The sequence below is a fragment of the Microbacterium sp. F1-18 genome, assembly GCF_052921305.1.
In genome coordinates this window covers 280815-322151 of sequence record NZ_JBREVD010000004.1, presented here as the reverse complement: position 1 = coordinate 322151, position 41337 = coordinate 280815, and the positions used below count along the sequence as shown (strand labels likewise).

Annotated in this window: 36 protein-coding genes and 1 pseudogene (1 of these 37 cut by a window edge); 17 read left to right on the top strand and 20 right to left on the bottom strand. The window is 69.7% G+C overall.

Annotated elements, in window-relative coordinates:
- The 6 genes from ACU6RU_RS13535 to ACU6RU_RS13510 all read right to left on the bottom strand — a co-directional run.
- The coding region (locus ACU6RU_RS13535; RefSeq protein ID WP_446726796.1) for a DUF6923 family protein at window positions 1-1834 on the bottom strand (1834 nt) is incomplete at its 3' end.
- Window positions 1835-1918: 84 nt separating this feature from the next.
- The gene (locus ACU6RU_RS13530; RefSeq protein ID WP_446726795.1) at window positions 1919-3091 is read right to left on the bottom strand and encodes an HTTM domain-containing protein; all 1173 of its coding nucleotides are present in this window, start codon (window positions 3089-3091) and stop codon (window positions 1919-1921) included.
- Entirely contained in the window at window positions 3088-3828 is a 741-nt protein-coding gene (locus tag ACU6RU_RS13525) for a DUF5819 family protein (RefSeq protein WP_289330443.1), read from the bottom strand. Before ACU6RU_RS13525 ends, ACU6RU_RS13530 begins: the two co-directional genes overlap by 4 nt.
- Window positions 3829-4218: 390 nt before the next feature.
- Window positions 4219-5565 (bottom strand): dihydrolipoamide acetyltransferase family protein, encoded by a 1347-nt coding sequence (locus ACU6RU_RS13520; RefSeq protein ID WP_446726794.1) that lies wholly within the window; start codon window positions 5563-5565, stop codon window positions 4219-4221.
- 31 nt (window positions 5566-5596) lie between these two features.
- Entirely contained in the window at window positions 5597-6577 is a 981-nt protein-coding gene (locus ACU6RU_RS13515) for an alpha-ketoacid dehydrogenase subunit beta (protein ID WP_289330445.1), read from the bottom strand.
- Complete coding sequence (locus tag ACU6RU_RS13510; RefSeq protein WP_120264012.1) at window positions 6574-7710, bottom strand: thiamine pyrophosphate-dependent dehydrogenase E1 component subunit alpha; 1137 nt, start codon at window positions 7708-7710, stop codon at window positions 6574-6576. The genes ACU6RU_RS13515 and ACU6RU_RS13510 overlap by 4 nt, the downstream gene beginning before the upstream one ends.
- Before the next feature lie 280 nt (window positions 7711-7990).
- Here ACU6RU_RS13510 and ACU6RU_RS13505 point away from each other — a divergent pair, with 280 nt between their 5' ends.
- Entirely contained in the window at window positions 7991-8437 is a 447-nt protein-coding gene (locus ACU6RU_RS13505) for an SRPBCC family protein (protein WP_446726793.1), read from the top strand.
- A 175-nt stretch (window positions 8438-8612) separates the two neighbouring features.
- On the opposite strand, the gene ACU6RU_RS13500 is transcribed toward ACU6RU_RS13505, so the two are convergent.
- The gene (locus tag ACU6RU_RS13500; protein ID WP_446726792.1) at window positions 8613-10208 is read right to left on the bottom strand and encodes an alpha-amylase family glycosyl hydrolase; all 1596 of its coding nucleotides are present in this window, start codon (window positions 10206-10208) and stop codon (window positions 8613-8615) included.
- A 167-nt stretch (window positions 10209-10375) separates the two neighbouring features.
- Here ACU6RU_RS13500 and ACU6RU_RS13495 point away from each other — a divergent pair, with 167 nt between their 5' ends.
- The 7 genes from ACU6RU_RS13495 (at window position 10376) to ACU6RU_RS13465 (ending at window position 19031) form a co-directional block, all read left to right on the top strand.
- The gene (locus ACU6RU_RS13495) at window positions 10376-11398 is read left to right on the top strand and encodes a LacI family DNA-binding transcriptional regulator (RefSeq protein WP_446726791.1); all 1023 of its coding nucleotides are present in this window, start codon (window positions 10376-10378) and stop codon (window positions 11396-11398) included.
- Window positions 11399-11451: 53 nt separating this feature from the next.
- Entirely contained in the window at window positions 11452-13173 is a 1722-nt protein-coding gene (locus ACU6RU_RS13490) for an ABC transporter substrate-binding protein (RefSeq protein WP_446726790.1), read from the top strand.
- A 3-nt stretch (window positions 13174-13176) separates the two neighbouring features.
- Window positions 13177-14163, top strand: coding sequence for an ABC transporter permease (locus ACU6RU_RS13485; protein WP_120264007.1), 987 nt, complete (start codon window positions 13177-13179; stop codon window positions 14161-14163).
- Between the two features lie 17 nt (window positions 14164-14180).
- On the top strand, window positions 14181-15179 hold the full coding sequence (locus ACU6RU_RS13480; RefSeq protein WP_259455301.1) for an ABC transporter permease: 999 nt from the start codon (window positions 14181-14183) through the stop codon (window positions 15177-15179).
- On the top strand, window positions 15176-16882 hold the full coding sequence (locus tag ACU6RU_RS13475) for an ABC transporter ATP-binding protein (RefSeq protein WP_289330451.1): 1707 nt from the start codon (window positions 15176-15178) through the stop codon (window positions 16880-16882). Before ACU6RU_RS13480 ends, ACU6RU_RS13475 begins: the two co-directional genes overlap by 4 nt.
- On the top strand, window positions 16879-18201 hold the full coding sequence (locus tag ACU6RU_RS13470) for a glucoamylase family protein (RefSeq protein ID WP_446726789.1): 1323 nt from the start codon (window positions 16879-16881) through the stop codon (window positions 18199-18201). Before ACU6RU_RS13475 ends, ACU6RU_RS13470 begins: the two co-directional genes overlap by 4 nt.
- A 323-nt stretch (window positions 18202-18524) precedes the next feature.
- Window positions 18525-19031 (top strand): DUF1990 family protein, encoded by a 507-nt coding sequence (locus tag ACU6RU_RS13465; RefSeq protein WP_446726788.1) that lies wholly within the window; start codon window positions 18525-18527, stop codon window positions 19029-19031.
- A 118-nt stretch (window positions 19032-19149) separates the two neighbouring features.
- On the opposite strand, the gene ACU6RU_RS13460 is transcribed toward ACU6RU_RS13465, so the two are convergent.
- A complete protein-coding gene (locus tag ACU6RU_RS13460; protein ID WP_120264003.1) occupies window positions 19150-20214 on the bottom strand; it encodes a histidinol-phosphate transaminase in 1065 nt (354 codons plus the stop codon).
- A 72-nt stretch (window positions 20215-20286) separates the two neighbouring features.
- Between ACU6RU_RS13460 and ACU6RU_RS13455 the strand changes: the two genes are divergently transcribed.
- Window positions 20287-20688: a phage holin family protein gene (locus ACU6RU_RS13455; RefSeq protein WP_446726787.1), complete on the top strand. Its 402-nt coding sequence runs from the start codon at window positions 20287-20289 to the stop codon at window positions 20686-20688.
- Between the two features lie 51 nt (window positions 20689-20739).
- On the opposite strand, the gene ACU6RU_RS13450 is transcribed toward ACU6RU_RS13455, so the two are convergent.
- Window positions 20740-22065, bottom strand: a complete 1326-nt coding sequence (locus ACU6RU_RS13450) for a hypothetical protein (protein ID WP_446726786.1) — start codon at window positions 22063-22065, stop codon at window positions 20740-20742.
- 5 nt (window positions 22066-22070) lie between these two features.
- Entirely contained in the window at window positions 22071-22373 is a 303-nt protein-coding gene (locus ACU6RU_RS13445; protein WP_446726785.1) for a hypothetical protein, read from the bottom strand.
- Window positions 22374-22518: 145 nt separating this feature from the next.
- On the opposite strand from ACU6RU_RS13445, the gene ACU6RU_RS13440 reads away from it, so the two are divergent.
- Together ACU6RU_RS13440 and purB are read left to right on the top strand one after the other, a co-directional pair.
- On the top strand, window positions 22519-22995 hold the full coding sequence (locus tag ACU6RU_RS13440) for a low molecular weight protein-tyrosine-phosphatase (protein WP_120264483.1): 477 nt from the start codon (window positions 22519-22521) through the stop codon (window positions 22993-22995).
- Between the two features lie 27 nt (window positions 22996-23022).
- Window positions 23023-24405: an adenylosuccinate lyase gene (gene purB, locus ACU6RU_RS13435; RefSeq protein ID WP_120263999.1), complete on the top strand. Its 1383-nt coding sequence runs from the start codon at window positions 23023-23025 to the stop codon at window positions 24403-24405.
- A gap of 118 nt (window positions 24406-24523) precedes the next feature.
- Here the strand turns inward: purB and ACU6RU_RS13430 are convergent, their stop codons facing one another.
- Window positions 24524-24862, bottom strand: a complete 339-nt coding sequence (locus tag ACU6RU_RS13430; protein ID WP_120263998.1) for an amino acid transporter — start codon at window positions 24860-24862, stop codon at window positions 24524-24526.
- Window positions 24859-25509: an acyl-CoA synthetase gene (locus ACU6RU_RS13425; RefSeq protein ID WP_446726784.1), complete on the bottom strand. Its 651-nt coding sequence runs from the start codon at window positions 25507-25509 to the stop codon at window positions 24859-24861. The genes ACU6RU_RS13430 and ACU6RU_RS13425 overlap by 4 nt, the downstream gene beginning before the upstream one ends.
- A gap of 130 nt (window positions 25510-25639) precedes the next feature.
- Here ACU6RU_RS13425 and ACU6RU_RS13420 point away from each other — a divergent pair, with 130 nt between their 5' ends.
- Together ACU6RU_RS13420 and ACU6RU_RS13415 are read left to right on the top strand one after the other, a co-directional pair.
- Window positions 25640-26563, top strand: a complete 924-nt coding sequence (locus tag ACU6RU_RS13420) for an NADP-dependent oxidoreductase (protein ID WP_446726783.1) — start codon at window positions 25640-25642, stop codon at window positions 26561-26563.
- 62 nt (window positions 26564-26625) lie between these two features.
- Complete coding sequence (locus tag ACU6RU_RS13415) at window positions 26626-27051, top strand: GIY-YIG nuclease family protein (RefSeq protein WP_446726782.1); 426 nt, start codon at window positions 26626-26628, stop codon at window positions 27049-27051.
- 19 nt (window positions 27052-27070) lie between these two features.
- Here the strand turns inward: ACU6RU_RS13415 and ACU6RU_RS13410 are convergent, their stop codons facing one another.
- Window positions 27071-27877, bottom strand: coding sequence for an alpha/beta fold hydrolase (locus tag ACU6RU_RS13410; RefSeq protein ID WP_446726781.1), 807 nt, complete (start codon window positions 27875-27877; stop codon window positions 27071-27073).
- A 28-nt stretch (window positions 27878-27905) separates the two neighbouring features.
- Window positions 27906-28238 carry a DUF3140 domain-containing protein gene (locus tag ACU6RU_RS13405; protein WP_446726780.1) on the bottom strand — a complete coding sequence of 111 codons (333 nt, stop codon included), beginning with the start codon at window positions 28236-28238 and terminating at the stop codon, window positions 27906-27908.
- 196 nt (window positions 28239-28434) lie between these two features.
- Here ACU6RU_RS13405 and ACU6RU_RS13400 point away from each other — a divergent pair, with 196 nt between their 5' ends.
- Together ACU6RU_RS13400 and ACU6RU_RS13395 are read left to right on the top strand one after the other, a co-directional pair.
- Window positions 28435-29805 (top strand): DUF222 domain-containing protein, encoded by a 1371-nt coding sequence (locus ACU6RU_RS13400; RefSeq protein WP_446726779.1) that lies wholly within the window; start codon window positions 28435-28437, stop codon window positions 29803-29805.
- Window positions 29806-29912: 107 nt separating this feature from the next.
- Window positions 29913-30888, top strand: a pseudogene (locus ACU6RU_RS13395) (intradiol ring-cleavage dioxygenase).
- Here ACU6RU_RS13395 and ACU6RU_RS13390 read toward each other — a convergent pair.
- On the bottom strand, window positions 30871-31908 hold the full coding sequence (locus tag ACU6RU_RS13390; RefSeq protein WP_259455299.1) for a bile acid:sodium symporter: 1038 nt from the start codon (window positions 31906-31908) through the stop codon (window positions 30871-30873). The pseudogene ACU6RU_RS13395 and the gene ACU6RU_RS13390 overlap by 18 nt on opposite strands.
- Before the next feature lie 39 nt (window positions 31909-31947).
- Between ACU6RU_RS13390 and ACU6RU_RS13385 the strand changes: the two genes are divergently transcribed.
- Complete coding sequence (locus tag ACU6RU_RS13385) at window positions 31948-32970, top strand: zinc-dependent alcohol dehydrogenase family protein (protein WP_446726778.1); 1023 nt, start codon at window positions 31948-31950, stop codon at window positions 32968-32970.
- A 64-nt stretch (window positions 32971-33034) separates the two neighbouring features.
- Here ACU6RU_RS13385 and ACU6RU_RS13380 read toward each other — a convergent pair whose 3' ends face one another.
- The 5 genes from ACU6RU_RS13380 to ACU6RU_RS13360 form a co-directional block, all read right to left on the bottom strand.
- Window positions 33035-35089, bottom strand: a complete 2055-nt coding sequence (locus ACU6RU_RS13380; protein ID WP_289330461.1) for an alginate lyase family protein — start codon at window positions 35087-35089, stop codon at window positions 33035-33037.
- 29 nt (window positions 35090-35118) lie between these two features.
- Entirely contained in the window at window positions 35119-37374 is a 2256-nt protein-coding gene (locus ACU6RU_RS13375; protein ID WP_446726777.1) for an FAD-dependent oxidoreductase, read from the bottom strand.
- Window positions 37375-37476: 102 nt separating this feature from the next.
- A complete protein-coding gene (locus tag ACU6RU_RS13370) occupies window positions 37477-38763 on the bottom strand; it encodes a sugar ABC transporter substrate-binding protein (protein ID WP_289330463.1) in 1287 nt (428 codons plus the stop codon).
- Between the two features lie 28 nt (window positions 38764-38791).
- A complete protein-coding gene (locus tag ACU6RU_RS13365) occupies window positions 38792-39694 on the bottom strand; it encodes a carbohydrate ABC transporter permease (protein ID WP_289330464.1) in 903 nt (300 codons plus the stop codon).
- A complete protein-coding gene (locus ACU6RU_RS13360; RefSeq protein WP_023953611.1) occupies window positions 39691-40626 on the bottom strand; it encodes a carbohydrate ABC transporter permease in 936 nt (311 codons plus the stop codon). Before ACU6RU_RS13360 ends, ACU6RU_RS13365 begins: the two co-directional genes overlap by 4 nt.
- Before the next feature lie 161 nt (window positions 40627-40787).
- On the opposite strand from ACU6RU_RS13360, the gene ACU6RU_RS13355 reads away from it, so the two are divergent.
- On the top strand, window positions 40788-41337 hold the 5' portion of the coding sequence (locus tag ACU6RU_RS13355; RefSeq protein WP_120263985.1) for an IclR family transcriptional regulator. 221 nt of this gene lie beyond the right edge of the window; only the first 550 of its 771 coding nucleotides appear in the window; its start codon is at window positions 40788-40790; its stop codon lies beyond the right edge, outside the window.

The window sequence follows — 41337 nt, the reverse complement described above, 5'->3', positions numbered from 1 at the left end:
AAGACACATCAGCCGACGCCGCACTCGACGCATCCGGGTTAGCAGCAGCCTTCGCTGCAGCCTCCGCGTTCGGGGTTGCCGCAGCCGAGGCAGCCGACTCAGCATCCGGGGTCGCTGCAGCCTGAGCCGCCGCCTGAGCGGACGGGTTGCTGTTGTCATCAGCCTTCGCCGACGCCGACGCAGACGCAGACGCGTTCACGTTGCTCTGGGGCTCCTCGACCGGGGTCTTCGTCGAATCCTCGGGCGACTCGACGTTGCCGGGCTCGCCGGGCTGTCCCGGGGGCACGTTGCCCGTCGCGAGCGCGGTGTTCTCCACCGAACCCTTCTTCGCGTCGTCGGCAGTGATCACGTACGGCTCGGTCGACTCGCACTCAGCCGACTGGCCGGGCGCGAGAGCGATCGGGTCGCAGCTGACGCCGACGCCGGCGTTCTGCAGGAACTCGTCGCGGATCGCAATGTTCTCGATGTTCGCGATTCCGGTGTTGGTGACCTTGAACCGCCAGAAGATCTGGTCGCCCGGGTCGGTGATGCCGTTGTTATTCGTGTCGACGACCTTCGAGACCTCCTTGTCGAGGTTCAGACGTGCGGTCACAACCCGCGCACAGTCGGTGGAGGACGTGTTGTTCCCGTAGTCGGGGTCATCCTCCATGCCCACCAGCTCGGCCGTGTTCGTCACACAGCCGCTGATGTCGTTCGCGGCCGTGACGCGGACGCGGAAATCGATCTTCTCGCCGGCTCCGACCTCACCGCCGTTGATGAGCAGAGTCTCCCGGCCGTCTGCGCCCGTCTGGGTGGTCAGCGTGACACCCGGGCTGTCGACCAGGATCGCGTTGCTCAGCCCCGCGGGGAGCACGTCCTTGAGGAACCAGCCTCCCGACGGGGAACTGCCGACGTTGCTCACCGTGAACGAGTACTCGAACGACTCACCGGGCATGAACTCCACCGGGCCGGTCTTCTTCAGCGCGATGTCAGCCGGGTCACCGAAGTTGTAGGCCCCATCGTTGTCGATAGTGGAGTTCGCCGTCCCCACGCCTATCACTTCAGCGACCTGTGAGCCGGCGACACGTACATGCACGACCCTGCCGGAGGCGTTGTCGACAAACCCGAGCAACCCGGATCCCGTCACCCAGGCAGCACCGTAGTTAGTCGTCCCGCCCGTCCGGAGTCCCGGCGCGTCGATCCTCGTCACAGTGTTGCTGGATACGTCATAGCGCAGCAGGTACCCACCCGAACTCGCCGACCAGAAGTAGCCGTCCGCGTAGACAAGATCGTTCGGGCTGTCGTTTCGCACAGTCCCCGAGAAGGTGTGGGTCTCCTGCGCACCCGTTGCGAGGTCGATCGAGGCGATGACCGTTCCACCGGTCGAGTAGAACCACAACTTCCCGTCGTGGTATTCCATGCCCGACCAGCCCGTCACATTCGGTGCGACGGGTCCGGTCAGCCCGGCCACTCGGGTCGCCACACCACCCTGACCGATGCGATAGAGCGGGTCGCGCACCGCGGTGCCCGGGTAGAGCGTCGCATAGATGAAGCCGTCATCCGGGTTGAAAGCCATCGTCGACAGGTCGCCCGGCTGGACGGAACCCAATCGGTCGAAGCTGTACTGTCCCGATGTCGGCGAGTATTTGACGTCAAAGAGCGAACCGGCAGATGTCCGGTTCGATTGCAGGAGCCATACCTGAGTCTTGTCGGTGGGCCACGGGTCACCCGCAGCCGCATTGGCCGCGGTCGCCGCACCCATCACGGCGAGGCTGATGACAGCCGCCCCCGCGCCGACCGTCAGCGCTCTGCGCTTCCAACGCCCCGGCGGGCGTGCATGTTGCTCATTCGTCATTCTGAGCGTTCTCCTTTGTTATCGGAAGTACCGGTGTCCCGGTGCTCTTCCCCCAATACGCCGACCGGCCGAGCCGGACGGCGGTCACCGCGAGCCCGCTCCCACGAGCTGCGCGGAGTCTGTGTGGTCCTGGGCTTCGGCCGCGGAGGGATCGACGTCCTCGGTCGTGGCAGGCATGCGCTGAACCTGGAGTTCTCCCCCTCCGGGACTCGATGCGGCCGCACGCCACTTCTCCGTGAATGTCTGAGCGATTCCCGCCCAAGACCGGTCGCGGATGAAGATCGCATCGATCGCGACCATCGTCAGCGAGAACCAGGGCAGGCCCATGAGCACGGCGATTCCGATGTGGAAGCCGAGCATTCCGAACAGCGCGATCAGTCGGGTCGGGCGCGTCAGCAGCATGAACGGGAATCCCGCCTGCAGGAACAGCGTGCCGAGTGTCAGGAAGGCGACAGCCGGCCCCCAGGCCATGAAGAAGTCCGACAACGCGGGCCAGGTGCCGAAACGCGCCGTCTCGAGCGGGTGATAGATCGCCCAGCCCTCACGCCAGGGTGCGCCGCCGGCCTTGAACAGGGCGCCCGAGGTGTACACGAAGATGACCTGTGCGGCCAGAGCGACGAGCGTGAGGTTGTGCGCGACGATGCCGATCTGACGCGGCGCGGATCCGTCGCGGAACCACTCGCCCTTGCGTGCCCGACGGCGAGCGTCAAGCGACCACCGTGCGGCAGGGTCAGCGAAGAAGAGCAGGATCATCGCGATGCGGAACATGTTGTCGCCCTGGTCGCCGACCATGTCGTTGGCCTCGATGAAACCGACCCAGAGGCAGAAGAACACCGGAAGCACGACGCGGAATCGCCAGCCGAGGATGAACAGGATGCTCAGGCCGATCAGCGCGACGTAGAGCGTGGAGTAGGCCAGGTCGTTGCCCATGGCGTTGTGGAATGACGAGAAGAGCCAGATCTTTGGAAAGTCGCTCACCGGCTCCGCCATCTCACGGTTCCAGGCGGAGCCCGAGCCGAACGAGTAGTAGCGGGTGTTGAAGTTCGTCAGCAGCAGTCCGAGTCCGGTGAGGCCGAACAGGATGCGGGTCACGGCCAGGCCGTAGAGCGCCTTCTTCGAGTCATGAAGCCAGTGGTTCGCGGCCGAGAACGTGCGGGTCGCGGCGACAGTCGTGGTCTGTGCGAACTGCGCGATGAGCGAGCCGACGAAGGTGAGGATGCGGGGCGTCGCCGTAGCGTTCGAGTCGGTGGTGCTCATCGGTTCAGGCCCTTCAGGTAGGTCTCGTACTGCGACCGGAACACCTCGGCGAAGCGGTCTTCGTTCTGTCCCGGCTCGGTGAACACCTCGCGCCAGCCCGGGCGGATGACGGTCGGGTCGGGGCGCTGAGCGTTCGGGTTGTTGCGCTCGGCGAACGGCACGACGTTCTGGCGGCTCACGCGGAACTGAACCGCGGTGACGTCGTCTCCCCAGATCGCGTGGGCGACCTGGGTCGCATAAGCGGTCGCCATGCGGTCGTCGCCGACGTAGGCGTCGGGATCGACCTCGTCGTCAGCACTCTCGAGCTCGGCCGACAGCGTCGACAGCCACTCGTCACCCATGTGGTTCTCGAGGGTCAGCGCGCGCTGGCTCTCGGACAGCCCGTCCCACGACTTCTTGAAGTTGCTCGCGAGTTCCTCGGCCTGGATGCCGGCCCGCGGCGGGAACAGGTTGTTCTTCACCATGGAGAGCTCGACATCGGTCGCGCTCACCCAGCCGGTCTCGGACTCGTTACCCGCGTCATCTGTCACGAGGGCGCGAACGTTGAAGTGATAGTCGCCGTTGATCGGCTCGGGCGCGAACACACTCCACGACTGACCGAACAGCGGCAGCATGTACGAGCTGAGCGCGTTCTCGGGAGGGAGCTGGCGCAGCGCCGAGGGCGGATAGATCCACAAGAACGAGGCGAAGACGTGCCACGCCGTCAACAGCACCAGTGCCGTCGAGACGATGCGCACCGTCCATCGTGTCGACGCCTTGGCGTCTCCGTCGTTTCTCGCGGGCGTCGGCCTCCACCGCGCCGATGGCATTGTCCTGGTCATTTCTCTCCCCGTGTACGTGGTCTCGGGGGCGCCCGTGAATGCGCCCTGACTTCGAGACCGCTGCGACGACGGATCGTGACGCGGAATGCGGGAAGTTTTTCGTCAGCACGGCGCGGGGCATCCGTGATCGCGGTTTCGGCGTCACGATCCGGGCGCGACGACGTGCCCCCCCATGGGTCGACAGCTACCGCTTCGTCATCGACGAGCGGTACCGGACCTCACCCCGCGGGGATTCCCTCCCACGCCGAAGGGGGGAGCGTGATCACGCTCCCCCCTTCGCAGGTCTCCGACGACGTACCGGCGGAATCAGTCCAGCAGCAGTGCGGGTTCCTCCAAGACGGATGCCACGTCGGCGATGAACCGGCTCATGCCGTCGCCGTCCACGACGCGGTGATCGAACGAGCCCGACACTGTGGTGACGAAGCGAGGACGCACCTCGCCGTCGACGACCCACGGCTTCTGCCGGATGGTGCCCATCGCGACGATGCCCGACTCGCCCGGGTTGATGATCGGGGTGCCGGCATCCATGCCGAACACGCCGATGTTCGTGATCGTGATCGTGCCGCCCTGCTGCTCGGCGGGCGAGGTCTTGCCCTCACGCGCGGTGAGCGTCAGCTTCTCGAGTGCGCGGGCGAGACCGCGCATGTTCAGGTCTTGGGCGTCCTTGATGTTCGGCACGAGCAGGCCGCGCGGAGTCGCCGCCGCGATGCCGAGGTTGACGTAATGACGCACCCGGATCTCAGCGCCGTTCTCGGTCTCGACCCACGCCGCGTTCACCATGGGCGTGCGGCGCACCGCCCACACGACGGCACGCGCCATGATCAGCAGCGGTGAGACCTTGATGTCGGCGAAGTCGGGCGACGCCTTCATCCGCTTGACGAGTTCCATGGTGCGTGTCGCGTCGACGTCGGTCCACACCGACACGTGCGGTGCGGTGTGCGCGGAGTCGACCATGTGCTTGGCCGTGACCTTGCGCACGCCCTTGACCGGGATCGTCTCCTCGCGATCGTCGGCCGGCCCGGCCGAGACGACCGCCGGGGGAACCGGGATGGTCTGCTCGCGCACCTCGGGTCGGGCAGGCGTCTGCAGGTTGCGGAAGACGGATGCCTGCGACGCATGGTTGACGACATCCTCGCGGGTCACCTCGCCCGCGGCTCCTGTCGGCGTGACCGACGCGAGATCGACGCCGAGGTCGCGTGCGAGTTTGCGGATCGGGGGCTTCGCCACGACGCCCACGGCTGCGCGGGCCGGAGGCTCGGTCGGCTTGCGGCGACGCGACTGCACCTGACCAGCCCCCCCGTACCCGACGAGAACCGAACCGTTCTCCTCCGATGCGTCGCCTGCGGCGGCCGGCTTCTCAGCAGGGGTCTCGCCATGCTCGGAGTTGCCGCTCGCGGCATCCGCTCCCCCGGCCGCGCCCGCGATCGTGATGATCGCGGCCCCCACCTCGACAGTGGTGCCTTCGTCGACGAGCAGCTCGCCGACCGTGCCCGAGAACGGCGACGGCAGTTCGACGAGCGACTTGGCGGTCTCGATCTCGACGAGGACGTCGTTGACCGCGACCTCGTCGCCGGCGGCCACGCGCCACTGCACGATCTCGGCCTCGGTGAGGCCTTCGCCGACGTCCGGCAGATGGAAGGTCTGGGTGCTCATGAGGGAATCCTCTCGCAGGCGCGTCGGGTGGTCAGTAGGCGAGGGCGCGGTCGACGGCCTCGAGGATGCGGTCGGCGTCGGGGAGGTACGCGCCCTCGAGCTTCGCCGCCGGGAACGGGACATCGAAGCCCGACACCCGCAGCACGGGAGCCTCGAGCGAGAAGAACGCCTGCTCGGTCACGGTCGCGGCGATCTCGGATCCCAGCGACGTGAACCCGGGTGCCTCCTGCCCGTAGACCATGCGTCCGGTGCGCCGCACCGAGTCGAGGATCGGGCCGTAATCGACGGGCGACAGCGAGCGCAGGTCGACGACCTCGCACGACACGCCCTCGCTCTCGGCGAGCGCGGCAGCCTGCAACAGCACCGTCACCATCGCACCGTGGCCCACGAGCGTGACGTCGGTTCCGCGACGGACCACGCGCGAGGCGTGCAGCGGCAGTGCCCGCGCGGCGAGATCGACCTCGCCCTTGGTCCAGTAGCGCGACTTCGGCTCGAGGAAGACGATCGGGTCGTTCGAGGAGATGGCGTCCTGGATCATCCAGTACGCGTCGTTCGGCGTCGAGGGCGACACGACCCGCAGACCCGGGGTGTGCGTGAAGTACGCCTCCGGGCTCTCCTGGTGGTGCTCGACGGCGCCGATGTGCCCGCCGTAGGGAATCCGGATGACGACGGGGAACGACATCCGCCCATCGTGCCGGTTCGTGAGCTTCGCGAGCTGCGTCGTGATCTGGTCGAAGGCGGGGAAGACGAATCCGTCGAACTGGATCTCGCACACCGGCCGGAAGCCGGCCATCGCGAGTCCGATCGCGGTTCCGACGATGCCCGACTCGGCGAGGGGCGTGTCGAGCACGCGTCGGTCGCCGAACTCGGCCTGCAGCCCCTCGGTGACGCGGAACACGCCCCCGAGGCGGCCGATGTCCTCGCCCATCATCAGCACGTGGTCATCGGCCTGCATCGCGGCGCGCATGCCCGCGTTGAGCGCCTTGCTGAACGGCAGCGTCTCGACGCTCATGCGCGTCCCTCCTCGAAGGATGCCTCGTAGTCGGCGAGCCACTTCCGCTGCCGATCGACGAGAGGGTGCTGCTCGCTGTAGACGTGAGCGAACATGCTGTCGGCCTCGGGAGCGGTGAGCTGGTTCGTGCGGACCCGGACGTCGTCGGCATAGGCCGCAGCCGCAGCATCCACGTCGTCGAAGAAGGATGCGGCGGCGCCGCGGCTCTCGAGATAGGCGCGCATGCGGGCGATCGGGTCGCGCCGCGCCCAGAAGGCCTCTTCGTCGCTCGTGCGGTACTTCGTCGGGTCGTCGCTCGTCGTGTGCGCACCCATGCGGTAGGTCAGCGCCTCGATCGCACGGGGCCCCTCACCGGAGCGGGCCTCGTCGAGGGCGAGCTTGGTGACGGCATAGCTGGCGAGCACATCGTTGCCGTCGACACGGATCGACGGCATCCCATAGCCGGCGCCGCGGCGCACGAGCGGGACCTTGGACTGCGTCGAGACCGGCACCGAGATCGCCCAGTGGTTGTTCTGCAGGAAGAAGACCTGCGGGGTGTTGTAGCTCGTGGCGAAGACCATCGCCTCGTGCACGTCGCCCTGGCTCGAGGCGCCGTCGCCGTAGTAGACGATGACCGCTTCGTCGCGCTCGGGGTCGCCCGTGCCGGTGCGCCCGTCGAAGACCATCCCCATGCCGTAGCCCGAGGCGTGCAGCGTCTGCGAGCCGAGCACGAGCGTGTAGATGTGGGTGTTGCCGTTGCGGGGGTCGGTCGGGTCCCACCCGCCGTGGGTGAGGCCGCGCATGAGCCGGATGATGTCGATCGGGTCGACGCCGCGGATCGTGCAGACCACATGCTCGCGGTACGACGGGAAGAGGTGGTCCTGGGGCCGGGTCGCCCGCGCGGAACCGACCTGAGCGGCCTCCTGGCCGAACGACGGAGGCCAGAGCGCGAGCTGCCCCTGACGCTGCAGGTTCGTGGCCTGGCGGTCGAAGGCCCGCACCGTCACCATGTCGCGGTAGAACGTCTCGAGCTCCGTGTCGGCGAGCGCCTCGATCACCGGCAAGTAGCGTTCGGCTTCGGGCGACGGGTCGAGTGAGCCGTCGGCCGCGAGGACGCGGACGAGAGCGGGATCGAGTTCAGCTTCGTCGGTCACCCTCCCACGCTAACGCCCCCGGTATGACCCGATCTGCATGCGGTCGACAACGGATGCCGCGATTCGCGGTGGGTGCGGCACAAGCCGGGTGGGGTGGGTGGGGTGGGGTGTGTGCGGGGCCCGGATGCAAGGGATCGTGGCCGACACGCCGGCCGGGCGGCATCCGCACCGGGGTGTCATGACAGATGTCTTGCATCGGGGCCCGCCGAACGGAAGCCCGGATGCCGCGGGCGGGGATGCCGCGGGCCGACGGGTGAGGGGGCGGTGAGAGGATCGGCGGATGACGTCGTCATTCGAGATCGTGACGCGCGCCGCGGTATCGGCGGAGGCGCTGTTCGACGCATCGCGTGACATCGGGGCGCACGTCGCCTCGATGCGCGGCACCGGCGAGCGCGCGATCGATGGTGTGACGAGCGGCCTGATCGGGCTCGACGAAACGGTGACCTGGCGGGCATGGCATTTCGGCATCCCGTTCCGGATGACGTCGCGGGTCACGGCACTCGACCGGCCGCTCCGCTTCGTCGACGAGCAGGTCTCCGGGCCGTTCCGCGTGTTCCGGCACGAGCACCTCTATGTCGAGCGCGACGGGATGACGATCATGACCGACCGCGTGAACCTCGCCTCGCCCGTTCTCGGCCGAATCGCCGAACGCCTCGTGCTCGTGCCCTATCTGCGCCGCCTGCTCACCCGCCGGGCCGAGCATCTGGTGACGTCCGTCTCGGGCTGATCGCCGCGCCGCGTCCGGCCACGCGGTGCCGCCCGCGCCGCGCACACACCGCGATACAAGGGATCACGACCGACACCCCGGCCCGGCGGCATCCGCACCGGGGTGTTGCCGTCGATCCCTTGCATCCGCGCACGGGGACGCCCACCGCACGAGATGCCCACCACGCCGGGGCCGGTCAGCGGCCGAGGTCGATCACGGCCGCGCCGAAGGGCTCGAGGCGCAGGGTCGTGCCCTCGACACGCGCCCCGAACGACAGGAGAGGGATGCCGCGGCCACCGAGCGCCACGTCGCAGGGCCGGTCGGCCGGATTGAGCGCGACCAGAAGCGACCCTCCCCGCCGGTACACGAAGGGGTAGCCGGTCGATTCGACCGTCACGTCGGCCCGCGCCGACAGTCGGGGATCGCCCCGCCGCAGCGCGATCGCTTCACGTAGGAAGTGCAGGAGGGATGCCGGGTCATGCAGCTGCCGCGCCACGGTCGGGGCGTCCGGGGCCGGGTCGGCGGGCAGGTACCTCGACTCGTGGGCGCGCTGCCCGAGAATCTCCACCGTTCCCCAGGCCATCGGCGTGCGCGATCCCGCTCGCTCGTACGTCGGCCCGAGCGACGACCCCTCGAGAGGGCCGACGCCCGGCAGGTAGCGCATGCCGATCTCGTCGCCGTAGTAGATCGAGGGCATCGCCGGCCAGGTCAGCACGAGCAGCAGCGCCGCGCGGGCCTGCCGCGCATCGCGGTCGCCGCTGACCATGCGCGTGAAGTCGTGGTTCGCCGTCGGCAGCCCGACGATCCCCCGGCTGCCGGCCTCACGGATGGCATCGCGCGCCTCGGACCACGCCTCGACGAAGTCCGCCGCGTCGCCTCGACCGGCGGCGTCGGCCCACGCGTCGCGGGCGGGCCATGCCTCGTGGACGGTGCCCGAGCCGTTCTCGAACAGCGACTTCAGCGGCATCCCGTCGAAGTCGCCGCCGAACTGCAGGAAGAAGTCGACGTCGAATCCCGCGGGCACCGCTCGTGCCGGGTCGCCCCACTCGGAGATGAGGATGCGGCCCGGGTGCGTGCGGTCGAGACGACGGTGCACGTCGTGCCAGAGCTTCGCGGTCTCGACGTGTCCGGGATCGTCCTTCACGAGCGACGCGGCCATGTCGACGCGGAATCCCGCGACACCGCGGTCGTACCACCGCCGGATGATGTCGACGAGGGCATCTCGGTTGCGCGACGGCCCGGGTGCATCGACGGCCTGACGCCACGGCTCGTCCGGATGAGGCCGGGCGTAGCCGAAGTTCAGCGCGGGCTGGAAGTGGAAGAAGTTCGGCTTGTAGAACCCGCGGTCCCCGCGCGGCACCGGCACGAATCCGTCTGCGGCCACGGGGCTGAAGACGTACCGGTCACCCTCCGGGTCACCGTCGACGGGCGCGGCCAGCGCGTCGCCGAACCACACGTGCTCGTCCGAGGTGTGACCCGCCACGAGGTCGAGCACGATCCCGATGCCCCGCCGCTCGGCCTCGGCGAGGAGCCGGTCCATCGCCGCGTCGCCGCCGTACCGGTCGGCCACACGGTCGAAGTCGGCGACGTCGTACCCGGCGTCGCGGAAGGGCGAGACGAAGACGGGGTTGAGCCACACGGCATCGACGCCGAGCCAGGCGAGGTAATCCAGTCGCGCCGCGACACCGTCGAGATCGCCGATGCCGTCACCGTCAGCGTCGGCGAAGCTCTGCGGATACGCCTGGTACAGCACGAGGCGGTCGAGGCGATCGGCCAGGGGAACGAGGGTCATGACGCTGCTCCTTCGCAGATTTTCTCGATGCAAGGCTTGATGTAACCGGTTACACGGAGGTACAGTCCCCAATGTATCCGGTTACATCGCCGGATCACAGAGCAACCCGGCACCAGACACCGGCACCCGACACCAGCACCCGACACGACGAAGTGAGGTGGGCCCGCGTGGCATCCGATTCCCCCGCCGTTCGCCCGACCATCCGCGACATCGCCCGCGAGGCCGGGGTGTCGGTCGCGACCGTCTCGCGCGTCACGCACGACGATCCGCGCGTCGTCGCCGAAACGAAACAACGCGTCCAGGCCGCGATCGACCGGTTGGGATACCGCCCCTCGGCTCTCGGCCGCGCCCTGTCGTATCAGCGCACGAACACTCTCGGCATCGTGCTGCCCGGACTCGGCGGCCCCTACTTCGCCCAGCTCATCGAGGGCGCCGAGTCGGTGGCGGTCGAGCGCGGCGTCGTCATCAACGTCGTCGGAACCCACCTGCGGCCCGACGCCGCCGGGGCCGTGCGCCAACTCGCCGAACGCACCGACGGACTCATCATCGCCGGCGGCACGCTGCCGTCCGACGAGGTCGTCGCGCTCGCACGCTCGGGCCGAGTGATCGTCGTCGCCGGCGAGGCCGACGAGGCAGCGACCGTGGTGACCGACGGCCGCGCGGCCGCCGCCGAGCTCACCGGCCACCTCGCCGACGTGCACGGATACCGCCGCATGCGCTTCGTCGGTGAGCCCTCGGGGTCACCCGACACCGCGTGGCGTTACGAGGGCTTCCGCGACGCTCTCGAGCAGCGCGGTCTCGCCGAGGCGGGTGAGCCCGTCCGGCTCGGCCTCGACGTGCGCAGCGGCGCGGTCGCCGCCCGGATGCTGCACGATGACGCGGATCTGCCCGATGCGCTCGTCTGCGCCAACGACGAGCTCGCGATCGGCATGCTGGCCACACTGCCGGGCCTCGGCCACCGCATCCCGGCGGATGTCGCGGTCACGGGCTTCGACGACCAGGCTCTCGCCGGCATCGCCTCGCCGCGCCTGACGACGGTGCACCAGCCGATCGCCGAGCTCGGTGCTCGCGCAGCGGCCGGTGCGCTGGGCGACGACATCCGGTCGCACACCGTCCTGCCGACCCGACTGGTCGTGCGGGAGTCGTGCGGCTGCGCGCCGGAAACGACGCCGGAGGCGATGCCCGACTGAGAACGCGACCGGTCGAGGAGCGACCGGCCTCACAGAGGAACGAGGAGGTTCCGATGAGAAGACGCAGAGGACTGGCGGCGGGAGCGATCGCCCTGACCGCGCTGCTCGCGACATCCGCGTGCGCGAATGTCGGCCTCGAGCCCGCACCCGAAGCCCCGCCGGGATTCATCGGCGAGCTGCGGATGCCGTCCGAGGCCGGCGGATCGGTGCAGGGACTGCTCAACTACAACTGGCTCTCCCCCAACGCGACGGTTCAGACCTGGCTCTTCGAGCCGCTCATGATCCGAGACCGATTCACCTGCGAGGCCGTGCCCTGGCTCGCCACCGACTACGAGTGGGAACGCCCCGACCGCCTCGTACTGACCCTGCGCGAGGGCGTGGAGTGGAGCGACGGCGAGCCCTTCACCGCTGACGACGTCGTGTACACCTTCATGGCGGGCAAGGAGTTTCCCGCCGCTGACAAGTCGGGCCTGTGGGGCGACTTCTTCGGCGCTCCCGCCGAGAGCGTCACCGCGGCCGACGACCACACCGTCGTCTTCGACTTCGCGGGTGCCGCGGTGCCGAAGACCGACGCCATCCTGCAGAACACCAAGATCCTGCCCGAGCACATCTACGCCGCGCAGGGCGATCCGACCCTGTTCGTCGACGAGCAGGGCGTGGGCACCGGCCCGTTCACCCCCGAGTCCTACAACGGACGCCGCCTCGTGCTCGAGCGCAACGAGAACTACTGGAACGCCGACGAGGTCCGCGTCCAGCGCCTCTCGCTCGAGGGCCAGTACGACGCGAACTCCGGGGCACTGAAGCTCCGCAGCGGCGCGCTCGACCTCTACCGCGGCGACATCCCCAACCCCAACCGCTCGGTGGTGGCGCCCGACCCCGAGAACGCGCATTTCTTCTACCCGCCCGACGCCATCACCGCCCTCGTGCTCAACAACGAGCGCCCGGTGCTCAACGACCCGAGATTCCGCGAGGCCTTCGCCTACGCGCTCGATCGCGAGGCGCTCAGCCAGCGCGCGAGCTTCGGCATCATGGAGCCGGCGAGCCAGACGATGCTGCTCCTCCCCTTCCAGGAGCAGGCGGTGCCCGAGCAGTGGCGGGGCAAGGAGTTCATCCCCTACGACCCCGCGCGGGCGAACGAGATGCTGGATGCCGCCGGCTACGAGCGCGGGCCCGACGGGCTCCGCGTCGACGAGAACGGTGAGCCGCTGTCGTTCGTCTTCAGCGTGCAGGCCGGGTGGATGGACGTCATCGCCATGGCGGATGTCGTCGCCCGCAACGCCGCCGACGTCGGCATCTCGGTGCGCATGGTCACGACCGATCCCAACGCGATCGAGGGGATGCAGAAGGCCGGCGACTTCGACATGACGGTCGACTTCATCAGCGGCGGATGCCAGCGGGCGCGCGACCTCGGCGCGAAGCTGCAGGCCTCGCAGATCTCGACCGAGCAGGAGCTTCTGCTGAACCGCGCCCGCTACGTCAACCCGGAGATCGACGCTCTCATCGCCGAGTGGACCAACACCACCGACGAGAGCCGCACCGCCGAGATCGAAGCCCGGATCATCGACATCTTCATGACCGAGTTCCCCTACATCGCGCTGCAGTACGCGCCGAACCGGCTCATCTACCGCACGAACAACGCCGTCGGATGGCCGAGCGAAGACAACCCGTATCCGGTCGACCAGCTCATCCGCGTCCTCCCGAACCTGCGCCCGCCGGGAGAGGCGGATGCCGGCGGGGCGGATGCCGGCGGGGCGGATGCCGGCGGGGAGGACTGAGCCATGGCCTACTACGCCCGCAAGACCGGCTACTTCCTGCTCACGCTCTGGGCCGCGATCACGCTGAACTTCATCATCCCCCGGCTCCAGCCCGGCGATCCGGCCGAGATCATGGTCCGTCAGCTCAACGGCCAGGGCGAGATCGATCCGGCCCAGGTGGCCGCCGTGAAGGCGATGCTCGGCTACTCGAACGACAACGTCTTCATCGCGTACGGCGACTATCTGCGACAGCTCGCGTCGTTCGACCTCGGCACGTCGTTCACATACTTCCCGTACCCCGTCGCCGACGTCATCGGCCAGGCGCTGCCGTGGACGCTCGTTCTCGTCGGCATCACCCAGATCCTCTCGTTCGTGCTGGGCACGCTGCTCGGGGCGATCGCCGCGTGGCGGCGCAACAGCCGTTTCGACGCGACGATCTCGGTCGGCTCGACATTCGTCGGCAACCTGCAGTCCGTGTGGATCGGTCTCATCGTCCTGTTCGTCTTCGCGTACACGCTCGGTTGGTTCCCGGCATCCGGCGGCTACGGCTACACGACCCCGGGGCTCTCCCCGATCCACATCGCCGACGTCGTCTCGCATGGGTTCCTCCCCGCGCTGACGCTGATGGTCACGGCTCCGATCGGCTTCATCCTGTCGATGCGGAACACCATGGTGCAGGTGCTCGGCGAGGACTACATCCGCCTCGGCGCAGCCGCCGGACTGAAGGAGCGCACCCTCGCCCTCGGCTATGCGGCTCGGAACGCGCTGCTCCCGGTCATCACGGGGTTCGCGTTGTCGCTGGGTGTGCTCATGGGCGGCTCGATCCTCATCGAGACGGTCTTCGACTACCCCGGCATGGGGCGCCTCATGGGCGAGGCGACCTCGAACCGCGACTTCCCCCTCATGCAGGCCATCCTGCTGGCGACGATCGTCATCGTGCTGACGGCGAACTTCATCGTCGACCTCCTCTACCCCCTCATCGACCCCCGGGCCCGCCGGGCCAAGGCGTGAAAGGCAGGTGACGAACGATGTCCGATGAGACCCCCATCCCCCAGCCGGCCTCGATGCCGCAACCGGCGCGAACCGAACCGATGCGCACCGAGCCCGTCCGCACCTTCCGGCGGCGCGTGACCGACGAGGATGCATCGACCAAAGAGATCGTGGCGGTCGTCCGACCCGCCCGGTGGTACGCCGTCATCTGGTCGAGCAGGAAGGCGCGCGTGGGCATCGTGATGCTCGTGGTGTTCCTGCTCGTCGCGGTGTTCGCCGATCTCCTCTCGCCGTACCGACCGAACGACGCGACCTTCGCGCCGTCGCAGGATCCGAGCTGGACCCACTGGATGGGCACGAACACGCTCGGCTACGACATCTGGACGCAGCTCGTCCACGGCACCCGCCTCTCGTTCGCGATCGGGGTGCTCGGAGGACTCGCCACGATCGTCATCGCGATCGTGGTCGGGCTGCTCGCCGGCTACCGCGAGGGCGGGCTGCTCGACGACATCCTGTCGTTCCTGACGAACCTGGCCCTGGTGATCCCGGTGCTCCCGCTGATGATGGTCATCGTCGCGTACAGCGAGACGCGCGGGCTCGGTCTCCTCGTCTTCGTGATCGCGATCACCAGCTGGGCGGGCGCATCGCGCGAGATGCGATCGCTCATCATCTCGATGCGCAACCGCGATTACGTCACCGCCGCGCGGTTCGGCGGCGACGGGATGCTGCGCATCGTGTTCCGGGAGATCATGCCGAACATGTCATCGCTGATCGTCTCGGGCTTCATCGGGGCCGCGACCGCCGCGATCGCCGCCGAGGCGGGCCTGTCGTTCATGGGCTTCGGCGATCCCAACACCGTCAGCTGGGGTCAGATGCTCGCTCAGGCCAACGCCAACGGCGCGCTCGTTCAGGGCCTCTGGGTCTGGCTGGTCGCGCCCGGCGTCATGCTCGCGCTCCTCATGACGTCGCTGACGTTCGTGAACTTCGGCGTCGACATGCTCAGCAACCCGCACCTTCGCGAAGAGGAGAAGTCATGAGCCCGACATCCGATCCGAGCGCGGCGCCCGTGCTCGATGTGTCCGACCTGTCGGTGCAGTACCGGCCGAAGCTCGGCGCCACGCTCGACGCGGTCAAGCGGGTGTCGCTGCGCGTCGCACCCGGCGAGTTCGTGGGACTCGCCGGCGAGTCGGGCTCGGGCAAGACGACGTTCGCACAGGCCGTGCTGCGTCTGCTGCGGAGCCCGGGGCACATCACCGGCGGCTCGATCCGATGGGGCGATCGCGACGTCACGGCACTCGCCGACGACGAGCTGCGCCCGTTGCGCTGGTCGTACGTGTCGACGGTGTTCCAGTCGAGCATGAACTCGCTCAACCCGGTCGTGCGCGTCCGGAAGATGTTCGAAGACATCCTCGCCGAGCACACCGGGGCGGGCACAGCGGCTGCGCGGGCACGCGCGGAGGAGCTGTTCGACCTCGTCAGCGTCGACGCCCGGTTTCTCGACATGTACCCGCACGAGCTGTCGGGCGGCATGAAGCAGCGGGTGAACCTCGCCCTCGCGCTCGCGCTCAAGCCGAAACTGGTGCTGTTCGACGAGCCCACCACGGGGCTCGACGTCGTAGTTCAGAAGTCGATCCTCGACAAGATCCGCGAGCTGCAGGAACGCGAGCGGTTCGGTGCGATCCTCATCACTCACGACATGGGCACGCTCCTCGACTTCGCCGACCGTGTCGCCGTCATGTACGAGGGCGAGATCGTCGAGGACATGAGCGCGCAGGATGCCGTGACCACGGGCCCGCGGCATCCGTATTCCATCCACCTCGTCGGGTCGTACGCCGAGCTGCTCGGCGAGGACGTCGCCGGGTACACCGGAGCCGAGCTCGAAGCGCCCGTCGAGGTGTCGCAGGAGGCTCCGGTCGAGCACGCCCCCGTCATCGACGTCGAGAACCTCCACCGCCGGTTCTCGAAGCGGCAGGGGCTGCGGACCGAGCATGTGGATGCCGTGAAGGACGTCTCATTCACGCTGCGCGAGGGCGAGGTGACGGCGCTGGTGGGCCAGTCGGGCTCGGGAAAGTCGACGATCGCGCGCATCCTCACCCGCATCGACGATCCGACTTCGGGCTCGGTGCGCTACTACGGACAGAAAGACGGCGAGGCGCACGACATCACGACGCTCCACGGCCGGCTCGCGCGCGAGTATCGGCGCAACGTGCAGTACGTGTTCCAGGATCCGTACGCCGCACTCAACCCGACGCTCACCGTGGGGTACTCGCTGTCGCGACCGCTCGCGAACTTCCTGCACGTCGGGCGTCGCGAGGCCGTGGAGCGGTCGGCGAGCCTGCTCGAACAGGTCGGCCTGACCCCGGCGGGCCGGTACCTCGGGCGTCTCCCGCACGAGCTCTCGGGCGGCCAACGTCAGCGCGTCGTCATCGCCCGCGCCCTCGCCGCCGAGCCACGACTCGTCGTCGCCGACGAACCGATCGCGAGCCTCGACGTGTCGATCCGTGCCGAGATCCTCGAGGTGCTGCAGTCGCTCGTCGCCGACCACGGCGTCGGGATGCTGTACATCACCCATGACCTGCTCTCGGCCAAGAGCCTCGCCAACCACGCGCTCGTGCTCCGAGGCGGCGAGCTCATCGAGGCGGGGCCGGCCGACCAGGTCATCGACAACCCGCAGGCCGAGTACACCCGACAGCTGCTCGATGCCATCCCCAACCCGTTCGAGAGAAGGACCGCCGCGTGACCGACACTGAGCTTCCTGGCACTGGGCTTCCCGGCACTGGGCTTCCTGTTGGTGAGCTTCCCGCGGACATCCGCGAGCTCACCGAGCGCGAGGTCGACGCATCGATCCGGTGGCTGTGGGCGCACGCGACCGCTGGTCTCGACAGCCCCGGTTGCGGACTCGTGCTCGACCGCGACGACCTGCCGGGGGTCGCGACCGTCGCGGCGACCGGCTTCGCCCTGGCGGCCTGGTGCGTCGGCGTCGAGCGCGGCATCCTCGACCGCGGCGACGTCCGCGACCGGACCGCCGCGACACTGCGCACCCTGGAACAGTCGGTGCCGCAACGCGGCGGGTTCCTCGCGCATTTCGTCGACGCGGCCACCGGCGAGCGCCAAGGCCGATCGGAGTACTCCACGATCGACACGACGCTCGCGCTCTGCGGCGCCGCGGTGGCGGCATCCTTCTTCGCCGGCGACGGCGACGCCGGACGGGAGATCGGCGAGCGCACCGAGCGCCTGCTGCAGCGCATCGACTGGCCGTGGATCATCGACGACTCGGGCGACCGGACCGTCGTGCGGATGGCGTGGGTCGCCGACCGCGAGGACGACTACGCCGACGGCGCCGATGAGGCCGGATTCGTGAGCGCCTGGTCGATGACCGCCGAGCAGCTGCCGATGTACCTTCTCGCTGCGGGCCACGAGTCGGTGTCGCCCGAACTCGCGCGCGCGCTGTGGCGGGGGTTCGACAAGCCCGTGGGATCGTACGGCGGGCACGAGTGCGTGCACGAGCCGGCCGGAACCCTGTTCACGTACCACTTTCCCCTCGCGTTCTACCCGTTCCAGCGGGTGCGCGACCTCGACGGGCGTGACTGGTGGGCGAACGCTCGTGAGGCGTCGTTGGCCTCGCGCGCGTGGTGCGCAGACCAGGCGGGACGATGGAAGACGTTCGACGCTGGACTCTGGGGTCCGGCGGCGGGCCTCGGCCCGGGCGGGTACGTCGTCAACGGGGCGCGCCCCGCGCTGCGCGAGCCGCACGCCGACGGCACGGTGCCGCCCGTCTCGCTCTTCGGGGCGCTCGCCCTCGCGCCCGACGAGGTGGCGCCCGCACTGCGGGTGCTGCGCGATGAGCACCCGGGCGCGTGGAACGAATGGGGCGCAACCGACGGAGTCAACCTCGAGGGCGACGAACCCTGGTACGCCGAGCCCCGATACGGGCTCAACAAGGGGGCAACCGCGCTGCTCGGCGCCGCGGCACTCGGCTCGACGCTCGTGTGGGACGCATTCTCACGGCATCCCTGGATCGCACGAGGCGCTGACAAGCTGGGCTTCACCCCGGCGTAGGTCGCTGGTCGTCGCGACTCGCGTGAGCTGACACCTCGCGCCCCCACGGGCCGCGGCCAAGGGCGCGAACTGCCAAGCGAACGCCGCCGAGCGACGGGGGGTCTTTCTGACCTGGCACTTCCCGCCCACACCGCCCCCCCGATACGGGCACTACCCGCCAAGCGAACCCCACCCAGCAGCGGGCGCCTCGCGAACCGGGCCCTCGCGCCGCGACGCAAGGGATGATGACCGACACCCTGCGGCGGCGGCATCCGTGTCGGGGTGTCGCGTCGATTCCCGTGCATCCGCGGACAGGCGGGAGAGGCGGGTGGGATGCTGGACGCATGAGCCTGCCGCACCGCGATGAGTGGAACGCCGATGGGCGAGGCTTCCGCCGGTTCGAGAGGACCGTGCGCGTGGGTGCGGGCGATGCCGCCTGGCGACGAGCCCGCACCGACCTGCTCGCCTGGCGGGTAAAGACGCGCAGCGGATTCCGGGTGGTCCCCGATGTTCCCCCCGCCGTCGACGGGCGGCATTGGCTCGAGATCGGATTCGGGCCGCTCACCCTCCGCGAGCCGGTCGAGGTGGTCGCGTTCGTCGACGAGCCCGACCGCGTGGGGTACGTCTACCTCGCGTTGCCCGGCCATCCACTCGAGGGAGAGGAGACGTTTCTCATCACGCGACGCGGCGACGAGGTGCTCTTCACCCTGCGGTCACTCTCGCGACCGGCGCCGACGTGGTTCTGGCGGCTGGCCTATCCCGCGGTCCGCGTGGTGCAGGTGATCGTGCGCACGCGCTACCTCAGCGCGCTCCGGCGCGGCGACCGCTCCGCCGGCCCGCTGAGGCGCTGAGGCGCTGAGCCGCGACGCAAGGGATCGTGGCCGACACCCCGGGTGGACGGGCATCCGTCACGGCGTGTCGGGCCCGAAGCGTTGCATCCCGGCTCGCGGCTCCACGCGACGCGCCGGGTCAGCCGACGACGGATGCCGCGGCCGCGACGATCCGCTCGATCGACTCCTCCTCGCCCACCGAGATGCGCACTCCGTCGCCGGCGAACGCCCGGACGATCAGGCCCGCCGCGTCGAAGGCCTCCGCGATCTCGAGCGCCCGCTCGCCCGCGGGCAGCCAGACGAAGTTGCCCTGCGCGACCGGGACGTCCCAGCCGGCCTCGCGCAACCGGTCGGCGAGCGCGTCGCGGCGCACGGCGATGTGACGCACCCGTTCGAGCAGCTCGTCCTCGGCGTCGAGGCTCGCGAGCGCGGCTTCCTCGGCCTGGGCCGTGACCGAGAGCGGGATGCCGGTGCTGCGGGCCGCGTCGAGGATGCGGTGGTCGCCGATGGCGTATCCGACGCGAAGTCCGGCGAGTCCGTACGCCTTCGAGAAGGTGCGCAGCACCACCACGTTGGCGTGGCCGGCGGCGAGCACGGCGGCGCCGGTGACGGCATCCGGATCGGTGACGAACTCGGCGTAGGCCTCGTCGAGGACGATGAGGACGTCGGAGCGGACGCGCGCGACGAACGCGTCGAAGGCCGCCTGGCTGACGACGGGCCCGGTCGGGTTGTTGGGGCTGCAGACGATGATCATCCGCGTGCGGTCGGTGACGGCATCCGCCATCGCGTCGAGATCGTGTCCGGCGTCAGCGGCTAGCGGCACGGCGACGGCGGTCGCTCCGGCTACGGTCGCGAGCCCCGGGTACGCCTCGAACGATCGCCAGGCGAACATGATCTCGTCGCCCGGGCCGCTCGTCGCCGACGCGAGCTGGTACAGGATCGACACCGATCCGGCGGCCACGTGCACACCGTCGGGCGCGACCGCGTAACGGTCTGCGAGCCGGGAGCGCAGGCGACCCGCCGAGGCGTCGGGGTACCGGTTGAACGTCGTCGCCGCCCGCACGGCCTCGACCACGCCGGGCAGCGGGTCGAATGGGTTCTCGTTGCTCGACAGCTTGAAAGCGTCGGCAGAGGCCTGACGGCCCTGGCGGTATGCGGGCAGGGCCGCGATCTCGGGTCGGATGCGCACGGGCAGGTCGGTCACGATGCGAGTCTACGGATGCCGTCACGCCGATCGGATGACGCACGGGGGCGCCCGTGGGAGACTGACGGCACTATGAGCCTCATCATCCGATTGATCGTCAACGCCTTCGCGGTCTGGATCGTGACGCTGATCCCGGCGCTGGAGGTGTCGGTCGTGGCGTTCCCGCCGGGCGGTGACCTGCAGCTCGTGCTCACGCTGCTTCTGATCGCACTCATCTTCGGGCTGGTCAACGCGGTCGTCGGCACTGTGCTGAAGGTGCTCGCGTTCCCGCTGTACATCCTGACCCTCGGCCTGATCTCGTTCGTCATCAACGGCTTCCTGCTGTGGCTGACCGGATGGGTGACCTCGGGCTGGGACTGGGGCCTGCGCATCGGCGGCTTCTGGGTCGCTGTGCTCGCGGCCATCGTCATCGCATTGATCAACTGGGTCGCCGGCATCCTGTTCCGCCCTCGTCGCGACGCCGACCGCCGCTGACACCGACCGCCGCTGACGCCCACCGGCACCGGCGCAGCCGAGATCGGAGGATCACTCGGGCCGCTGCACACGGTAGGTCGTGACTTCCGCGGGCTCATCGCCCACGAACTGCGCGAGACGCTCGTGGACGTCTCCGACGCGGGGATCGCCCGACGCGTCGGCGAGCGAGGCGGTGTCTCCGTACGCGTCCATGGAGTGAGCGCCGAGCGTGATGTCCGCGATGCCGGGCGGTGGATCGGCGATCCGCTCGACGACGATGCTGCCCGGCGCCCCGGCACGATCGAGGTGGCCGCCGGACTGCAGGGCAGGGACGAGGTCGTCGGTGTGCCGCAGCGTGACCTGGACCGTGGAGTCACCGGGATCCGCCTGCACCGGCGAGCCGAAGGTCACGTTGCCGACGACGCGGAAGGGTCCGTCCACCGCGAGCCGTGACGTGACCGCGCCGCCCTGGGAGTAGCCGACGGCGAGTACGGCGTCACCCGAGCGAGCACCGGCCGCTCGGAGAGCGGTGACCACCGATTCGTACGACGCCGAGGTGCGGCCGGCGTACAGCTGAACGTTCGACGACATGTCGAACGGTTCGCGGCCGCCGAAGCCGAGCGGCGATCGGGTTCCGGCGACGTAGACGGCGAAGCGCCTCTCGCCTCCGGCGACGGTGTACCGCTCGACGCGCAGCTGATCACCCTCGCGCGGGATGCGCTCGGCGAGCGTCGCGAGGGTGAGCGGCGGCGAGGCCGATCCCGGTGGCGCCGCCGACCGGGCGACCTCAACGAGCGGCGCCGGCCCAGCACCTCCGACCGACCCGGGCCCGCCCCGCGCGGGCGGCGTACGCCCCAGCCCGAGCGCTCCGAGAGCCGTCAGGGCGAGGCCGCCGGCCGCGACTGCCGCGCCGCCGAGCAGACCCAGCGGGACGGTGGCGCCGCCGATCTGGCGCTGAAGCTCACCGTGCCGCAGTAACGGCCACGTCATCAGCAGCAGGTCGGCGCGGCCGCCGGCGCTCGGTGAGCGCTCGCGCGCCTCGGCGATGCGGTGATCGAGGAGCGCCGTCACCCGGCGATCGCCGTCCGCGGCGGCCCGTCGCGACACCTCGAGCTCGACGATGTCGTAGACGTCGGCGGCATCCCGCAATCCTCCGGCGAGAGCCGAGGCCTCGACCGCGAGCTCATGGAGAACGCGGGCGAGATCAACGGCGACGGCCGCGGCAGGCCACGCGGTCGCATCGTGCGCGGCGAGCTCGCGCGTGCCCGTCTCGAACGTCGACCGAAGTGCGTCGCATCGCGTCGACAGCCCGACGAGCACGGATGCCGCGGCCCGGAGCTGCCCCGTATCGACGGCGATGACCCCACCGTCGCGGATGTCGAGGGAGTCGTCGCTCACGGATTTCACGGGCCGCCCGCCACGAGCCGGACCTGAACCCGGCGCAGCTCGTCGTCGAGCTGATCGACGCGAGCCGCGACCCCATCCGCCCGCGCGCGCCATGCGTCGAGGCGCGAGCGGTAGTCGCTCGCCGCCCGTGCGCGCCAGGCCGTCTCGTGCTGGAGCTCGGCGGCGCGGCGCCGGACCGCGTCGAGCTCGTCGCGCAGGGAGGGCAGGCGCGAGCGCAGCACCGCGATCATCTCGAGCGTCCGCACCGCGGCAGCATCGAGCCGCGCGGCGTCCGGAACGAGCAGGTGAGGAGAGGTCATGCCTGCCACGATGCCGCTGCGGGAAGCCGCAGAGACCGCCCTCGTCCGCCGCCGGGGAGGAGGTCGTGCGCCGATACGTCTGTGCAGGAAAGGCCGCATCCTCCACAATGGGACGGTGACCCGACGCGCCGACCCCTTCCGCGTCATGTTCGTCTGCACGGGGAACATCTGCCGCTCCCCCATGGCCGACGTGGTCTTCCGCTGGTTCGTCGACCAGGCGGGACTCGGCGACCGCGTGGTGTCAGCGAGCTCGGGAACCGGCGACTGGCACGTCGGCGAGCCCGCCGACGGACGCACGCTCGAGGCGCTCGAGCGTCGCGGATACGACGGACGGGGGCACCGGGCGCGCCGCTTCACCCTGTCCGACTTCGATCGTTCCGACCTCATCGTCGCGCTCGACCGCTCGCACGAGCGCGTCCTGTCGAACTGGGCGCGCACGACGGCCGACACCGACAAGCTCGGCCTGCTGATGTCGTTCGACGCGCACGCGGGTGGCGACCTCGACGTTCCCGACCCGTACTACGGAGACGCCGGAATGTTCGACGAGGTGCTCGGTATGATCGAGAGCGCGAGCCGGGCGCTCTTCCGGCAGCTCGAACCCGCGATCCGCACCACGTCCTGAGCGCCCGTTCACACTGAATGGAGCCTCGTGACCTCTCTGCCCCCGCAGCCCCTGAGCCCCCTCGACGGTCGCTACGCCGCCGCCGTCGGCTCCCTCGCCGACTACCTCTCCGAAGCCGGTCTGAACCGCGCGCGGGTCGAGGTGGAGGTCGAGTGGATCATCGCCCTCACCGACCGGAGCCTGTTCGGCAGCTCGCCTCTCTCGGATGAGCACAAGACGCAGCTGCGCGGGCTGTACCGCGACTTCGGCCAGACCGAGATCGACTGGCTCGCGGCGAAGGAGGCGGTCACACGCCACGATGTGAAGGCCGTCGAGTATCTCGTTCGCGATCGCCTGTCGGCCCTCGGCCTCGACGCGATCGCCGAACTGACCCACTTCGCCTGCACGAGCGAGGACATCAACTCCGCCTCCTACGCCCTCACGGTCAAGCGTGCCGTCGAGAACGTCTGGCTGCCGAAGCTGCAGGCAGTGATCGACGCGCTCGGCGACCTCGCCCGCGAGCACCGCGACGCCACGATGCTCTCGCGCACGCACGGTCAGCCCGCGACCCCTTCGACGATGGGCAAGGAGATCGCCGTGTTCGCCTGGCGTCTCGCCCGCGTCGCCAAGCAGATCGAGGGCGGCGAGTACCTCGCGAAGTTCTCGGGCGCCACCGGCACCTGGTCCGCGCACCTCGCGGCGGAGCCCGACGTCGACTGGCCCGAGCTCTCGCGCTCGTTCATCGAGGGCCTCGGCATCGACTTCAACATCCTGACCACCCAGATCGAGTCGCACGACTGGCAGGTCGAGCTCTACGACCGCGTCCGGCACGCCGGCGGCATCCTGCACAACCTCGCCACGGATGTCTGGACCTACATCTCGCTCGGCTTCTTCGCGCAGATCCCCGTCGCCGGCGCGACCGGGTCGTCGACGATGCCGCACAAGATCAATCCGATCCGCTTCGAGAACGCCGAGGCGAACCTCGAGATCTCGGGCGGCCTGTTCTCGACCCTCGCGCAGACGCTCGTCACGAGCCGGATGCAGCGCGACCTGACCGACTCGACGACGCAGCGCAACATCGGCGTCGCCTTCGGTCACTCGCTGCTCGCCCTCGACAACCTGCAGCGCGGGCTGACCGAGATCTCGCTGTCGCGCGACGTGCTCCTGAAAGATCTCGACGCGAACTGGGAGGTGCTCGCCGAGGCGATCCAGACCGTCGTCCGCGCCGAGATCGCGGCCGGTCGCTCGCAGATCACCGATCCGTATGCGCTGCTGAAGGACCTCACCCGTGGCCGCCGCGTCGGCGGATCCGAGCTCGCCGAGTTCGTCCGTGGGCTCGACATCGGTGATGCCGCCAAGGAGCGCCTGCTGGCACTGACGCCCGCGACCTACGCCGGCCTCGCCGACGACCTGGTGTCACGCCTGCCCTGAGGCCTCGTCGTCAACGCGCCGCACCGAAAACGCACCGCCCCGTCGAGAATGCTCGCGGGGCGGTGCGTTCTCGCGTGAACGGTACGCGCTGGGCGATACCCCAGCGCTGGGCGGTATCTCAGCGCTGGGGCGACGAGGGTGACGAGCCGGACGCCGGGTCGTCGGGCGTCTCGGACTCGTCGGGGTACAGCACGGGCCGGTCGACGCGCTTGCTCACCTGCGCGGGGTCGACGGCGAGCATCAGTAGCGCGATGATCACGAGCGTCGCGATGAAGGCGATGCCCGCGACGACCAGGGCCACCACGACGGCGCGTTCGACGTCTTCGCGCGGGATCGACTGGAACGCCCCCATCGAGACCAGGGTGATGACACCCGAGAAGATCGCCGCGACGAACGCGAGGCCCAGCAGCTGGACCGGACGCATGATCTCGCGGCGGGTGGGGTGTTCGCCGCTCACGATGCGACCTCCGGATCGGACGAGGGGGATGACGGAACGGATGCCGCCGGCGCGAGCTCCTCGCGCCGCGGCGAGAAGCCGGCGATTCCGAGGAAGACGGCCACGACCGCGGCGTAGCCGCCGAACAGCCCGACCCCGATCGTGATGCCGGTGAGCGTGAAGGCTCCGGCCTCCTCGATGACGTAGTCGAGCCGGTAGGCCGGGTTGACCAGCAGCAGGCCGGCGACCAGCAGGAGCGTGACCGCGCCGATGAGCACCTCGTCGCGCGCGACCGGGGCACCGGAACGGCGACCGCGGATGCCGCCGATCAGCTCGATCACCCCCGTGAGCGCAGCCCACGAGATGACGACGACGAAGAAACCGACCGTCGTCCGCAAAGGCGGCACGCCGGCGAGGATCGCGGCGATCAGGGTGATGACGCCGAGGACGATCGGCAGCGCGCGGCGGCCCGCGGGACTCGTCAACCAGGCTCCGACGAAGAACACGATCGCGGTCGCCGTCGCGAAACCGCTGAAGACCGACATCCCGACGGTCGCCGAGTGATCGGGCGAGAAGGTGATCATCACCGCCGCGACGGCCGCGAAAAGGGCGCGCGCGAGCTGGACATGCCGCACCTCGAAGGTGCGGGCGGCGGATGCAGCAGACACGGCGGACTCTCGCGATTCAGAACGGGATCCCCCTGATTCTACGCGTCCGACCCGGGAGGCCGCCCGTCGGCGGCATCCCCGCCGCATCCTGTCGGGAATCCCGCCGCACGCGCCGACGTTGGCTCGACACATGAAGGCACTGACGTACAACGAGTTCGGCGGCAACGACCGCTTCGAGATCACCGAGCGGGAGATGCCCCACATCGGACCCGACACCCTCGTGGTGCGCGTGGTGGCCGCGGGCCTGAACCCCGTCGACTACAAGGTGCGCGAGGGCTACTTGCAGGGGCTCCTCGACGTTCAGCTGCCCGCCGTTCCCGGCTGGGATGTCGCTGGCGTCGTCGAGAAGGTCGGTCTCGACACCCCCGAGTTCCAGGTCGGCGACCCGGTGCTCGCCTACGCCCGCGCCGACGTCGTCAGCGGCGGCTCGGTCGCCGAATACATGGCGGTTCCCGTGCGCACGGCCACGCGCAAGCCGGACGGTCTCGACTTCGCCGCCGCCGCCGCCATCCCCCTCACCGGCCTGACCGCGCTGCAGGCCATCGAACGTTCGGCGGTCGGCGAGGGATCGACGGTACTCATCCACGGCGCGGCCGGGGGCGTCGGCTCGTTCGGTGTCCAGCTCGCACGACTGCGCGGGGCGCGCGTCATCGGCACCGCGTCGGAGCGCAACCACGACTACCTTCGCGGGCTCGGCGCCGAGCCCGTGGTCTACGGCGACGGCCTCGCCGACCGAGTGCGTGAGATCGCCCCCGAGGGCGTCGACGTCGTGCTCGACTTCGCAGGCGGGAGCTCACTCGACTCCACGAACGACCTGCTGCGCGACGGCGGGGTCGTGACGTCGATCGCCGACCCGCGGGCGGCATCCGAGTTCGGCGGCAACTACATCTGGGTGCGCCCGGATGCCGCGCAGCTCGCCGAGCTCGCGCGTCTCGCCGCCGACGGTTCGCTGCGGGTCGAGGTCGCCGAGACCTTCCCGCTTGACGACGCCGCCGCGGCGTATGCCCGTCTCGAAGAGGGACACACGCGCGGCAAGATCGTCGTCACGGTCTGACCCGACCGGATGTCGGAGGCGGGCGCGATCCTGGAGTCGTGCCCGCCTCGCCGATATCCGAGATGCCGTCCCCGTGCCGCGTCTGCGGCGGGCGGGCGGGCGGGGTCGACGCCGACACGGGGCATTGGCTGTGTCGGCGTTGCGGGTGGCGCCTGGGCGACGCGTTCGACGCCGATCTACCCCGACCGGTCGTCCCCGTCGTCTACTACCTGCGATTCGGCGCGCGCGTGAAGATCGGCACGAGCGAGCGGCCGCGTCAGCGGCTGGCCGCGATCCGGCACGACGAGCTCCTTGCGCTCGAGCGCGGCGGCCGGCCGCTCGAACAGCAGCGGCACCGCGAGTTCGCGGCCCTGCGAGAGGGCGGTGAGTGGTTCACGCTCACTGACCCGTTGACCGAGCACATCGAGACGCTGCGGGCAGCGGCATCCGACCCATGGCTCGCCTACGACCGCTGGCTGGGCGACGCCTACCGGCGCGCGTCGTCATGACTCCGCGGCCGGCGCCGCGTCATTCTTCGGTGAGGAACTCGATCGCGGTCTGTCGGAACACCCGCGACCCCGGCGCATTGAAGTGATGCCGGTCGGGGATCTCGACGAATCGTCCCTGCGGCGTCGCGGCGGCGAGGGCTTTCGATCCCTCGATGATCGCGTCGCGCGATCCTGTCGCGAACAGCACAGGCTGCTCCGGCGCGTTGGCGGGGTCGGGGTCGGCGGTGCCCGAGGCGCGCATGCCGCCGGCGATCGCCAGCAACGCCCGCAGGTCGTTGCCCGGAACCCGTTCGGTCAGTCGAACGTAGTTCTGCGTGACCGGATCGGTCACCTCGGTGCCGTTCTCGACGAGCGCCCGCACCTGGTCGATGTCGAGGCGGGCGAGCGGGATGCCGTCGGGCACGCCACCCAGCACACCGCGGGTGATGCGCGCCGAGAAGTCCTTCAGCACCTCCCAGCCCACGCGCGCACCCAGCGAGTACCCGACGTACATCGCCGTGTCGACGAGGTAGGTGTCGAGCACCGCCTCGACGTCGGAGGCGAGCTGATGGAGGTCGTAGTCGGACGCGCGATGCGGCTTGTCGCTCGCCCCGTGACCGCGCTGGTCGAGACCGAGGACGCGGAACCCGGCACGCTGCAGGTCTCGCACCCAGCCGGTCGAGACCCAGTTGTCCTTCGTGTTCGACGCGAATCCGTGGACGACGACCACGGTCGGAAGTTCATCCTCCCCCCACGAGTAGGTGGCGATGCGATGGCCGTCTTCGCCGACGAGGACGAATCGCGGTTCGGGCAGCTCGGTCAGACCGGAGGATGCGGGGATGCTCACTGTTCCATTCTCCCGCCCAGCGGGGCCGTCATTTCTTCGCGGGGTCGTGACCCCAGTTCATGAGCGAATAGCGCCAGGCCGTCTCGGTGATGTCACCGGAGGGGCGCTGCGCGAGGTGCCGGTTGACATAGCCGACGACTCTGCGCATGTGAGAGACGTCGGACTCGGTCAGATCGCCTTTGTTGGTGCGCAGGATGTCGACGATGCGGCGGCCCGACCGGTGACCCGTCGACTCGCCTCCGCCCTCCTTCTGCCCGACCTCTTTCGACTCGTCGGTGTCGAGCCACTTCTCGAGCTCGGCAGGACTCATGTTCACCGCATCCCGGAACTCCCGCCGGGTCTGATCGTCGTCGTCGCTCATGGCGCGATCGTGCCTGCGGCGGCTGCCGGGATGCATCCTCTTGACAGCACGGTGTCTCGGCGCGGCGTGCCGTCCTTTCGTGGTTTCTGTCGTCGGCGGGTTGGGCGTTTCCTGCACAATTCGCGTATTCGATGACTTCTACACAGACGGATATATATTCGATGACGACGTCCGGGGTTGCTGCCATTATGGGAACATGACATCGAACGGCGATCGCGAGCTCGCAGGCGAGGGTGCCTCGGGCGGGGCGCCGCACGCTGCGGCTTTCGCGGGTTTCGCTGAGGCGCTCGACCTCTTCCACGTCGGGGATGTCGCGCGGATGCGGGCGTTGGCAGGGCTGGGTCGATCGGCGTTGCATGAGGCGCGCCGCGACGGGGTGCGAGGCATGGCGTCGGACATGGAGTTGCGGTCGGTGGCAGCCGAAGCCGCCGCGATGACGCGACTCACCGACCGCCGGTTGCAGGGCGAGATCGACCACGCGATGACCGTCATCGACGGCTACCCCGCCGTGTTCGACGCGTGGGTTGCGCGGCGGATCGAACGCGGACACGTCGATGTGGTCGTGCGGGTCGGTGCCGGGGTGCCGGATGAGGTGCGGGAATCGTTCGCGGATGCGGCGATCGGGGTGTGCGAACGAGATGTGCCGTCCCGGGTGCGGGGTGCGCTCGAAGCTCTCGCGGCCCGGCTGCACCCGCAGAACTTCACCGAGCGACACAAGGCTGCCGCCGCCGAACGGTGCGTGCGGGTATTCCACGGGACGGACGGGATGTCGCACCTCGTCGCCAACCTTCCGACGGTCATTGCCGCGGGGATGCTCGACCGACTGACGCAGATGGGGCAGTCCGTGAAGGACGCCCGGGTTGAGGGCGCCGGGGCGGGCGGGGCGGATGCCGCGGAGAGCTCGGCGGCGGATGCCGCGGGGGCCGGCGAGTCCGCCGATACGCGCACCATGGACCAGCTGCGCGCGGACATTCTGGGCGACCTCGTCCTCGGCGGGGCGCCGGTGGTCGACCCGACCTACGGGACCGACCGGGCCGGTGGGCTCGGGGCGATCCGGGCACGCGTGCAGGTCGCCGTCACGGCGGAGACGTTGATGGGGCGTGACCAGAACCCCGCCGAAGCCGTTGGGGCCGGGCTCGTCGATGCCGACACGGTGCGGCAGCTCGCCGGGCAGGTGTCCGAGTGGGATCGGTTGTTCATCGACCCCGTCACCAGGACCCCGATTGAGATCGACACCTACCGGCCGACCTCGTCGATGAAGAAGCTCCTGATGGCGCGGGATCAGCACTGCCGGTTCCCCGGATGTCGGCGGGCCGCGATCCGGTGCGAACTGGATCACACCATCGACTACGCCCTCGGCGGGCACACCCACATCTTCAACCTCGCCCACCTGTGTCAGCGACACCACTCGATGAAGCAGTTCACGAAATGGAAGGTCAGACAGCTCGGCGGTGGGGTCCTCGAATGGACCTCACCCCTCGGCCGGGTGTACCGCGAAGACGTGCCGATACCCGCGGTGTGCTTCACCATCGACTCGGGTGGACCACCGGAGAGACCACCCTTCTGACGGCGCGCCCGTCTCGCGCGGGTCTCATATCCGGCGCATAGGCTCGTCCAACGTTACGGATGGGCTGGCGGGCGATGCTCGGTGCACAACCAACCGAGGAGTCAGACGTGAGCCGCATCCCCGAACCCGACCGCACGCCCGCGGGGCCGGCCTACGAGGGCCGCCTGCTCGACCGCGCCGACGACGAAGTCGTCGATCAGGGCGCCGCGTTCGACATCCGCACGCTGATGACCCGGCGTTCCATGCTGAGCCTCGCCGGCATCGGCTTGGGCGCCGCGGCTCTCGCGGCCTGCACTCCCACGGCGACGGTCTCGCCCGCCGCATCGCCCACGGCGACACCCACCGCGACACCCACCGCGACACCGTCCGCGACAGCCGTCGCGAACGCGGGCCTGCCCGCCGGCGAGATCCCTGACGAGACCGCCGGGCCCCTACCCCGGCGACGGCTCGAACGGGCCCGACGTCCTCGAGCGGTCCGGCATCGTCCGCAGCGACATCCGATCGTCCCTGGAGGGCGGCGCAACCGCGGACGGCGTGCCGATGACCCTCCGGCTCACGATCCTCGACACCGCCCGAGGTGATGTGCCGTTCGCCGGGGCTGCCGTCTACGTATGGCATTGCGACGCCGCTGGCGGGTACTCGATGTACTCGACCGGGATCGAGAACGAGACCTACCTGCGAGGGGTGCAGGTCACCGACGCGTCCGGCGTCGTCACCTTCACCTCGATCATTCCCGCCTGCTATCCGGGCCGGTGGCCGCACATCCACTTCGAGGTCTACCCGGACGCGGCGGCGATGACCGACGCCGCGAATGCCATCGCGACGTCACAGGTCGCCCTTCCCGAGAACGTCTGCAGCACCGTCTACGCGCTCCCCGCCTACAGCGGTTCCGCGCGCAACCTTGCGCAAGTGTCGCTCGCCTCCGACAACGTGTTCGGCGACGATGCAGGCGCCCTCCAGCTGGCCACCGTCACCGGCGACGCGACATCCGGATACGTCGTCTCGCTCACCGCTCGCGTGGACACGACGACGGCACCGGCGGCGGGCGCCGCTCCGGGCGGGGTCTCACCCCGCCGACCCTGACCTTTGCGCGCCGCGGTCGGGCATGAGCCGGGGCACGACCGCGACCAGCACGACCATCGCGACGAGCTCGACGAGCGTCTGCGTGACCACCACGAGCGGAGTCAGCGCGAACTGCGCCGGGAGCGCGAGCGCGAGCGGCAGGACGACGAGCGAGTTGCGCGTCGCAGCGCTGAAGACCACCGCTCGCCGGCGCGAGACGTCGAGTCCGGCCAGACGGCTCGCGACGATTCCCACCACCACTGCGCACGGCACGAACGCGACGAAGATCGGCACCACGGGCGCCAGCGACACCATCGCATCCCCGACCGCGGCCGTCTGCGAGGCGACCGCGACGAACAGCGTCAGCATCATCACCGGCACCATGGCACGCAGCAGCCCGGACGACACCGACCCGACGCGTGGCGAACGGCGCGCTGCCGCCTGCGCGACGGTAGCGAGCACAAGCGGAACGACGATGAGCAGGACGAACGCTTCGGCGAACGGGCGCGGATCGATCACCGCGACAGCCTCACCCCCGGCCATCACCCACACGTACGCGGGCAGAAGCAGCAGCTGCGCGATCATGAGCAGCGGCGTCGCCGCCAGCAGCCGCTCACGCGATCCTCCAGCGAGGCCGGCGAAGACGATGACGTAGTCGACGCAGGGCGTCAACAGCACCAGCAGCACGCCCAGCAGGAGCGCGGCGTCATGGGCGACGAACCGCGACAGCAGCCACACGGCCACCGGCACGGCGACGAAGTTCGCGACCATCACCGCGCCGATGAACCGCGCGTCACGCACAGCCTCCCGCAGCCCGGCGAGCGGGATCGAGAGGAACGTGAGGAACAGCAGGACGCCCAGCACGGGGGTGAGCGCCGGCTCGATCGCCTCACCGAAGCTCGGCATCGCGAGTCCCGCGACCCCGCCCACGACCAGCGCCACCAGGAACATCGCCGCTTGGTGCCGTTCCACCACCGCGAGCGCCCGCATCATGCCAGCATGCCGCACCGGAAGCCAGAAGCACCCCGGCAGCCGTCGCATGAGGTGGAATGGGAGGACCGCTACGGAAGGACAGCCACCATGCGCGGAGTCATCATGCACGCCCCCGGCGACGTCCGCGTCGAGGAACGCGACGACCCGACGATCGAGAAGCCCACGGATGCCGTCATCCGGGTGGCCGCGGCCTGCATCTGCGGCTCCGACCTGTGGCCCTATCGCGGCGAAGACCCCATCAAGCGTCCCATCCCGATGGGCCACGAGTACGTCGGCGTCGTGGAGCAGATCGGCGACGACGTCAGCGGCCTTTCCGTCGGCGACTTCGTCGTCGGCTCGTTCATCGCCTCCGACAACACCTGCGAGATCTGCCGCGACGGCTACCAGTCGCACTGCGTCGACCGCGTGCCGATGGGCCGTCTCGGCTCACAGGCCGAGCGCCTGCGCGTTCCCCTCGCCGACGGCACGCTCGTCGTCGTCCCGGGCCAGCCCACCGACGACCAGATCCGTGGCCTGCTGGCGGCATCCGACGTGCTCGGCACCGGCTGGTTCGCCGCCGTCGCCGCTCAGGCCGGCCCTGGCAAGACGGTCGCGGTCGTCGGCGACGGAGCGGTCGGCCTCCTCGGCATCCTGTCGGCCAAGCATCTCGGGGCCGAGCGCATCATCGCGATGTCGCGGCACGCCGACCGCCAGGCGCTCGCCCGCCGCTTCGGCGCGACCGACATCGTCGAGGAGCGCGGCGCCGACGGCGTCGCTCGCATCAAGGAGCTCACCGACGGCCTGGGCGCGCACTCGGTCATCGAAGCGGTCGGCACGCAGGAATCGATGATGCAGGCGATCCGCTCCACCCGCGCCGGCGGTCACGTCGGCTACGTCGGGGTCTCGCACGACGTCGAGCTGCCGGGCGCCGAGCTGTTCGGATCCGGCGTGCACCTCCACGGCGGCCCCGCCCCGGTGCGGCAGTACCTGCCCGAGCTGATCGAGCTCATCATGTCGGGGACGATCGACCCCGGAGCCGTGTTCGACCTGACGCTCCCCCTCGACGACGCCGCCGAGGGCTATCGAGCCATGGACGAACGCCGCGCGACGAAGGTGCTGCTCACCCTCTGACCGGTACCGGGATGCACGGCGCGTCTGCCGCGATCCCTTGCATGCGGGACCGCGGCAGACCGGCTCAGCCCCGCGCCGTGACCGCTCGCCGGCGCACCCGGGCGACGATGAGGAGCAGGCCGCCGAGGCTCAGCCCTGCGGCGAGCGCCAGCGGCGCGAGCGAGACCTCACCACCGGATGCCGCGAGCGAGCCGACCGCCCGGGCATCCGAGCTACCGCCCGGCGCCCCGGCCGGACCGGTGCCCGACGAGCCTCCCGACGAGCCTCCCGGCGAATCCGTGCCGCCGGGGGTTCCCCCTCCCGGTTCTCCCGCGCCTGGCTCGCCCCCGCCGGGCTCACCTTCGCCGGGAGCCGCCGTGATGTCGGCGAGTCCACCGTGGGTGAGGCTCAGGTACGGCGCCGAATGGATCGTCGTCATGGGCCCTTCCTCGGCCAGCAGCGCTGCGCGCTCGTCGGTCGGGAAGTGGTTCTGCGCCAGCTCGAAGTAGCTCATGCTGTGCGCCGTGATCCCCGCGTCACGCAGGTAATCGATCGTGCGCACGTTCGCGAGCTTCGCCGGGTCGCCCGTGTAGTAGGGGAAGGATGCCGGGTCGGCGACCCATCTCGTCGCGGCATCTGCGGCATCCGCGAGCCCGCGCCCGTTAGCGTTCACGTGATCGTGCACGTCGTAAGCGTGCGCCGACAGCGTCTCGGCGACGAGGAAGAGCGGCAGCAGAGAGAAGTGCGTGTACCAGATGCCGTAATCGCCGACGCCGTTGTTCCGATCGACCTCTTCCGGAAGGTGCCCGTTCTCGTCGATCTGGTGATCGAGCAGCTCGACGGCGCGCGCGCTCGCAGCGTCGAGCCCCGCCTCGTCGTCGAGGTAGGCCGCGACGGCGGTCGTCGTCTCGAGGGCCCAGCTGCCCCAGTTGTTCGTGCGATGCAGGATCGACGCAGCGACCGGTGTCGCCGTCTCACGCAGGAAGCCGGCGAACACGGCCTCGGATGCCGCACTCCACACGGAAGTGCCGCGCAGCAGCTCCGCGGCGTGGACGAAGGCCGGGAAGTGGTAGCTGAAGGCGAGCGCGGAGTCCTCCCGGGTACGCACGCATTCGACCGTCGTGGTCCAGGCATCGATGAACTGCGCGGCGTGCGCGCCGTAGCGGGCATCACCCGACAGGCGATACGCCAATGCGAGCTCGTAGGCGGTGTTCGCGTCGTTCTGCAGCCCGTCCCGCGCCGCACGGTGCGCGGTCGGATCGTTGTAGAAGAACGGCACGAAGAAAGTCGTGGGAGGAGCAGGTGTTCGCTCGAGACCCGCGTCGGCGGCCGTGAGCAGACGCGCGTACGCAGACGTCTGCGGCTGCTCACCCGCCGCGATGCGCGCCGACACCGCCTCGATGCGCGCGTCGCTGACGAGCACCTCGCCGCGACCCGCATCCGTCGCCGGTGAACCCGACCATCCGACGCAGTCGGTCGGCACCGGCTCGGCGCGATCGATGACGCCCGACAGCTGCACGGCGTCGACCGACATCCGGACGTCGCGGTGCGCCGCGAGCGCGAACCCACTGCCCGAGAAGGTGGCGTCTGTGACCTCGATCAGCGTCGTCACCTCCCCGGCGCCACCGAGACCCACCCGCATCCGCTCACCGTCGAGCGACGCCGTGACTGTCACCGGGCCGGCGCCGGGGCGGGCGTCGGTCTGCGCGGTGCCGAGCACGGCGACCTGCCCGTCACCGGCTGCGCGGATGACCGCCAGCTCTCCGCTGTTGCGCACGAAGACGGTGTAACCGGACTGCGTGTAGTCGTCGGCTGTTCCGGTGCGACGCACCGTGAAGCCCGCCCACGCGCTGGCTCCCCCGCCCGCAGAGGCGAAGGTCACCGTCGCCGTCGCCGCTTCGGCGAGGCCGCGGCCGGTCAGCGCGAGGATCGATCCGCGCGACGACCCCGGCTGCACGACTCTCGCGACGCCGTCCGCCGCCTCCCACGTTCCGGCTGCGGGCAGCCAGTCGGGAGTCAGCTCATCGAACGCCTCCTCGATCGTCGCGGGCGGCGCCGGAGCGGCGACCGCGGGCAGAGCCGGTATCGCGAGCGCGACGGCTCCGATCACAGCGAGCGAGAATCTCCATCGATTCTTCATGTCGTACCTTTCGTCGGGGTGTTCGGTGTTCACATCACGCGCAGCGACACGATCCGCGCCTGCGCGGCACCGTTCGTGGCCGTCACCCGCACCCGCAGGCCCGTGACCCCGTCGACCTCGACATCGTGCACACGCTGTCGTCGGCGGTTCGCCGTCACGCTGACCCGTTCGACCCAGACACCGTCGGCGCCGCAGGTCTCCACGACGTAGTCGCGAACCAGCTCGGGGAACACGCGGTTGGGCGTGCGGTGGTGATGCAGCGTGTTGAGCTCGACGTCGGTGTCGTCATCGAACACCAGGCGCACGGCCGTGATCGACTGCTCGACGTCCCACGCGAGGGCGAGATGCGGCGCCGCGTCGTCGGGGCGCGACATCCACAGGTTCGGACCGCCGAAGAACCGCTGATAGCCGCCGACCGCCTGCTGGGCCGCGAAGGCCGATGTCTGGGGATGCAGGCGCACGCGCGGCGTGCGCCCTCGCATCGGGATCGCCGGCCACGCGATGACGCTCTCGGACTCGTCGACGGCGACGTTCTGATCACCGTCGGCCTGAGGTCGGTGCGGCAGGGTCAGCACTCCCGGCACCTGTGCCTCGGCGAGCACGACGCTCACATCGGGATCGGCGCCCAGGACCACGACGACGTTCTCGGGCTCAGCCGGGGTCCACACGAGCGGCAGCCGCACCCACTGCGGGTCGGCGGCTGCCCTCACGTCGACCGAGACCCGCATCCGTTCGTCGATGGGAACCGCGTTCTGCCGACGCCCGGTGGTCCACAGGGCGGCGGTGAGGGTGGTGCCGCGGGTCACCTTCAGCAGGACGTCGACGCCGTCGAGCCGCGGGTCCACCGGGACGAGCACCCCCAGGTCGGAGTCGAGCGGTTGCTCGGCGACAGCGGCATCCGGCACGAGTTCGACAGGGTCGAGCGTGGTCGCCACCGATGACGCCGATACGCGGGCCTGCCGCGCCAGGTCGGCCGGATCGGTGTTGCGCACGCCGAACACCGAGGCGTCCTGGCGCAGGAGCACCTGGCGCAACGCGTCGGCGTGGTCGGCCGCCAGCGCGCGCGGACGCACCCCGAGGTCGAGCGCGAGGGCGGCTCCGGTTCCCGCCGCTTCGCCGCCCGCGCCGCATGTGGCCATGACACGGGTCGAGCCGAACGCGACATGGCTCGCCGAGATGTCACGACCCGCTACCAGCAGGTTCGCGACGTTGCGCGAGTAGTAGCTGCGGAACGGGATGCCGTAGATGCCGTTCGAGTACCGCTGGTGAGCCCCGGCCTCGGTGGCGTACATGCCCTCGACCGGGTGCAGGTCGATCGACCAGCCGCCGAACGCGACGTCGTCGTGGTGGTCGACCTGATCGAGGATGTCGTTCTGGGTCAGCACGTGGTCGCCGATGAATCGGCGGTACTCGCGCTTGCCCGGGATCGTGCCGACCCATTCGAGATCGAGGGTGTCGGCGTCGAAGCGGCCCGAGTTCTTGATGTAGTCCCAGATGCCGAAGATGACGGAGCGCAGCTCATCGCGGATCGCCTCGTTGTCGTGCACGGTGTCGAGGTGGCCGCCCCATTCGATCCACCAGTAATGCGCACCCGAGTCGCCGGACCGCAGGATCCGCGACGTCGGGATCGGGGTGGTCGTGATGTCCTTCGCCGAGTCCGGCGCGACGAAGTCGACCGGTCGCCCCACATCCTTCGTGTAGAAGAGGATCGTCGAGCCGAGGAGCTCGTCGTCGGCCGTCTCAGGCGCCCACGCCTCGCCGAACTCGTCGCGGGACTCGCGTCCGATCCGGAACTCGGCGCCGGCCAGGTACCCGATGAGCCCGTCGCCGGTGCAGTCGAGGACATACGGGCTCCGGAACGTCGTGGCGATCTCCGACCCCATCGTCCACCCGTGCACGGCCGTCACGACCCGCTCGCCGTCGACGTCGTCGGTGTCGATCTCGCGCACATCCGTGTTGAGGAACAACCGGATGTTGGGCTCCGCCCGCACCGCGTCGAGCACGACCTCGTCCCAGATGATCGGGTTGCCCTCCGGGTTGCGGTACTGGTTCTCGACGTAGAGCTCACCGATCACGCCGCTCTCGCGGGCGAACCGCTGGATGCCGTGCGACGTCGCGCCGACGACCCAGACCCGCACCTCCGACGACGAGTTGCCGCCCAGCACCGGCCGGTTGCCGATGAGCGCCACCCGCTTCCCCAGCCGCGCGGCGCTGATCGCCGCGCAGACGCCGGCAAGGCCGCCGCCGACGACGGTGATGTCGGATTCGATGTTCTGAGTGCGCATGGTTCCTTCAGGGCAGGGGGATCACCGGCGGGAGCGAGACGGCTCCCGCCGGTCGGATGGCGGTCTGATCGAGCGGTGAGACGGACGCGGGCCCGGGCGGGCTCAGAGCAGGCGGGAGATCGCCTCCCCCGCGCTCTTCATCGCCGCGGCGGGCTGCGCCTGGCCGATGAGGACCGCCTGCACCTGTTCGGCGATCGCGGTCTCCATCTGCCCGTAGGCGGGGTACTTCCACAGCGGGCTGGGCTTCGCCGTCGCCGTGATCGACGACGTGAATGCCTCGACGAAGGCGTTCGAGGTGACCGCGTCCGACGACAGCGCGGCATCCGTCGTCGGCGGCAGGCCCAGCGCCGTGAAGTACGTCTCGCTCTGCGCGGTGTCGCTGGTCAGCCACGACGCGAAGTCAGCCGCCGTCTGCGCCCCCTCGCCGTCGACGACGACGACGAGGTGTCCCCAGAGGACGTGCTGCGGGGTCTGACCGGCTTTGAGAACCGGCCGCGCGATCGGGATCATCTTGTCGCTGAGCGAGGCGTCGGGCGACTGCGAGAGCACGGCCGACTTGCCCACGGGCGCATCGTCGTAGAGCGCGGTCGCACCCTGAGCGAAGAGGGTGCGGGCGGCGGCCCGGTCGACGTCGGGCGCGATGAGCCCCTCGTCGTAGAGCTTCTTGTACCACTCGACGGCCTTGATCGACGCTTCGTCTCCGATCGCCGACTCGTCGCCGTCGACGATCGGCGAACCGAAGGTCTGCATCCACACGACGATGTCCTTGAGCTGCGCGGCCTTCGTGCTCGCCGCGTAGGGGATCACCCCGATCCCCTTGAGCGCACGCAGGCCATCCTCGAACTCCTCGATCGTGGCGGGGGTGAGCGACGCCCCGGCACGGTCGAACAGCTCGGCGTTGCCGATGAGGCCGACGGCGCCGATCGTCCAGGGCAGTCCGAGCTGCTTGCCGTCCGACTTGCCCGCCCCCAGTGCGGCGTCGGTGTACCCCTTGCCCTGCGTGAACGCGGACAGGTCGGTGAGCTTCCCGAGCGCGGCGAGCGCCGACAGCCAGGCGACGTCGAGCTGCGCGGCACCGGCGAACTGGCCACCCCGCACCTGCAGCGTCAGCTGGTTGAGGTAGTCGTTGTACGGGTAGGCGACCGTGTCGATCCCGATGCCCTCGGCCTGCCGGAAGCTCGTCAGGGCCGACTCGATCGCCGGCTTCGCCGCTTCCTCCGACAGGCTCCACGACGAGAACGTGAAGTCGGTGGCGGTGCCGCCGCCCGGCGTCGCGGCCGGCGCACCGGAGCCTCCCGGGGCGCAACCGGCGAGCCCGAGCACGGCGGCGCCGCCGATGCCGAACACCGAGTACCGCAGCAGCGTGCGCCGCGAGATGTCCTGGACCATGAATTCTCCTTCGAATCGGGTGGGTGGGTCAGCCCTTGACCGCGCCGGCGGTGATGCCGCCGACGAGGAAGCGCTGAAGCAGGATGAACGCGACGCAGACGGGCACCGACACCACGAGGGATGCCGCCATGAGCGCGGGCCACGAGGTGCTGGCCTCGGAGATGAAGGTGTTCACGAGGCCGGGCGGCAGCGTCTGCCGATCGGGCCCGGCGAGGGTGAGCGCGAAGATGAAGTCGTTCCACCCGCGGACGAAGGCGAACAGCCCGGCCGCGACGAGACCGGGGGCCGCCAGCGGGAACACGACCGAGTGGAAGATGCGCCACGGACCGGCACCGTCGATGCGCGCGGCCTCGATGAGGTCGTCGGGGAGCGCGTCGAAGAAGCCCTTCAGCATCCAGACGCACAGCGGCAGCGTGAACGTCGTGAACGACAGGATCAGCGCGAGGTAGGTGTTCAGGAGACCGAACTGCGCGAAGACGAGGTAGAGCGTGACGAGCAGCAGCGCCTGCGGGAACATCTGGCTCGACAGCACGAAGTACATCAGCGACTTGCGGCCCGCGAAGCGGTACTTCGAGAAGGCGTATCCCATGTACATCGACACCACGACCGACAGCACGGCGGTCACGACCGACACGATCACGCTGTTGCGGAGGTAGCCGAAGATCTGCTCGTTGCCGAAGACCGCCGCGTAGTGCTCGAACGTCACCTGTGTGGGGAAGATGGCCGGCGGGAAGGCGAACACGCGGTCGCTCGGGGTGAGCGACGTCACGAGGAGCCAGTACACGGGAGCGAAGCCGAAGAGGACGATCACCGCGAGCGCGGTCCACATGCCCCAGCGGATGCGGGTGCGTCGGCGTCGGGTCGGCCGCGGGGGCTCGGGGGCCGCCGCGGCCGTTGCCGCGGGCACGGGGACGGGGGTGATGGTGCTCATCGGGAGCCTTCCTTCTCGCCACGCTCGGAGAGCCACACGTAGACCACGACGAGCACCGTCAGCAGCGCCATCCAGACGATGCCGAGCGCGCCGGCGTGACCGAGGTCGTAGCCGCGGAAGGCGGTGTCGTACACCTCGGTCGCGAAGGTGCTGGTGGTGCCGGCGGGGCCGCCGCCGGTCAGCACGAAGATCGTGTCGAAGTGCTGGAAGTTCCAGATGAACTCGAGCAGCACGACCAGAGCTGCGACACCGCGGATGTGCGGCCACGTGACGGCGAAGAAGCGGCGGACGACGCCGGCTCCGTCCATCGAGGCCGCCTCGTGCAACTCGCCGGGCACCGTCTGCAGCGCTGCCAGCAGCATGACCATCACCCAGGGGAACGTGTTCCACGTCTTCGCGATGATGAGGGCGCCGCGAGCGGTGTCGGTCTGGAAGAGCCAGGCGACCGGGCTGTCGATGGCGCCGAGGCTCATGAGGATGCCGTTGAGCACACCGTAGTTGGCGTCGAAGATCCACATCCAGAGGAACGAGACGACGACCCCGGGAATCAGCCACGGGATGAGGAAGGCGCCCCGCAAGATGCGCTGGCCCGGGAAGCGCTGGTTCAGCACGAGCGCGAGCGCGAGCCCGATCAGGAACGGGGCGATGGTCGCGCCCACGGTGAAGATGAGGGTCTGCCAGACGAGCCGACCGAAGTCATCCGCAAGGACGGCGGACAGGTTCTCGAGCCCCACGAACTCCATGCCCGGATAGAGCAGGTTCTCGTCGAAGAACGCCGAGACGAGCGACCGCAGCAGCGGGTAGAGCACGATCGCGCAGAGCAGCACGAACCCGGGCAGCAGCAGGAAGACCAGGAAGGTGCGCTCGCTCAGCCGCGAGCCGAGTCGGCCCCGCCCGGGGCTCTCGTGAGCGGTCACGCTCGAAGAGGTCATCGTCGTCCTTCGTTTCGTCGTCCGGGCCGTCGTCTGCGACTCCCGGGGTAGCGACTATCCGCGTCGCCGAACTCAGAGTGCACGACGTGCGCACAGTGCGCAACCGTCATGCACTAGGTGCATAATGGGGTGACGGACGTCGGCGGCGAAAGCGAGGAAGCATGGCTGCGGAGAAGGGCGCCAATCAGAGCGTCGAGAAGGCGATCACGGTTCTCGAGACCTTCTCGGGGGGCGAGCCCATGCGCGTGAGCGATGTCGCGCGCGAAGCCGGGATCGGTCAGTCGACCGCGTCCCGTCTGCTCGCGACTCTCGAGGCCGGCGGGCTGGTCGAACGCGATCCGCAGACGGCGCTGTACTTCCTCGGCGCCGAGCTCATGACCCTCGCGGGCATTGCGATCAATCAGAACCGGGTGCACCGAGTCGGCCGTCAGATCGCGCAGAGCCTCGCCGGCGAAATCGGTCTCGGCGTCAACATCGCCCTCCTTCGCGGCGCGGAGCTGGTCTACCTCTGCAACTTCGAAGGGCCGCTGTCACCGAAGTCGCACACGCTGATGGGGCAGCGCGTGCCGCTGCATGCGACCAGCATCGGCAAGGCCACGCTCATCGGCACGAATCGCGAGAAGCGCCTACGGCTGTTGCCGGAGCTGCCCGGCTTCACCGAGGCGACCATCACGACGCACGAAGCGCTCGACCGCGAGGTCGCGCTGACCG

What these genes read in the sequence shown, in the direction of transcription:
- ACU6RU_RS13365 (WP_289330464.1), bottom strand. Translation starts at nt 39,694, where the DNA reads ATGAGCACCATCACCCCCGTCCCCGTGCCCGCGGCAACGGCCGCGGCG.
- ACU6RU_RS13480 (WP_259455301.1), top strand. Translation starts at nt 14,181, where the DNA reads ATGTCCGATGAGACCCCCATCCCCCAGCCGGCCTCGATGCCGCAACCG.
- ACU6RU_RS13515 (WP_289330445.1), bottom strand. Translation starts at nt 6,577, where the DNA reads ATGAGCGTCGAGACGCTGCCGTTCAGCAAGGCGCTCAACGCGGGCATG.
- ACU6RU_RS13370 (WP_289330463.1), bottom strand. Translation starts at nt 38,763, where the DNA reads ATGGTCCAGGACATCTCGCGGCGCACGCTGCTGCGGTACTCGGTGTTC.
- ACU6RU_RS13360 (WP_023953611.1), bottom strand. Translation starts at nt 40,626, where the DNA reads ATGACCTCTTCGAGCGTGACCGCTCACGAGAGCCCCGGGCGGGGCCGA.
- ACU6RU_RS13485 (WP_120264007.1), top strand. Translation starts at nt 13,177, where the DNA reads ATGGCCTACTACGCCCGCAAGACCGGCTACTTCCTGCTCACGCTCTGG.
- ACU6RU_RS13405 (WP_446726780.1), bottom strand. Translation starts at nt 28,238, where the DNA reads ATGAGCGACGACGACGATCAGACCCGGCGGGAGTTCCGGGATGCGGTG.
- ACU6RU_RS13380 (WP_289330461.1), bottom strand. Translation starts at nt 35,089, where the DNA reads ATGAAGAATCGATGGAGATTCTCGCTCGCTGTGATCGGAGCCGTCGCG.
- ACU6RU_RS13500 (WP_446726792.1), bottom strand. Translation starts at nt 10,208, where the DNA reads ATGACCCTCGTTCCCCTGGCCGATCGCCTCGACCGCCTCGTGCTGTAC.
- ACU6RU_RS13415 (WP_446726782.1), top strand. Translation starts at nt 26,626, where the DNA reads ATGCCGTCCCCGTGCCGCGTCTGCGGCGGGCGGGCGGGCGGGGTCGAC.
- ACU6RU_RS13375 (WP_446726777.1), bottom strand. Translation starts at nt 37,374, where the DNA reads ATGCGCACTCAGAACATCGAATCCGACATCACCGTCGTCGGCGGCGGC.
- ACU6RU_RS13475 (WP_289330451.1), top strand. Translation starts at nt 15,176, where the DNA reads ATGAGCCCGACATCCGATCCGAGCGCGGCGCCCGTGCTCGATGTGTCC.
- ACU6RU_RS13490 (WP_446726790.1), top strand. Translation starts at nt 11,452, where the DNA reads ATGAGAAGACGCAGAGGACTGGCGGCGGGAGCGATCGCCCTGACCGCG.
- ACU6RU_RS13390 (WP_259455299.1), bottom strand. Translation starts at nt 31,908, where the DNA reads ATGCGACGGCTGCCGGGGTGCTTCTGGCTTCCGGTGCGGCATGCTGGC.
- ACU6RU_RS13385 (WP_446726778.1), top strand. Translation starts at nt 31,948, where the DNA reads ATGCGCGGAGTCATCATGCACGCCCCCGGCGACGTCCGCGTCGAGGAA.
- ACU6RU_RS13400 (WP_446726779.1), top strand. Translation starts at nt 28,435, where the DNA reads ATGACATCGAACGGCGATCGCGAGCTCGCAGGCGAGGGTGCCTCGGGC.
- ACU6RU_RS13455 (WP_446726787.1), top strand. Translation starts at nt 20,287, where the DNA reads ATGAGCCTCATCATCCGATTGATCGTCAACGCCTTCGCGGTCTGGATC.
- ACU6RU_RS13420 (WP_446726783.1), top strand. Translation starts at nt 25,640, where the DNA reads ATGAAGGCACTGACGTACAACGAGTTCGGCGGCAACGACCGCTTCGAG.
- ACU6RU_RS13445 (WP_446726785.1), bottom strand. Translation starts at nt 22,373, where the DNA reads ATGACCTCTCCTCACCTGCTCGTTCCGGACGCCGCGCGGCTCGATGCT.
- ACU6RU_RS13505 (WP_446726793.1), top strand. Translation starts at nt 7,991, where the DNA reads ATGACGTCGTCATTCGAGATCGTGACGCGCGCCGCGGTATCGGCGGAG.
- ACU6RU_RS13440 (WP_120264483.1), top strand. Translation starts at nt 22,519, where the DNA reads ATGTTCGTCTGCACGGGGAACATCTGCCGCTCCCCCATGGCCGACGTG.
- ACU6RU_RS13465 (WP_446726788.1), top strand. Translation starts at nt 18,525, where the DNA reads ATGAGCCTGCCGCACCGCGATGAGTGGAACGCCGATGGGCGAGGCTTC.
- ACU6RU_RS13530 (WP_446726795.1), bottom strand. Translation starts at nt 3,091, where the DNA reads ATGAGCACCACCGACTCGAACGCTACGGCGACGCCCCGCATCCTCACC.
- ACU6RU_RS13520 (WP_446726794.1), bottom strand. Translation starts at nt 5,565, where the DNA reads ATGAGCACCCAGACCTTCCATCTGCCGGACGTCGGCGAAGGCCTCACC.